The 57,671-nt window shown below is 50.1% G+C and carries 56 protein-coding genes and 2 pseudogenes (2 of these 58 cut by a window edge); 38 read left to right on the forward strand and 20 right to left on the reverse strand.

Annotated elements, in window-relative coordinates; translation table 11 throughout:
• From OGW44_RS02940 to gstA, 4 genes are all read left to right on the forward strand, one after another.
• On the forward strand, window positions 1-499 hold the 3' portion of the coding sequence (locus OGW44_RS02940; RefSeq protein ID WP_185654593.1) for an electron transport complex subunit E. The gene continues 194 nt to the left of window position 1, outside the view; the window shows 499 of its 693 coding nt (coding positions 195-693); the start codon falls outside the window, past its left edge; it ends in the stop codon at window positions 497-499.
• A complete protein-coding gene (gene nth, locus OGW44_RS02945; RefSeq protein WP_016153004.1) occupies window positions 499-1,134 on the forward strand; it encodes an endonuclease III in 636 nt (211 codons plus the stop codon). Before OGW44_RS02940 ends, nth begins: the two co-directional genes overlap by 1 nt.
• Window positions 1,135-1,747: 613 nt before the next feature.
• Complete coding sequence (dtpA, locus tag OGW44_RS02950; protein ID WP_016153003.1) at window positions 1,748-3,253, forward strand: dipeptide/tripeptide permease DtpA; 1,506 nt, start codon at window positions 1,748-1,750, stop codon at window positions 3,251-3,253.
• Window positions 3,254-3,357: 104 nt separating this feature from the next.
• Window positions 3,358-3,963, forward strand: coding sequence for a glutathione transferase GstA (gene gstA, locus OGW44_RS02955; protein WP_016153002.1), 606 nt, complete (start codon window positions 3,358-3,360; stop codon window positions 3,961-3,963).
• 87 nt (window positions 3,964-4,050) lie between these two features.
• Here the strand turns inward: gstA and pdxY are convergent, their stop codons facing one another.
• The 5 genes from pdxY to anmK form a co-directional block, all read right to left on the reverse strand.
• Window positions 4,051-4,911 carry a pyridoxal kinase PdxY gene (gene pdxY / locus OGW44_RS02960; RefSeq protein WP_019076734.1) on the reverse strand — a complete coding sequence of 287 codons (861 nt, stop codon included), beginning with the start codon at window positions 4,909-4,911 and terminating at the stop codon, window positions 4,051-4,053.
• Window positions 4,912-4,975: 64 nt separating this feature from the next.
• Window positions 4,976-6,250 (reverse strand): tyrosine--tRNA ligase, encoded by a 1,275-nt coding sequence (tyrS, locus tag OGW44_RS02965; protein ID WP_003836431.1) that lies wholly within the window; start codon window positions 6,248-6,250, stop codon window positions 4,976-4,978.
• 126 nt (window positions 6,251-6,376) lie between these two features.
• Window positions 6,377-7,033: a pyridoxamine 5'-phosphate oxidase gene (pdxH, locus tag OGW44_RS02970; RefSeq protein WP_047500532.1), complete on the reverse strand. Its 657-nt coding sequence runs from the start codon at window positions 7,031-7,033 to the stop codon at window positions 6,377-6,379.
• Between the two features lie 58 nt (window positions 7,034-7,091).
• On the reverse strand, window positions 7,092-7,421 hold the full coding sequence (gene mliC / locus OGW44_RS02975; protein ID WP_085951051.1) for a C-type lysozyme inhibitor: 330 nt from the start codon (window positions 7,419-7,421) through the stop codon (window positions 7,092-7,094).
• A gap of 87 nt (window positions 7,422-7,508) precedes the next feature.
• Window positions 7,509-8,630 (reverse strand): anhydro-N-acetylmuramic acid kinase, encoded by a 1,122-nt coding sequence (gene anmK / locus OGW44_RS02980; RefSeq protein WP_185654592.1) that lies wholly within the window; start codon window positions 8,628-8,630, stop codon window positions 7,509-7,511.
• Between the two features lie 274 nt (window positions 8,631-8,904).
• Between anmK and slyB the strand changes: the two genes are divergently transcribed.
• Window positions 8,905-9,372: an outer membrane lipoprotein SlyB gene (gene slyB / locus OGW44_RS02985; RefSeq protein ID WP_016152998.1), complete on the forward strand. Its 468-nt coding sequence runs from the start codon at window positions 8,905-8,907 to the stop codon at window positions 9,370-9,372.
• Between the two features lie 47 nt (window positions 9,373-9,419).
• Here the strand turns inward: slyB and slyA are convergent, their stop codons facing one another.
• Window positions 9,420-9,860 (reverse strand): transcriptional regulator SlyA, encoded by a 441-nt coding sequence (slyA, locus tag OGW44_RS02990; protein WP_019076732.1) that lies wholly within the window; start codon window positions 9,858-9,860, stop codon window positions 9,420-9,422.
• 192 nt (window positions 9,861-10,052) lie between these two features.
• Between slyA and OGW44_RS02995 the strand changes: the two genes are divergently transcribed.
• The 3 genes and pseudogenes from OGW44_RS02995 to OGW44_RS03005 all read left to right on the forward strand — a co-directional run bounded on the left by OGW44_RS02995 (window position 10,053) and on the right by OGW44_RS03005 (window position 13,192).
• Window positions 10,053-10,289 carry a DUF1656 domain-containing protein gene (locus OGW44_RS02995; RefSeq protein ID WP_016156432.1) on the forward strand — a complete coding sequence of 79 codons (237 nt, stop codon included), beginning with the start codon at window positions 10,053-10,055 and terminating at the stop codon, window positions 10,287-10,289.
• A gap of 2 nt (window positions 10,290-10,291) precedes the next feature.
• Window positions 10,292-11,155, forward strand: a complete 864-nt coding sequence (locus OGW44_RS03000) for an efflux RND transporter periplasmic adaptor subunit (RefSeq protein WP_016152996.1) — start codon at window positions 10,292-10,294, stop codon at window positions 11,153-11,155.
• Window positions 11,152-13,192: pseudogene (locus OGW44_RS03005) on the forward strand (FUSC family protein). Before OGW44_RS03000 ends, OGW44_RS03005 begins: the two are co-directional and overlap by 4 nt.
• Here the strand turns inward: OGW44_RS03005 and sodC are convergent.
• The 3 genes from sodC to OGW44_RS03020 all read right to left on the reverse strand — a co-directional run bounded on the left by sodC (window position 13,168) and on the right by OGW44_RS03020 (window position 14,959).
• Window positions 13,168-13,692: a superoxide dismutase [Cu-Zn] SodC gene (gene sodC, locus OGW44_RS03010; protein WP_016152994.1), complete on the reverse strand. Its 525-nt coding sequence runs from the start codon at window positions 13,690-13,692 to the stop codon at window positions 13,168-13,170. The pseudogene OGW44_RS03005 and the gene sodC overlap by 25 nt on opposite strands.
• 81 nt (window positions 13,693-13,773) lie before the next feature.
• Window positions 13,774-14,670 (reverse strand): aldo/keto reductase, encoded by an 897-nt coding sequence (locus tag OGW44_RS03015; RefSeq protein WP_016152993.1) that lies wholly within the window; start codon window positions 14,668-14,670, stop codon window positions 13,774-13,776.
• Between the two features lie 49 nt (window positions 14,671-14,719).
• Window positions 14,720-14,959: a DUF1289 domain-containing protein gene (locus tag OGW44_RS03020; RefSeq protein WP_016156428.1), complete on the reverse strand. Its 240-nt coding sequence runs from the start codon at window positions 14,957-14,959 to the stop codon at window positions 14,720-14,722.
• 101 nt (window positions 14,960-15,060) lie between these two features.
• Here OGW44_RS03020 and OGW44_RS03025 point away from each other — a divergent pair, with 101 nt between their 5' ends.
• The 4 genes from OGW44_RS03025 (at window position 15,061) to rnt (ending at window position 18,059) form a co-directional block, all read left to right on the forward strand.
• Window positions 15,061-15,660 (forward strand): TetR/AcrR family transcriptional regulator, encoded by a 600-nt coding sequence (locus tag OGW44_RS03025; RefSeq protein ID WP_016152991.1) that lies wholly within the window; start codon window positions 15,061-15,063, stop codon window positions 15,658-15,660.
• Between the two features lie 54 nt (window positions 15,661-15,714).
• On the forward strand, window positions 15,715-16,812 hold the full coding sequence (locus tag OGW44_RS03030) for an alkene reductase (RefSeq protein ID WP_185654590.1): 1,098 nt from the start codon (window positions 15,715-15,717) through the stop codon (window positions 16,810-16,812).
• A 97-nt stretch (window positions 16,813-16,909) separates the two neighbouring features.
• A complete protein-coding gene (gene gloA, locus OGW44_RS03035) occupies window positions 16,910-17,317 on the forward strand; it encodes a lactoylglutathione lyase (RefSeq protein WP_003029198.1) in 408 nt (135 codons plus the stop codon).
• 94 nt (window positions 17,318-17,411) lie between these two features.
• Window positions 17,412-18,059, forward strand: a complete 648-nt coding sequence (rnt, locus tag OGW44_RS03040) for a ribonuclease T (RefSeq protein WP_016152990.1) — start codon at window positions 17,412-17,414, stop codon at window positions 18,057-18,059.
• Window positions 18,060-18,112: 53 nt separating this feature from the next.
• On the opposite strand, the gene grxD is transcribed toward rnt, so the two are convergent.
• Entirely contained in the window at window positions 18,113-18,460 is a 348-nt protein-coding gene (gene grxD, locus OGW44_RS03045) for a monothiol glutaredoxin 4 (protein ID WP_003832760.1), read from the reverse strand.
• Window positions 18,461-18,793: 333 nt separating this feature from the next.
• Between grxD and OGW44_RS03050 the strand changes: the two genes are divergently transcribed.
• Together OGW44_RS03050 and sodB are read left to right on the forward strand one after the other, a co-directional pair.
• On the forward strand, window positions 18,794-19,624 hold the full coding sequence (locus tag OGW44_RS03050; RefSeq protein WP_101700692.1) for a C40 family peptidase: 831 nt from the start codon (window positions 18,794-18,796) through the stop codon (window positions 19,622-19,624).
• Window positions 19,625-19,751: 127 nt separating this feature from the next.
• Window positions 19,752-20,333, forward strand: coding sequence for a superoxide dismutase [Fe] (gene sodB / locus OGW44_RS03055; RefSeq protein ID WP_016152988.1), 582 nt, complete (start codon window positions 19,752-19,754; stop codon window positions 20,331-20,333).
• A 40-nt stretch (window positions 20,334-20,373) separates the two neighbouring features.
• Here the strand turns inward: sodB and OGW44_RS03060 are convergent, their stop codons facing one another.
• The gene (locus OGW44_RS03060) at window positions 20,374-21,543 is read right to left on the reverse strand and encodes an MFS transporter (protein WP_046276347.1); all 1,170 of its coding nucleotides are present in this window, start codon (window positions 21,541-21,543) and stop codon (window positions 20,374-20,376) included.
• 176 nt (window positions 21,544-21,719) lie between these two features.
• Complete coding sequence (cydH, locus tag OGW44_RS03065; protein ID WP_003029209.1) at window positions 21,720-21,809, reverse strand: cytochrome bd-I accessory subunit CydH; 90 nt, start codon at window positions 21,807-21,809, stop codon at window positions 21,720-21,722.
• A gap of 297 nt (window positions 21,810-22,106) precedes the next feature.
• Here cydH and purR point away from each other — a divergent pair, with 297 nt between their 5' ends.
• On the forward strand, window positions 22,107-23,132 hold the full coding sequence (gene purR / locus OGW44_RS03070; RefSeq protein ID WP_003832757.1) for an HTH-type transcriptional repressor PurR: 1,026 nt from the start codon (window positions 22,107-22,109) through the stop codon (window positions 23,130-23,132).
• On the opposite strand, the gene punR is transcribed toward purR, so the two are convergent.
• Window positions 23,129-24,061, reverse strand: a complete 933-nt coding sequence (gene punR / locus OGW44_RS03075) for a DNA-binding transcriptional activator PunR (protein ID WP_019076726.1) — start codon at window positions 24,059-24,061, stop codon at window positions 23,129-23,131. The two genes, purR and punR, sit on opposite strands and share 4 nt — an antisense overlap.
• 113 nt (window positions 24,062-24,174) lie before the next feature.
• On the opposite strand from punR, the gene punC reads away from it, so the two are divergent.
• Together punC and cfa are read left to right on the forward strand one after the other, a co-directional pair.
• On the forward strand, window positions 24,175-25,380 hold the full coding sequence (gene punC / locus OGW44_RS03080) for a purine nucleoside transporter PunC (protein ID WP_016156423.1): 1,206 nt from the start codon (window positions 24,175-24,177) through the stop codon (window positions 25,378-25,380).
• A gap of 290 nt (window positions 25,381-25,670) precedes the next feature.
• Window positions 25,671-26,819: a cyclopropane fatty acyl phospholipid synthase gene (cfa, locus tag OGW44_RS03085; protein ID WP_016152983.1), complete on the forward strand. Its 1,149-nt coding sequence runs from the start codon at window positions 25,671-25,673 to the stop codon at window positions 26,817-26,819.
• 42 nt (window positions 26,820-26,861) lie between these two features.
• On the opposite strand, the gene OGW44_RS03090 is transcribed toward cfa, so the two are convergent.
• Window positions 26,862-27,509: a riboflavin synthase gene (locus tag OGW44_RS03090; protein WP_016152982.1), complete on the reverse strand. Its 648-nt coding sequence runs from the start codon at window positions 27,507-27,509 to the stop codon at window positions 26,862-26,864.
• Between the two features lie 217 nt (window positions 27,510-27,726).
• Here OGW44_RS03090 and mdtK point away from each other — a divergent pair, with 217 nt between their 5' ends.
• The gene (gene mdtK / locus OGW44_RS03095) at window positions 27,727-29,100 is read left to right on the forward strand and encodes a multidrug efflux MATE transporter MdtK (protein WP_016152981.1); all 1,374 of its coding nucleotides are present in this window, start codon (window positions 27,727-27,729) and stop codon (window positions 29,098-29,100) included.
• A 38-nt stretch (window positions 29,101-29,138) separates the two neighbouring features.
• Here mdtK and OGW44_RS03100 read toward each other — a convergent pair whose 3' ends face one another.
• Window positions 29,139-29,837 carry an RluA family pseudouridine synthase gene (locus tag OGW44_RS03100; RefSeq protein WP_185654589.1) on the reverse strand — a complete coding sequence of 233 codons (699 nt, stop codon included), beginning with the start codon at window positions 29,835-29,837 and terminating at the stop codon, window positions 29,139-29,141.
• A gap of 133 nt (window positions 29,838-29,970) precedes the next feature.
• Between OGW44_RS03100 and OGW44_RS03105 the strand changes: the two genes are divergently transcribed.
• The 7 genes from OGW44_RS03105 (at window position 29,971) to OGW44_RS03135 (ending at window position 36,492) form a co-directional block, all read left to right on the forward strand.
• Complete coding sequence (locus tag OGW44_RS03105) at window positions 29,971-30,762, forward strand: PhzF family phenazine biosynthesis protein (protein ID WP_046276349.1); 792 nt, start codon at window positions 29,971-29,973, stop codon at window positions 30,760-30,762.
• A gap of 36 nt (window positions 30,763-30,798) precedes the next feature.
• Window positions 30,799-31,107, forward strand: a complete 309-nt coding sequence (locus OGW44_RS03110; protein WP_019076722.1) for a monooxygenase — start codon at window positions 30,799-30,801, stop codon at window positions 31,105-31,107.
• Between the two features lie 245 nt (window positions 31,108-31,352).
• Window positions 31,353-31,748 (forward strand): RidA family protein, encoded by a 396-nt coding sequence (locus OGW44_RS03115; protein WP_016156419.1) that lies wholly within the window; start codon window positions 31,353-31,355, stop codon window positions 31,746-31,748.
• A gap of 27 nt (window positions 31,749-31,775) precedes the next feature.
• Window positions 31,776-32,744 (forward strand): threo-3-hydroxy-L-aspartate ammonia-lyase, encoded by a 969-nt coding sequence (locus OGW44_RS03120; protein WP_016156418.1) that lies wholly within the window; start codon window positions 31,776-31,778, stop codon window positions 32,742-32,744.
• Between the two features lie 124 nt (window positions 32,745-32,868).
• On the forward strand, window positions 32,869-33,510 hold the full coding sequence (locus tag OGW44_RS03125; protein WP_016152975.1) for a helix-turn-helix transcriptional regulator: 642 nt from the start codon (window positions 32,869-32,871) through the stop codon (window positions 33,508-33,510).
• 541 nt (window positions 33,511-34,051) lie between these two features.
• Complete coding sequence (locus OGW44_RS03130; RefSeq protein ID WP_016152974.1) at window positions 34,052-34,546, forward strand: putative pterin-binding protein; 495 nt, start codon at window positions 34,052-34,054, stop codon at window positions 34,544-34,546.
• 17 nt (window positions 34,547-34,563) lie between these two features.
• Window positions 34,564-36,492: a putative bifunctional diguanylate cyclase/phosphodiesterase gene (locus tag OGW44_RS03135; RefSeq protein ID WP_019076717.1), complete on the forward strand. Its 1,929-nt coding sequence runs from the start codon at window positions 34,564-34,566 to the stop codon at window positions 36,490-36,492.
• A gap of 154 nt (window positions 36,493-36,646) precedes the next feature.
• Here the strand turns inward: OGW44_RS03135 and OGW44_RS03140 are convergent, their stop codons facing one another.
• Complete coding sequence (locus OGW44_RS03140; protein ID WP_016156416.1) at window positions 36,647-37,606, reverse strand: YbgA family protein; 960 nt, start codon at window positions 37,604-37,606, stop codon at window positions 36,647-36,649.
• A 203-nt stretch (window positions 37,607-37,809) separates the two neighbouring features.
• Here OGW44_RS03140 and OGW44_RS03145 point away from each other — a divergent pair, with 203 nt between their 5' ends.
• The 5 genes from OGW44_RS03145 to OGW44_RS03165 all read left to right on the forward strand — a co-directional run bounded on the left by OGW44_RS03145 (window position 37,810) and on the right by OGW44_RS03165 (window position 43,599).
• Window positions 37,810-38,919, forward strand: coding sequence for an AI-2E family transporter (locus tag OGW44_RS03145; RefSeq protein WP_016156415.1), 1,110 nt, complete (start codon window positions 37,810-37,812; stop codon window positions 38,917-38,919).
• 119 nt (window positions 38,920-39,038) lie between these two features.
• Window positions 39,039-40,823 (forward strand): diguanylate cyclase, encoded by a 1,785-nt coding sequence (locus OGW44_RS03150; RefSeq protein WP_047417683.1) that lies wholly within the window; start codon window positions 39,039-39,041, stop codon window positions 40,821-40,823.
• Window positions 40,824-41,041: 218 nt separating this feature from the next.
• Entirely contained in the window at window positions 41,042-42,046 is a 1,005-nt protein-coding gene (gene trpS / locus OGW44_RS03155) for a tryptophan--tRNA ligase (protein WP_149380905.1), read from the forward strand.
• A 349-nt stretch (window positions 42,047-42,395) separates the two neighbouring features.
• Window positions 42,396-42,557, forward strand: coding sequence for a hypothetical protein (locus OGW44_RS03160; RefSeq protein ID WP_016152967.1), 162 nt, complete (start codon window positions 42,396-42,398; stop codon window positions 42,555-42,557).
• A 289-nt stretch (window positions 42,558-42,846) separates the two neighbouring features.
• The gene (locus tag OGW44_RS03165; RefSeq protein WP_185654588.1) at window positions 42,847-43,599 is read left to right on the forward strand and encodes an SDR family oxidoreductase; all 753 of its coding nucleotides are present in this window, start codon (window positions 42,847-42,849) and stop codon (window positions 43,597-43,599) included.
• 432 nt (window positions 43,600-44,031) lie between these two features.
• On the opposite strand, the gene OGW44_RS03170 is transcribed toward OGW44_RS03165, so the two are convergent.
• The gene (locus OGW44_RS03170) at window positions 44,032-44,733 is read right to left on the reverse strand and encodes a DUF2931 family protein (RefSeq protein ID WP_149380909.1); all 702 of its coding nucleotides are present in this window, start codon (window positions 44,731-44,733) and stop codon (window positions 44,032-44,034) included.
• A gap of 10 nt (window positions 44,734-44,743) precedes the next feature.
• Window positions 44,744-46,432 (reverse strand): T6SS phospholipase effector Tle1-like catalytic domain-containing protein, encoded by a 1,689-nt coding sequence (locus tag OGW44_RS03175; RefSeq protein ID WP_185654587.1) that lies wholly within the window; start codon window positions 46,430-46,432, stop codon window positions 44,744-44,746.
• Window positions 46,433-46,721: 289 nt separating this feature from the next.
• Here OGW44_RS03175 and OGW44_RS03180 point away from each other — a divergent pair, with 289 nt between their 5' ends.
• Window positions 46,722-47,324 (forward strand): site-specific integrase, encoded by a 603-nt coding sequence (locus OGW44_RS03180; RefSeq protein ID WP_079497767.1) that lies wholly within the window; start codon window positions 46,722-46,724, stop codon window positions 47,322-47,324.
• 249 nt (window positions 47,325-47,573) lie between these two features.
• Here OGW44_RS03180 and OGW44_RS03185 read toward each other — a convergent pair whose 3' ends face one another.
• Window positions 47,574-48,446, reverse strand: a complete 873-nt coding sequence (locus OGW44_RS03185) for a LysR family transcriptional regulator (RefSeq protein ID WP_016152964.1) — start codon at window positions 48,444-48,446, stop codon at window positions 47,574-47,576.
• Window positions 48,447-48,554: 108 nt separating this feature from the next.
• On the opposite strand from OGW44_RS03185, the gene OGW44_RS03190 reads away from it, so the two are divergent.
• The 7 genes from OGW44_RS03190 (at window position 48,555) to OGW44_RS03220 (ending at window position 56,260) form a co-directional block, all read left to right on the forward strand.
• Window positions 48,555-49,745 (forward strand): MFS transporter, encoded by a 1,191-nt coding sequence (locus tag OGW44_RS03190; RefSeq protein ID WP_185654586.1) that lies wholly within the window; start codon window positions 48,555-48,557, stop codon window positions 49,743-49,745.
• A complete protein-coding gene (locus tag OGW44_RS03195) occupies window positions 49,742-51,604 on the forward strand; it encodes an FAD/NAD(P)-binding protein (protein ID WP_185654585.1) in 1,863 nt (620 codons plus the stop codon). The genes OGW44_RS03190 and OGW44_RS03195 overlap by 4 nt, the downstream gene beginning before the upstream one ends.
• The gene (locus OGW44_RS03200; RefSeq protein ID WP_185654584.1) at window positions 51,594-52,934 is read left to right on the forward strand and encodes a hypothetical protein; all 1,341 of its coding nucleotides are present in this window, start codon (window positions 51,594-51,596) and stop codon (window positions 52,932-52,934) included. Before OGW44_RS03195 ends, OGW44_RS03200 begins: the two co-directional genes overlap by 11 nt.
• 14 nt (window positions 52,935-52,948) lie before the next feature.
• Window positions 52,949-53,152, forward strand: a complete 204-nt coding sequence (locus OGW44_RS03205) for a tautomerase family protein (protein WP_016152960.1) — start codon at window positions 52,949-52,951, stop codon at window positions 53,150-53,152.
• Window positions 53,153-53,298: 146 nt separating this feature from the next.
• Window positions 53,299-53,928, forward strand: a complete 630-nt coding sequence (locus OGW44_RS03210) for a 2OG-Fe dioxygenase family protein (RefSeq protein ID WP_047358841.1) — start codon at window positions 53,299-53,301, stop codon at window positions 53,926-53,928.
• An 8-nt stretch (window positions 53,929-53,936) separates the two neighbouring features.
• Window positions 53,937-55,169, forward strand: a complete 1,233-nt coding sequence (locus OGW44_RS03215; RefSeq protein ID WP_047358842.1) for an ATP-grasp domain-containing protein — start codon at window positions 53,937-53,939, stop codon at window positions 55,167-55,169.
• 35 nt (window positions 55,170-55,204) lie between these two features.
• On the forward strand, window positions 55,205-56,260 hold the full coding sequence (locus OGW44_RS03220) for an AbrB family transcriptional regulator (RefSeq protein WP_053389364.1): 1,056 nt from the start codon (window positions 55,205-55,207) through the stop codon (window positions 56,258-56,260).
• Between the two features lie 549 nt (window positions 56,261-56,809).
• Here the strand turns inward: OGW44_RS03220 and OGW44_RS03225 are convergent.
• Window positions 56,810-57,671 (reverse strand): annotated as a pseudogene (locus OGW44_RS03225) (IS3 family transposase); it runs 250 nt beyond the window's last position.

The raw sequence follows: 57,671 nt of genomic DNA on the forward strand, positions 1-57,671 counted from the left end.
TGAAATACGTATTCCGATTTATGTCATGATCATCGCCTCCGTGGTGAGCGCGGTGCAAATGTTGATCAATGCCTACGCATTTGGCCTGTATCAGTCTCTGGGCATTTTTATCCCGCTGATTGTGACCAACTGTATTGTTGTTGGCCGCGCTGAAGCCTTCGCAGCCAAAAAAGGCCCTGCGCTATCCGCACTCGATGGTTTTTCCATCGGCATGGGCGCAACTGGCGCCATGTTTGTTCTGGGCTCGCTACGTGAAATAATTGGTAACGGTACACTCTTTGATGGCGCAGACGGTTTGTTGGGTAGCTGGGCCAAAGTATTGCGCGTTGAGATCTTTCATACCGATACGCCGTTTCTGCTGGCCATGCTGCCACCAGGCGCGTTTATTGGCCTGGGTCTGATGCTGGCTGTTAAGTATCTGATTGATGAGAAAATGAAGAAACGTCGTGCCGAGGCGGCTGTCACGGACAGTCCGGCCGGTGAAACAGGGAATGTGTAATGAACAAAGCAAAACGGCTGGAAATACTGACGCGCCTGCGTGAGAACAATCCGCATCCGACAACCGAGCTAAATTTTACATCGCCGTTCGAACTGCTGATTTCAGTCTTGCTCTCCGCGCAGGCCACCGATGTCAGCGTCAATAAAGCGACGGCTAAGCTCTACCCCATCGCCAATACGCCAGCCGCGATGCTGGAGCTTGGCGTTGAAGGGGTTAAGTCCTACATCAAGACAATCGGTTTGTTTAACAGCAAAGCGGAGAACGTGATTAAAACCTGCCGCATTCTGCTGGAGCAGCATAATGGTGAAGTGCCTGAAGACCGGGCCGCATTAGAAGCCCTGCCCGGGGTTGGGCGAAAGACGGCTAATGTGGTGTTAAATACCGCCTTTGGCTGGCCCACTATTGCCGTAGACACCCATATTTTTCGCGTTTGTAATCGTACCCAGTTCGCCCCAGGTAAGAACGTCGAGCAGGTTGAAGAGAAGCTGCTGAAAGTCGTACCCAGTGAATTTAAAGTCGATTGCCATCACTGGTTAATTCTTCATGGCCGCTACACCTGTATAGCCAGAAAGCCGCGCTGCGGTTCCTGCATTATCGAAGATCTTTGCGAATTCAAAGAGAAAGTCGATATCTGATGCTGCCGGGGCATACTGCTCGCCCCTCGCTAACATAACGATTAGTTATGCACTCCCCTGAGTTTATTTTCCCGACAATGATGCCGTTCAACCGCGCATATCTAATGCAATATTCTTGTTAATTAACACCTGAGCAGGTTAATCGTTTTTTTAGTAAAAGAAATTTCTATCTATACGTGATCCAGATCATCCAGATAACACAATGTTAAAAAATATTTATTTTTTAGTTAAAGTGACAATCAGATGACCTAACTGAACAGTTTCTAAACAAAACATTACACTGGCTATTTTTCAGATAATGGCCTATATCACTGGATTCAAGCGCAAATAGCAGAACATATCGCCACATTGCGGTTTTTACCCTGATTAAACAGTGTAAAAATCTGCCATTTTTCAAATGAAGAAATTTAACGCTAGATAACATTTCACAGTCCCGACGATTTCACCAGTCATGATATATGTAACAGATTATTACAAACCACTTGTCTGAATGGTCAAGATAGTGAACATTACTTGCCGTTTCCCCTCCCACTATAACAATCGGACGGATGAACTTGACTCATCACGTGCCTGAACACCCCCGTTGATATGGGATGTAAAAAAAGAGGTAAAAGTGTCTACTGCAAACAATAAACCAACAGAAAGCGTGAGTTTAAACGCCTTCAAACAACCAAAAGCGTTCTATCTCATTTTCTCTATTGAGCTGTGGGAGCGTTTTGGTTATTACGGCCTGCAAGGAATTATGGCCGTCTACCTGGTTAAACAACTGGGTATGTCAGAAGCGGATTCCATCACCCTTTTCTCGTCCTTTAGCGCCCTGGTGTACGGTCTGGTTGCCATTGGCGGCTGGTTAGGTGATAAAGTTCTGGGTACAAAACGTGTCATTATGCTGGGTGCCGTTGTCCTGGCCATCGGTTATGCGTTGGTAGCATGGTCTGGTCACGATGCGGGTATCGTTTATATGGGCATGGCGGCCATTGCGGTCGGTAACGGCCTGTTTAAAGCAAACCCATCATCCCTGCTCTCTACCTGCTATGCCAAAGATGACCCGCGTCTTGATGGTGCATTTACCATGTACTACATGTCCGTCAACATCGGTTCATTCTTCTCTATGCTGGCAACACCGTGGTTGGCTGCGCATTACGGCTGGAGCACCGCGTTCGCACTGAGCGTCGTGGGTATGCTGATTACCGTTGTTAACTTCGCATTCTGTCAGCGCTGGGTTAAACAGTACGGTTCTAAACCTGACTTTGAGCCGATCAACTTCCGTAACCTGTTGCTGACTATTGTTGGCGTCGTGGTACTGATCGCGATTGCAACCTGGTTGCTGCACAACCAGCAGATCGCACGTATGGTTCTGGGCGTCATTGCTCTGGGTATCGTGTTTATCTTCGGTAAAGAAGCATTCACCATGCACGGTGCTGCGCGTCGTAAAATGATCGTCGCCTTCATTCTGATGCTGGAAGCGATTATCTTCTTCGTGCTTTACAGCCAGATGCCGACCTCACTGAACTTCTTCGCGATTCGTAACGTTGAGCACTCTATTCTTGGCATTGCTTTCGAACCTGAGCAGTACCAGGCACTGAACCCGTTCTGGATCATCATTGGTAGCCCAATCCTCGCCGCTATCTATAACAAGATGGGCGATACCCTGCCGATGCCAACCAAGTTTGCGATTGGTATGGTGCTGTGTTCCGGTGCGTTCCTGATCCTGCCTCTGGGTGCTAAATTCGCTACCGATGCGGGCATCGTTTCCGTTAACTGGCTGATCATCTGCTACGGTCTGCAAAGTATCGGTGAACTGATGATCTCCGGTCTGGGTCTGGCAATGGTGGCTCAGCTGGTTCCGCAACGCCTGATGGGCTTCATCATGGGTAGCTGGTTCCTGACCACTGCCGGTGCAAACATCATCGGTGGTTACGTAGCCAACATGATGGCTGTACCAGAGAACGTCACTGACCCGCTGATGTCCCTTGAAGTCTACGGTCGTGTGTTCCTGCAGATTGGTGTTGCTACGGCTGTTATCGCTGTTCTGATGCTACTGACGGCACCGAAACTGAATCGTATGACTCAGGACGATGACGTCAATGAGAAAGCCTCTAAGGCCGCGACAGCGTAATTCTCAGGGAAACTCTTTTTCAGGCCGCTAACTGGTGTTAGCGGCTTTTTTTTTGCCTGAGCTAGCACTACCATACGATATACCTCAGCCAAAAGGAGTTACCGATGAAACTGTTCTACAAACCGGGCGCTTGTTCTCTTGCTTCCCACATCACACTTCGTGAGAGCGGTAAAGATTTCACGCTGGATGGTGTTGATCTGATGAAGAAGCGTCTGGAAAACGGCGATGATTTTTTCGCGGTAAACCCAAAAGGGCAAGTTCCCGCGCTGCTGCTGGATGACGGTACGCTACTGACCGAAGGCGTCGCCATCATGCAATACCTGGCGGACACCGTTCCAGACCGTCAACTCCTTGCCCCGACCAGCAGCCTCTCCCGTTACAAAACCATTGAATGGCTTAACTACATTGCGACAGAACTGCATAAGGGCTTTACCCCACTGTTCCGTCCCGATACGCCGGAAGACTTCAAGCCAACCGTTCGCGCGCTGCTGGAGAAAAAAATGCAGTATGTGAACGACGCGCTGCAAGATAACCAATGGATCTGCGGTTCGCGCTTCAGCATTGCGGACGCCTATTTGTTCACCGTGCTGCGTTGGGCCTATGCGGTTAAGCTGAATATGGCAGGATTAAGCAATATCGATGCGTATATGGCGCGTATGGCTGAACGTCCGGCGGTTGCCGCGGCGTTGAAAGCAGAAGGGTTAAATTAATTGTTGTTGCCGGGAAGCGCTTGCGCTTACCCGGCTTTCAGCCAAACAAACGCAGGCCCGATAAGCGTGAGCGCCATCGGGCATTGGTTACAACTGCGTCGCGCTGAAGTAGTGTTCAGGCTTCGCGATACAATCCTGCGCAGCCACAACCTGCAGCTCATACTCGTGCATTTTTTTGGTGGCAATCATCACTTCGTACACCGCCGCCGTCACGTGCTCCAGCGCCTGCTGTAAAGACGCGCCCTGCAGCAGTTTAACCAACAATAAGCCGCTGGTGACATCACCCACGCCAACCGGTTGACGTGCGCCAAAATCGACTAACGGTCGGCTGATATGCCACGCCTGTTCAGCAGTAACTAACAGCATCTCGAAACGATCTGCGCTGATACCCGCGCGAGCCAGATGCTTCACCAGCACAATTTCTGGTCCCTGAGCGATGAGCTCACGCGCTGCCGCCACGGCCTCATTGACATTGTTCACCGCATGCTCGCACAGAATTTCGAGCTCAACCAAATTCGGGGCGATAATATCGCTGGCCGGAAGCGCATGGCGCACATGAAACTCCGCTACGCCCGGCGCGACGATACACCCTTTTTCCGGATGGCCCATCACCGGGTCACAAAAATATTTCGCCTGCGGATTGGCCGCTTTTACTTTGCGTACAATACCCAGAATATGCTCGCCCTGTTCAGCCGAGCCAAGATAGCCGCTCAGTACTGCGTCACAAGTCTGGAGTTTATCGATATCGGCAATGCCCTGGACAATGTCAGTCAGATGACTCGGCGGCATAACGCAACCGGTCCATTTGCCGTACTGTGTGTGGTTAGAAAACTGAACGGTATTCAGCGGCCAGACATTTGCGCCAAGACGACGCATTGGAAATTCTGCTGCACTGTTGCCCGCATGACCAAAAACAACGTGGGACTGGATGGCGAGGATATTCTTCATTTTACTTACCACAACCCTGAAAAAATAAAGGGGCGTAGTTTCCCACGCCCCTGCTAACTAAATCTTACTTCCAGCAAATCAGACAATAGTTCTTCTTGCCACGGCGCAGTAAGGTGTAGCGCCCGAACAGGATATCACTCTCCTGGAAGAAATATTCCGGATCGGATTGCTTCTCACCGTTGATGGTCACCGCATTAGACGCGATTGTCTTACGTGCCTGGCCGCGAGAAGGTTGCAGCTCGGAGTCCACCAGCGCCTGCATCAGATCGGCACCTTTGTCCATCTCGATCATCGGCACGCCATCTTGCGCCAGCTGTTCGAAATCCGCTTCGCTCAAATCGCTCAGATTACCGTTGAACAAGCTTTCGGTAATACGTTTTGCCGCTACCAGACCTTCTTCGCCGTGAACCAGACGCGTTACTTGCTCAGCCAGAACATACTGGGCGCGCGGCGCTTTACCGCTATTTTTATCTTCTTCTTCCAGCGCATTGATCTCTTCAATGTCCATGAAAGTAAAGAATTTCAGGAAGCGATAAACATCCGCATCGGCGGTGTTAATCCAGAACTGGTAGAATTTGTACGGACTGGTTTTCTTCGGATCCAGCCACACAGCGCCGCCTTCCGTCTTACCGAATTTCGTACCGTCAGCTTTAGTGATCAACGGAACGGTCAGACCAAACACCTGGTTCTGGTGCAGGCGACGGGTCAAATCGATACCCGAAGTAATGTTGCCCCACTGGTCAGAACCGCCAATCTGCAGCGCAACACCGTGCAGTTTGTTCAGGCAGGCAAAGTCATAACCCTGCAGCAGGTTGTAAGAAAACTCGGTAAAAGAGATCCCCTGATCGTCACGGTTCAGACGCTGCTTCACCGCTTCTTTGTTGATCATCTGGTTAACGGAGAAGTGTTTGCCGATATCACGCAGGAAAGTCAGTACATTCATACTGCCAAACCAGTCGTAGTTGTTCGCAGCAATCGCCGAGTTGTCGCCACAGTCGAAATCGAGGAACGGCGCAACCTGTTTGCGGATTTTATCCACCCACTCCTGCACGGTGTCTTCGGTATTCAGTTTACGCTCGGCAGCTTTAAAGCTCGGGTCACCAATCAGACCGGTTGCGCCGCCCACCAGTGCGACAGGCTTATGGCCTGCCTGCTGGAAGCGTTTCAGGCATAACAATGGAACCAGATGCCCCAAATGCAAGCTGTCAGCGGTAGGATCGAAGCCGCAATAGAGCGCGATCGGGCCTTGCGCCAGTCGCTCTGCTAACGCTTCCTCGTCCGTCACCTGGGCCACCAGCCCCCGCTCTTGCAATTGTTTAATCAAGTTACTGCTTGCCATCAAAATCTCCATGTATAAAACGACTGCACCTTAGCCGGTACACGACTTTTCGCCTGATGCGAAAGAAACATAGAATAAAGCGCCGGATTGTTCAGCACCAGCGCTTAAAACAAGAATTTTGCATCTTTAGGGGGCCAGGCGATCAATTTTCCACGCGTTATCTTCGCGTTGGTATAAAAAACGATCGTGCAGACGGTTTTCGCCACCCTGCCAGAACTCCATCTGCTCAATACTCACGCGAAAGCCTCCCCAGAAACTGGGCAGTGGAACGTCCCCTTGCTGAAACTTCTGCTTCAGTTCGAGGAATTTGCTTTCCAGAATACCGCGCGCGGAGATCCGACTGGATTGCTTAGAGACCCAGGCGCCAATCTGGCTATCACGTGGGCGACTGTGGAAATATTTCACCACTTCCAGCGTGGACAGGCGCTCAGCCTTGCCGATCACCATCACCTGCCGTTCCAGCGTATGCCAGGGAAACAGGAGGCTGATGCGTGGGTTTTTCTCAATCTGATGTGCCTTACGGCTACCGAGGTTGGTATAGAAAACCAGCCCTTTGTCATCATAATGTTTGAGCAACACGATACGCTGATAAGGCTGACCGTTTTCATCGACGGTAGCAACGACCATCGCAGTGGGATCGGCCAGTTTGGCGTCACAGGCTTGCCCCAGCCAGCGCTCGAACAGCGCAAGGGGCTCGGCGGGAAGATCGCGGCGGCGGAGACCGCCTTTCGTGTATTCACGGCGCAAATGCGCGATTTGCTGCAATTCGTCGTTATCAGACATGATGTTGGCTACGGATTGTCAGTGGGTGACGCTATTGTGCGCCGCCCAGGTGAAAATCTCAACGCTTCGGGTTCTGTAACTGACAGTTATTTAGCACAATTCTGTCTCGTTTATAGACCGTTGCCTCATCGCCTTTAGACCAGAAGACGTAAATACCATCGGTATAGCGAGCACCTGATGCCGACACGCCCTGTTTGAGGTTCAATAGCTGATTATCATAAACAAAACTCGCCATCTGCCGGGTATTGTTCAGCTTCACGGTAAGCGGTTTTTCGTCACAGCGGTATTCAAGCGTATCCGTTTGCATACGCTCGACAAATTGGTTGTACACGCTGCACCCGCTAAGTAGTACCGGCAGACACACTAACAACAGTTTTTTCATAGCCATATCCTGAAGACTTTCCTGGTCCTGGAGGGTAATGGCACCCTCCCTAATATCCCTAGTTTATCGACATATGGCGCTGAATAATTTCAGTTAACTCTGAGTTCGTGGGTTAGCAGGATAAATCGCCCCTAAAACGCTCGGTTCTGATGCGCCGGTCACGGAAGGCAGATTTCCCGGTAATCCCGCCAGCGTTCGCCACGCCAGCCAGGCAAAAGCCAGGGCCTCCATATCATCGCCGCTGATCCCAGCCTCATCGGTTGAGGTGACCTCTGTCCCTGGCAATAATGCCGCCAGACGCATCATCAGCAGCGGATTACGGCTGCCGCCGCCGCATACCATTAGCCGTTCACAGCCTCCGCTTAGCAAGACCTGCTCAGAAATGGTCACGGCCGTCAGTTCGGCAAGCGTCGCCTGCACATCCCGCGGGCTTATTCCCGGGAACTGCGCCATATGACGTTCTATCCAGCCATAATTGAAATACTCGCGGCCAGTGCTTTTCGGCGCAGGCGCAGAAAAATAAGGATCGTTAAGCATATTTTGCAGTAAAGGCAGGATCATCGTTCCCGATGTGGCCCACTGCGCATCTTTGTCGTAGGGTTGGCCGCATTGCCGCCAGATCCAGGCATCCATCAGCATATTGCCCGGCCCGGTGTCGTAACCGCGAACGGGTTGCTGTGGGATAAGCAGAGACAGATTGGCAATTCCGCCAATGTTTAGCACCATCCGCCGCTCCGTTGGATGAGCCAACAGCGCCTGATGAAAAGCGGGAACCAACGGCGCGCCCTGTCCGCCGAGAGCGATATCGCGGCGACGAAAATCGCCGATCACCGTTATCCCGGTACGCGCGACGATTTGATTGTTGTCGCCAATTTGCAGCGTGTGCGGCGCGATTCCCGTCGGTTCATGCCACACGGTTTGCCCATGGCAGCCAATCGCAACGATCTCATGCGGTTTCAATTTTTCCTGTGCCAACAGCGCATTCACCGCCTCGGCAAACAGATAACCGAGCTGTGCGTCAAGTTGGCCAAACTGCGATAGCGTAAGCTGCTGCCCCTGGCAGATATCCAGGATCGCCTGCTTTATATGGAGAGGGATAGGCCAGGTCAGACTCGCCTGTTGCGCAACCATCGTTTCATCTATTGTCGCCAGCACAACATCGACACCATCAAGGCTGGTTCCAGACATTACACCGATAAAACGGCCCGATTTCATATGTCATCCTTTTAAGCAAATTAGCCTTGACACTCAACCATAAAGTGCCGACTAATGCCATGCTTCCTTAATGATTTTTGAGGGCTAATCATTACAATGGACGCTTTATTACATCAATTATATGAATGATTCGTTTATACTCGGTATATCCGATTTCGGTTAAGATTTTCATATTGTTCCAGTAGAACATGTGACCTTAGGCTCACAAGTGCCATATAATTTAGCCATGAAGGGTGCTTTATTAGCGTTTCGTGGTGTTAAAGGAGATTTGTAAATGATTAAACGTGTGCTGACTGTTGCATTAATGGGTGTGTCTTTGGCGGGCTGCGTTAACAATGATAGCCTTTCAGGCGACGTATACACCGCATCCGAAGCGAAACAAGTTCAGAACGTTACCTACGGTACAATTGTTCATGTTCGTCCGGTGCAAATCCAGGGTGGCGATGACGCAAACGTGATTGGCGCCATTGGTGGTGCGGTACTCGGCGGGTTCCTGGGTAACACCGTCGGCGGCGGTACGGGTCGTTCATTAGCCACGGCGGCTGGCGCAGTTGCCGGTGGCGTAGCGGGTCAAGGCGTACAAGGTGCGATGAATAAAACCCAGGGTGTAGAACTGGAAATCCGTAAGGACGACGGTAATACCATCATGGTGGTTCAGAAACAGGGTGCGACCAAGTTCTCAGCTGGCCAGCGCGTTGTTATGGCTAACAACGGCAGCCAGGTTACCGTGTCTCCACGCTAATCGAATTCACGTGTGGTCAGGCTCTGGCCACACGTCATCTCATCGTTTCAGCCCTGTGACTGCAGTTCAATAATATTGTGTTCCAGTCTGGCGACCAGTTTAATCAGCAGATCAATTTCCTCAGCTGAAATCCCTTCCAAAATTTCTCCACGCGTCTTGTTGATAACCGCTTCCATATCTGCAATCAGCGGCTCTGCTTTTTCTGTCAGTTTAATTCTCTTAGCCCGACGATCGCTGGCGCAAGTCTGTCGTGAAATGAGTCCCTTTTCTTCCAACTGGTCAAGCGTGCGTACCAACGAAGGCTGCTCGATGCCAATCGCTTTAGCCAACTGAATCTGCGATTGATCAGGCGGCAATTGATGAATGTTGTGCAGCGTAACCCAATGCGTCTGCGTCAACTCCAGAGGTTTCAGGCGATGGTCAATCAGAGCACGCCAAATGCGCACCAACCGTGCCAGATCAGAACCTAATGGCGATTCCAATTTCATCTCCTTATAATTAGCTTGCTAAGTTATTATGCTGATTTTAGAATAGTGTGCAGCATTTGTATTCCCAAAACAAATGTATTGCCAAATTTGCTTACCGGCTGACATTTTTTCAGACATTATGCGTTACAGAGACTCATTGTCTCTTTTTTGCTAAACCTATAGCAATGCTCTCTTCCGCCAAGGATTTTGCCCGTGAAGTTTATGTTTAATGCAACAGGATTGCCCCTACAAGATTTAATGATCGGAGCATCTGTCTACTTCCCTCCTGTTTTCAAGGCGTTTGTAGCAGGATTTATTCTCTGGCTGGTTGTTCATCGCCTCCTGCGCGACTGGATTTACTCCGGCGAAATCTGGCATCCCCTGTTAATGGATCTGTCACTCTTTACGCTTTGCGTATGTCTGGCCTTTGTAATGCTGATTGTGTGGTGATTATGTCGCTTAAAACCATTAAATACTTCTCCACCATTATAGTCGCTGCCATCGCAGTTTTCGCCGGATGGTGGATGTGGAATTACTATATGCAATCGCCCTGGACACGTGATGGCAAAGTGCGAGCTGAGCAGGTCAGCATCACGCCGCAGGTCTCAGGCAGCATTAGCGAACTCAATATAAAAGATAACCAGTTTGTGAACAAAGGCGATGTCCTTTTTATCATCGACAAGACGCCGTTTCACATTGCTGAACTGAATGCGCAAGCGCAGTTGGCGAAGGCACAGTCCGATCTGGCGAAAGCCAATAACGAAGCCAACCGCCGCCGTCATTTATCGCAAAATTATATCTCAGCCGAAGATCTGGATACTGCTAACCTCAACGTGAAAGCCATGCAGGCCAGCGTTGAAGCAGCCGAGGCCAGTCTGCGCCAGGCACAGTGGCAACTGACGCAGACGGTGGTCAAAGCGCCTGTAGCGGGCTGGGTCACCAACCTTTCAACTCGTACTGGAGACTACGCCTCAACCGGTAAGCCCCTGTTTGCCCTTGTCGACAGCCACTCTTTCTATGTGATGGGGTACTTTGAAGAAACCAAATTGCGCCACATTCGTGAAGGTGCACCTGCGGTTATCACGCTCTACAGCGGCAACATAAAGTTACAGGGTCACGTATCCAGTATTGGTCGCGCCATCTACGACCAAAGTGTGGAAAGCGATTCCGGCCTGATTCCCGACATCAAACCCAATGTGCCGTGGGTGCGTCTGGCCCAACGCGTTCCGGTCCGCATCGAATTCGACGCTCTGCCGCAGGATGTCACCCTGGTTTCTGGTACAACCTGCAGCGTGTCTATCGGCCAGCGTAAATGAAAATGTCCCACCTGATGCCAGGCCATTGGCCGTGGTTTAAAGCCACGGTAGCGCAGTGGCGTTATGCGTTGCGAAATACCATTGCGATGTGTCTGGCGTTAACGTTCGCCTATTACCTGAATCTGGATGAGCCCTACTGGGCGATGACCTCGGCGGCAGTGGTCAGCTTTCCCACCGTCGGCGGGGTTATCAGCAAAAGTCTGGGTCGTGTTGCGGGTAGCTTGCTGGGTGCCACCGCCGCGTTGATTATTGCCGGTCATACCCTCAATGAGCCGTGGTTGTTTTTGCTGAGCATGTCAGTGTGGATCGGTTTTTGTACCTGGGCATGCGCGCATTTCACCAATAACGTCGCCTATGCCTTTCAACTGGCCGGTTATACGGCGGCGATCATTGCTTTTCCCATGGTCAATACCATAGAGATTACGCAGTTGTGGGATATCGCTCAGGCCCGCGTATGCGAGGTCATCGTCGGTATCCTGTGCGGCGGCATGATGATGATGATCCTGCCCAGCACCTCCGATGGCACCACATTGCTTACCGCGCTGAAAAACATGCATTCGCGTTTACTGGAGCATGCCAGCTTACTCTGGCAACCGGAGACAACGGATGCGATTCGCACAGCTCATGAAGGTGTTATCGGTCAGATTCTGACCATGAACCTGCTGCGTATTCAGGCGTTCTGGAGTCACTACCGTTTTCGCCGTCAAAATGCGTTGCTCAATTCGCTGTTGCATCAGCAGTTACGTATGACCAGCGTGATCTCCAGTCTGCGCAGGATGCTCCTGAACTGGCCCACTCCCCCGGCTAATACCCGGGAAATCATCGAACAACTGCTCAGCGAGCTGGTCAAATCCAATACCGACACCTACACCGTCGCGCGTATTATCGCCCCCCTGCGTCCTCTCGATGCGCGCGACTATCGGCACGTCGCCTTCTGGCAACGACTGCGTTATTTTTGTCGGCTGTACTTACGCAGCAGTCATTATCTGCATTTACTGGAAAATGGCGTTACCGCCGAGCGTATTACTATCGCCCGCACGCCAGGACTTGCCCGTCATACCGATAATGCGGAAGCCCTCTGGAGCGGATTGCGTACGTTCTGTACCCTGATGCTTATCGGCGCATGGAGCATTGGCGCGCAATGGGAATCAGGCTCTGGCGCACTAACGCTCGCGGCCATCAGCAGCGTGCTGTATTCCGCCGTAGCCACGCCGTTCAAGTCACTTTCTTTGCTGATGCGCACGCTGGTTCTGCTGTCGCTGTTTAGCTTTGTGGTTAAGTTTGGCCTGATGGTGCAAATCTCTGACCTCTGGCAATTCATTCTGTTTCTCTTCCCGCTGCTCGCTACCATGCAACTCCTGAAGCTGCAAATGCCCGCGCTGGCGGGTCTTTGGGGACAGCTAATCGTGTTTATGGGATCGTTTATCGCGGTGACTAATCCGCCGGTTTATGATTTTGCTGATTTCCTGAATGACAATATGGCGAAAATAACCGGCGTGGCGCTATCGTGGCTGGCATTCGCCATTCTGCGGCCCGGATCGGATGCGCGGAAAAGTCGCCGCCATATTCGCGCCCTGCGCCGGGATTTTGTCGATCAGCTCAGCCGACATCCCTCGCTCAGTGAAAACGAATTTGAGTCGCTGACCTATCACCACGTCAGCCAGCTCAGCAACAGTCAGGATGCACTGGCGCGACGCTGGCTATTGCGTTGGGGGGTTGTCTTGCTGAACTGCTCGCACGTGGTGTGGCAACTGCGCACCTGGGAGGTGCGTTCAGATCCTCTGGCTCGTGTCAGAGACGTGTGTATTTCGTTGCTTCGCGACGTAATGAGTGAGCGCGGCGTTCAGCAACGACCGCTGAATGCCACGCTGAGTGAGCTACAGCGTATTTGCGACACGCTCGCCCACCATCATCAACCTGCGGCGCAAGAACTGTCGGCGCTTATCTGGCGACTACACTGCTCGCTTTCTCAGCTCGAACAGGCGCCTCCGCCGGGTACGCTAGGCAATTGATTATTTGATAACGCCACAGGCGTAGCGCGCTCCACCACCGCCAAGCGGTTTTGGTTGATCGGACATATTATCGCCACCGACATGGATCATCAGCGCTTTGCCTTTAACCTCATCGAGCGTTTTCAGCCGCGGCGCAATGACCGGTGTTGTGGCGTTACCGTCGTTATTCACCACCAGCAGAGGCAGGTCGCCCATGTGGCCTGCGCCTTCCGGGCCTTCGTGCTTGCCGGTTTGGTGCGGATCATAATGGCCTCCAGCCGATTCCGCGGCTGAGGCTTTTCCTTCTTTAATCGCCGGTTGGCAACTGCCATTCGCATGCACATGGAAGCCATGTTCACCCGGCGGCAGCGCTTTCAGATCGGGCGTAAACTCCAGCCCTTTCCCGGTTTCAACAATAGTGACCGTACCAATCGCCTGGCCGACGCCTTGCGACGTTACCAGATTCATCGTCACTTTTTCTTCACTGGCAGCCTGCGCACCTGCACAGGCAAGTAGAGTAATAATGGCCAAACTCAAACGCTTCATAAGACCTCCGTCCAAAAGGTGTCTGATTGATAAGTGTAAACCAGTGACACAAATTTGAACGGAGAAGCGTCAAATACGCGATTACGGTACGTCGTAACCCAGCGCAGCTTTGCGAATACGGAACCACTGCTGGCGAGACATGTTCAATGACTCAGACTCAACGGCAGCACGTACACGCTCTATCTTCCCTGAGCCAATGATCGGCAGCGGCTGAGACGGCAGACGTAAAATCCAGGCGTACACCACCTGCTCAATGGACTGCGCGTTTAACTCTTCGGCGATTGTGGCAAGTTCATTACGTAATGGCTGGAACGCATCGTCATTAAACAGACGACCACCGCCGAGGCAGGACCAGGCCATCGGACGAATGCGCAGTTGTTGCAGTTGATCTAAAGTACCATCCAGCAGGAGCGGCTGATGTACCGGTGAGATCTCAACCTGGTTAGTCGCCAGCGTGAACGGCAGACGCGATTGCAGCAGTGAGAACTGTGCCGGGGTGAAGTTAGATACGCCAAAGTGACGCACTTTTCCGCTATGGTGCAATTTTTTGAACGCGTCGGCGACGTCGTCCGCATCCATGAGCGGATCGGGACGGTGGATGAGCAGCAAATCAATATGATCGGTCGCCAGTAACTTCAACGATGCTTCCGCACTGGCAATGATATGCGCGCTGTCGGTGATGTAATGACCCAGCGCATTTTCCGTGCGCGCCGTCGTGGCGATCCCGCACTTGGTAACAATTTGCATTTTTTCACGCAGATGCGGAGCCAGCTTCAGTGCCTCGCCAAACGCCGCTTCACACTGGTATCCGCCGTAAATATCGGCGTGATCGACGGTGGTAACGCCCAGATCCAGATGTTCTTCAATAAAGCTGACTAGCTGGCGCGCGGACATATTCCAGTCCATCAGGCGCCAATACCCCATTACAAAGCGAGAAAATTCCGGACCTTGCGGCGCAATAGTAATACGCTGAACCATAGCAGCTTCCTTATAAGTGAATGTGCATCGAGTATACGCAATTACGCTTTTAAAAGAGTGAAGGTTGTTGCGGTTCTTCCGAAGGGTTGGCTTTGTTTGCTCGTAATTTACGCATCAGGCGCTGACGACAAAGCCGTAGCACTTCCTGCTTTTCGGCATCGCTCATCTTTTGCCAGTTAAAACGCTCATCCCGACTGCGAAAACAGCCGCGGCAAAAACCGCGCTCGTCAGACTGACATATTCCACGGCATGGGCTCTGGACGGGGAAAAACTCCAGCTGTTCGGCCACATCCCCTCCTTTCGTAAGATTGATATACCTATTGAAGACGTTAACTGAATTTCTCGCAAGCGCTATTGCATTAGACCGACTGGTCTATTACAATCCTTCCCATGAACAAAATCACTGAACACGATACGCGCGAACATCTGCTGGCGACTGGCGAACTGCTGTGTATGCAGCGCGGCTTCACCGGTATGGGCTTAAGCGAACTACTGAAAACCGCTGAAGTCCCCAAAGGTTCGTTTTATCACTATTTTCGCTCTAAAGAAGCGTTCGGTGTTGCGATGCTGGAACGCCACTATGCGGCCTATCATCAGCGACTGGCTACGCACTTTGATACGGGGGCAGGAAACTATCGCGACCGCATTCTGGCCTACTATCAGGAAACCCTGAACCAGTTTAGCCAGCACGGTATTATCAGCGGTTGTTTAACCGTAAAACTGTCTGCCGAAGTGTGCGATCTGTCAGAAGATATGCGCACGGCGATGGATAAAGGCGCGCGGCACATTATTGCGCTGTTAGCGCAGGCGCTGGAGAAAGGTCAGGCAAATCATTGTCTGTCCTTTGTTGGCGAGCCGTTACAGCAGGCGCAGGTATTGTATGCGCTGTGGCTGGGCGCCAACCTGCAGGCCAAGATTTCTCGTAGCGCCACCCCGCTGGAAAATGCGCTGGCGCACGTTAAAACCATCATTACTACGCCTGCCGTTTAACAGGCGTTTTTATTTCTTTTATTACTAGACGACCGGTCTATTCAGGAGTGCCATATGTCATCTGAAAAACTTTTTTCCCCACTGAAAGTGGGTTCTATTACGGCAGCCAACCGCGTATTCATGGCGCCACTGACGCGTCTGCGCAGCATTGAGCCTGGCGACATCCCTACTCCGCTGATGGCCGAGTATTACCGTCAACGCGCCAGCGCGGGTCTTATCATCAGTGAAGCTACACAGATTTCCGCTCAGGCGAAAGGCTATGCGGGGGCACCCGGCTTACACAGCGAAGCGCAAATTGCCGCATGGAAAAAAATCACCGCTGCCGTACATGCGGAGCAAGGTCATATTGCGGTCCAGTTGTGGCATACCGGGCGCATCTCTCACGCCAGTCTGCAGCCCAACGGTCAGGCACCGGTCGCACCTTCGGCGATTAGCGCCGGTACCCGGACCTCGCTGCGTGATGAAAATGGTCTGGCAACGCGTGCGGATACCTCAATGCCGCGTGCGCTGGAAACGGAAGAAATTCCCGGCATCGTTAATGACTTCCGTCAGGCGATTGCCAACGCGCGCGAAGCGGGTTTCGACATGGTTGAACTGCACTCCGCTCACGGCTATCTGCTGCACCAGTTCCTGTCGCCAACGTCTAACCAGCGTACCGATCAGTACGGCGGCAGCGTCGAAAATCGTGCACGTCTGGTGCTGGAAGTTGTCGATGCCGGTATTAAAGAATGGGGTGCCGATCGCATTGGTATTCGCGTATCTCCGATTGGCTCATTCCAGAACGTTGACAACGGCCCGAACGAAGAAGCCGATGCGCTGTATCTGATTGAACAACTGGGCAAGCGTGGAATCGCTTACCTGCATATGTCTGAGCCGGACTGGGCTGGCGGCGAGCCGTATTCCGATGCGTTTCGCGAAAAAGTTCGTGCGCGTTTCCACGGTCCGATCATTGGTGCGGGTGCCTACACACCTGAAAAAGCAGAAGCACTGATCGAGAAAGGCCTGATCGACGCCGTTGCTTTTGGTCGCGCCTATATCGCTAACCCGGATCTGGTTGCGCGTCTGCAGCGTAAAGCGGAGCTGAATCCGCAACGTGCCGAAAGCTTCTACGGCGGCGGCGCGGAAGGTTACACCGATTATCCTACCCTCTAACGTCACAAACTCCGTTCTGCCATTGATAGCGGCGTAACAACGCCGCTATACTAAAACAACATTTTGAATGTATTAGCCATTTTCGAAGGGGAAAAAGATGCGTTTACTTCATACCATGCTGCGCGTGGGTGACCTGCAGCGTTCCATCGAGTTTTATACCAACGTGCTGGGCATGAAGCTGCTGCGTACCAGCGAAAACCCTGAATACAAATACTCCCTGGCCTTTGTCGGCTACGGCCCTGAAACCAGCGAAGCCGTGATCGAACTGACCTATAACTGGGGTGTCGACAAGTATGAGCTGGGCACTGCCTACGGCCATATCGCCCTGAGCGTAGACAACGCAGCCGAAGCCTGTGAACGTATTCGTCAGAATGGCGGTAACGTCACGCGTGAAGCCGGTCCGGTAAAAGGCGGCACCACCGTAATCGCATTCGTTGAAGATCCAGACGGTTACAAAATTGAACTGATCGAAGAGAAAGACGCCGGGCGCGGCCTGGGCGACTAACCTCCCCACGGGCGCAGATCGTCTGTGCCCGTAGTTTTATACTCATCATTTTGCCATAATACGCGCTGCAATTTTCCCGTATTAAGAGACCCAGATGTCCGATAACGCTCAACTTTCCGGTCTGTGTGACCGTTTTCGTGGTTTTTATCCTGTTGTCATTGATGTCGAAACCGCAGGGTTCAATGCCAAAACCGATGCGCTGCTTGAGATCGCAGCCATCACACTGAAAATGGATGAACAAGGCTGGCTGATGCCGGACACGACGTTACATTTCCACGTAGAGCCATTTGAAGGCGCGAATTTGCAGCCGGAAGCCCTCGCCTTTAACGGAATTGACCCTAACAATCCGCTACGCGGAGCGGTCAGCGAATATGACGCTCTGCATGCCATCTTCAAAATGGTGCGTAAAGGCATTAAAGACAGCGGCTGCAATAGGGCGATCATGGTGGCGCATAACGCTACGTTCGACCACAGTTTTATGATGGCCGCAGCAGAACGCGCCTCGCTCAAACGTAATCCATTTCATCCGTTTGTCACCTTTGATACTGCGGCCTTAAGCGGCCTGTCTCTGGGGCAAACTGTGTTATCGAAAGCGTGCCTGGCGGCGGGAATGGAATTTGACGGGACTCAGGCGCACTCGGCGCTGTATGACACCGAACGGACGGCCGTGCTGTTTTGCGAAATTGTTAACCGCTGGAAACGTCTCGGCGGCTGGCCTCTTCCCGTGCCTGAAGAGGCATAACGGACCGATAAAAAAAGCGACCATCACGAGGTCGCTTTTTATTTACGCTGATATTATTCAGCGTCCGGCTCTTCGGTTTTGTATTTCGCCGCTGTTTCTTTAATCAGCTGCTGCAACTCACCGCGCTGGTACATTTCGATCAAAATGTCACAGCCGCCAACCAGCTCGCCATCAACCCACAGCTGCGGGAAGGTTGGCCAGTTTGCGTATTTCGGCAGCTCGGCGCGAATATCCGGGTTCTGCAGAATATCAACATAAGCAAAGCGTTCACCACAGGCGGACAGCGCCTGCACAGCCTGAGCGGAGAAACCGCAGCTTGGCAGTTTAGGGGAACCTTTCATGTACAGGAGAATCGGGTTTTCAGCGATCTGGCGCTGGATTTTTTCGATAGTGGTGCTCATTATCTTGCTTCCTTAAACTTCTTTTACGGCAGTAGTCTGACATTGTAGCGGGTCAGACAGGCAACGGAAAATAACATTTTCATTACGCGTTATTATTTTATCCCCTGACGCCAAAAGTTGCATTCACAATCTCACTTATCCCTTTAAAGCCTGTGGATTTGATTATTCGTTCACCAACGCCAACTTTAATTGCTGATTTTTTTTGCGGTCGGTTACGAAACGTAGTTTTAAACAAAAAAGCTATTAACTTTCCCTCTTTCTATAGATTAGAATCATCAAGTTTTGAAAATCACACGCAGGCATGATAGACCTGCCTTACCAGAGGATTGCTCAGTGGCGCGGATAAACCGAATCTCGATCACGCTCTGTGCTTTACTTTTTACTACACTGCCCTTTACGCCCATGGCTCATGCTTCCAAGCAGGCCAGGACGACACCTACCCATTCTCACACCATCAAAACGGTAGATAAAAAGAAAAGCGCAACAACCAGCCAAAAAATAACAAAAACCAGCAAGAAAACGGCGACAAAAACCACCAGCAAAACCAGCACCAAAACCGCTTCCTCTTCTAAACATCGCACTGCCGCTCCGGCAAAGTCGACTAAAACGGCAAACCGTCGTGGTAAAAACACCGCAGCACAAACCGCTGCCGTTACCTGGACTGAAAAATGCACGCCGCGCAAAGGCCATAAGCCGCGCTGTGTAAAAGTGAAAACCACCGCACCAACGACGCTGGCTGACGCGCATAAAGTGAAAGTGCAGAAAGCCACTAAAACCGCCATGTCCACGCTGATGAATCAAATCGGCAAGCCTTATCGCTGGGGCGGCACCTCACCAAGAACCGGGTTTGACTGCAGCGGTCTGGTCTATTACGCCTATAAAGATCTGGTGAAATTCCGCATTCCACGTACAGCGAACGAAATGTATCATCTGCGCGATGCTGCGCCGATTGAACGTGGCGAACTGAAAAATGGCGATCTGGTATTTTTCCGTACCCAGGGGCGTGGAACTGCCGATCACGTTGGCGTTTATGTTGGCAACGGTAAGTTTATTCAGTCACCGCGCAGCGGCCAGGAAATTCAAATCACCTCTCTGAGTGAAGATTACTGGCAGCGCCACTATGTGGGCGCTCGTCGGGTAATGACGCCAAAAACAATTCGTTAAAAACTTACCCTACAGTACCTGCTGTAGGGTAAGTTCTTCTTTTGCATAACCTTTCAATTTGCTACCCTATCCTTACTCACAATGAGGCTATTGTGTGTACTCAATACAAATAATAAGGAGAGAAGCAATGTCGTTTGAATTACCTGCATTACCGTATGCCAAAGATGCTCTGGCACCGCACATTTCTGCCGAAACGCTGGAATATCACTATGGCAAACACCATCAAACTTACGTGACTAATCTGAACAACCTGATTAAAGGCACGGCGTTTGAAGGCAAATCACTGGAAGAGATCGTACGTAGCTCTGAAGGCGGTGTATTCAATAACGCAGCACAGGTATGGAACCACACGTTCTACTGGAACTGCCTGGCACCGAACGCAGGTGGCGAACCTACCGGTAAACTGGCCGAAGCAATTGCCGCCTCCTTTGGCAGCTTTGCGGATTTCAAAGCGCAGTTCACCGATGCCGCTATTAAAAACTTCGGTTCTGGCTGGACCTGGCTGGTAAAAGGAACAGATGGCAAACTGGCTATCGTTTCCACCTCCAATGCAGGTACACCGCTGACCACCGACGCGACGCCGCTGATGACCGTTGACGTATGGGAACACGCCTACTACATCGATTATCGCAATGCCCGTCCTGGCTACCTGGAAAACTTCTGGGCGCTGGTGAACTGGGAATTTGTTGCGAAGAACTTCGCAGCATAAAAAAGATGACGCAGAAGGAGAACCCTTCTGCGTTTTAGCATTAATTCGCGGTAGTGAAAGCCTCTTCAGGCTGTTTGCGCGCCGAGATAAAGACCAGCAGCAGCGCAAGCCCCGCCACAATTGCCCCCATCACCGGAACAAAGCTGTAGCCCAACCCACCGGAAATCACCGCCCCACCGGCTGCGGCACCCAGAGCATTCCCCAGATTAAAGGCGCCAATGTTGACTGACGATGATAATCCAGGCGCTTCGCTGGCAACGCGCATCACGCGCATCTGCAACGGCGGAACGACCGCAAACGTCGCTGCCCCCCAGACCACCATACTAACTGCCGCACCCAGCTCATTACGCGCCAGGAAAGGAATGGCCAGCATAATAACCATCAGCAGCAGTAAAAAGCCTTTCAGCGTACCGTTGACGGAACGGTCAGCCAGTTTGCCACCAAGATAGTTACCGATAGAGAAGCCAACGCCAATCAGCACCAGCATACCGGTCACAAACGCCGGTGTGGCATGGGTGATTGTATGTAACACTGGTGAGATATAGGTATAAAGCGTGAACATCGCCCCGGCTCCCAGAACGGTCGTCAGCAGCGCCGACAGCACCTGCGGACGCATAAGTACCGCCAGTTCGCTACGGACGTCCGGGCGCTCTCCCGCCCCACCTTTGGGTAAAGAGAAGAACAGGCTGACCATGGCGATGACGCCCAGACCCGCCGTTGCCATAAACGACATACGCCAACCGATGGTTTCACCAAGCCAGGTCGCCGCAGGAACGCCGCCAATATTGGCAATGGTCAGCCCCATAAACATAGTTGCCACGGCGCTGGCCTGCTTATGTTTGGGTACTACGCTTGCAGCGACAACGGAGCCAAGACCAAAAAATGCCCCATGGTTCAGACTGGTCAAAATACGCGATAACATCAGGGTGGTGTAATCCGGCGAGATAGCCGAAAGCACGTTGCCCAGCGTGAAAATCGCCATCAGGAATATCAACGCATTACGTCGCGCACGATGAGACAGCAGTAATGTCATCAGCGGAGCACCCACCATCACCCCAACCGCATACGCGCTGATTAACATTCCGGCCGCGGGAATCGAGACATCCACACCTTTGGCAATGACGGGCAATAATCCCATTGGCGAAAATTCAGTGGTGCCAATGCCAAACGCGCCGATCGCCAGCGCCAGTAAAGGATAATTGAGTTTCATATTTCGACTCCGTAACGTCGAGCCGGGGCGCGACATAAAATAAGAGTCAAAAGCATGACATTGATCGCAAAATTAATAAAGTTAACAAAATTGCAAAAGACTTTTGCTTATTCGCAAACAATCGACGGGAAAGGCAAGCGGAAAGGATGAGGGAGAGCGAACTCCCTCGGGGGAAATCAATGCAGCGCTGCGGTCAGGCCACCCGCGACGATCAAACCCAGAACAATAATGGTAGTCACTAACGAAAATTTCAGATCGGTGCTCATCAAGTTTTCTCCTTTTTATTCCCACACAAAAAGTGATATTGCGCATTTTTACACACTTGAAAGCAAAAATCTCTCACGATTTATATTGATAACTGCTTTTAACTCTTCCCCTTTTCGTTAAGATCAGACAAAATTCCACGCTTACTTGATTAGCGTACCGGCCATTGACCCCTTCCTGACGTTCCGTGTCGTTTTCCCGGCGTGCCGCAACCCTTACGTTGCGCTAAGGGTGTGTTAAGGCAAACGTTTACCTGGAGTATTCTCAGGAGCTTAGGATATGGTCTGGAGTGAGATGTAATGGCAACAATTAAAGATGTAGCGAAGCGAGCAAACGTTTCCACTACAACCGTATCACACGTAATTAACAAGACGCGCTTTGTCGCGGAAGAAACGCGTAATGCTGTCTGGGCGGCGATCAAAGAGCTGCACTATTCTCCGAGCGCCGTGGCGCGCAGCCTGAAGGTGAATCACACCAAGTCTATTGGCTTGCTGGCCACCAGCAGCGAAGCGGCCTATTTCGCTGAAATTATCGAAGCCGTTGAGAAAAACTGTTTCCAGAAAGGCTATACCCTGATTCTGGGTAACGCATGGAACAGCCTCGAAAAACAGCAGGCTTATCTGTCGATGATGGCGCAAAAGCGCGTTGATGGTCTGCTGGTGATGTGTTCTGAGTATCCGGAGTCGCTGCTTTCGATGCTCGAAGAGTACCGCCATATTCCGATGGTCGTCATGGACTGGGGCGAAGCTAAAGCCGACTTTACCGATACGGTCATTGATAACGCCTTCGAAGGCGGTTACATGGCGGGTCGGTATCTGGTAGAACGCGGTCATCGTGAGATTGGCGTGATCCCAGGCCCAATGGAGCGTAATACCGGAGCCGGGCGTCTGGCAGGCTTTATGAAAGCGATGGAAGAAGCGCTGATTAAAGTTCCTGAAAACTGGATTGTGCAGGGCGATTTTGAGCCTGAATCCGGCTATCGCGCCATGCAGCAAATTCTGTCACAGTCGCATCGTCCGACCGCCGTCTTCTGCGGTGGCGATATTATGGCGATGGGTGCGCTGTGCGCCGCTGACGAGATGGGACTGCGCGTACCGCAGGATGTTTCGCTCATCGGTTACGACAACGTGCGCAATGCCCGCTTCTTCACGCCGGCTCTGACGACCATTCACCAGCCTAAAGATTCACTGGGGGAAACGGCCTTCAACATGCTGTTAGACCGTATTGTGAATAAACGTGAAGAGTCGCAGTCTATCGAGGTTCATCCGCGCCTGGTAGAACGCCGCTCCGTTGCCGACGGCCCGTTCCGCGATTACCGTCGTTAAGACTGTTGTGCGGGAGCCTCATCGGGCTCCCGCAGCCATTCCTTATTCAGCGTTTCACTATCCCCTAAATAGTCCAGCAGCCAGCTCAATGCCGGCGACGTATCGTTCTGTTGCCATGTCAGGCAGCATGCGGCATCAGGAAATGGATTCTCCAGCTGTAGCGCGACCCATTTGCCGCTATCGATCCACGGTTTGGCAAAATGCGTCGGTACCATGCCCACGCACAAACCTGCCGATAAACAGGTCGCAGAAGATTCCCAGTCAGGCACCACAACGCGCTTTTGGTTATCCAGCAGCCAGGTAATACGCTTGGGAAGCGTACGCGACGTGTCTTCACGCACCAGCGACGGCCAGTTGCGCAACGTGTCGTCGCTTAGCGGTCCGGGCATTGACGCCAACGGATGATGGCTTGCCACCACGCAGCTCCAGCTCAGCATTCCCATGTCGCGGAAGGTATAGCGCCCCCCTACCGGAATCGCTTGCGTGGCGCCGATTGCCAGCTCAACGCGCCCATCGGACAGCGCATCCCAGACACCGTTAAACACCTCCTGGAAAACCAGCAGCTCCACATCATCAAAATGACGATAGAAATCCACGATCATCTGTCGGGTACGATCCGGGCGGACAATGTTATCTACCGCGATCGCCAACTGCCCGCGCCAGCCGTTGGCAATTTGCTGACATTGCTGGCGGGTGATCTGCATTTTTTTGATAACAGAGCGGCCTTCCTTGAGAAACCATGCACCGGCAGGCGTCAATTCCACGTCCCGATGGCGTCGCTCAAAAAGCGGCACCGCCAGCCACTCTTCCAGTTGACGCACGGTGTAGCTTACCGCCGAGGGTACGCGGTGCAACTCCTGCGCGGCCGAACTAAAGCTACCATTACGCGCAACCGCATCCACAACTTCAAGTGAATATTCCGACCACATATTCTGCCTACAAAAAATTTGAAATCAGTAAGCAAATATTAGCGTTTCACAGCAAGAATTACACTCACTACACTCAGCGGCATTGTTCTACTGCTAAAAAAAGAGAAATGATGATGCAACCTGGGAAAGGATTTTTAGTCTGGCTGGCGGGTCTTAGCGTACTCGGCTTTCTGGCAACGGATATGTATCTGCCCGCCTTTGCCGCAATTCAGTCCGATCTGCAGACGCCTGCATCTGCCGTCAGCGCCAGCCTTAGCTTATTCTTAGCGGGTTTTGCCGTCGCGCAACTTCTGTGGGGGCCGCTCTCTGACCATTATGGTCGCAAGCCTGTTTTGCTGCTGGGTTTATCCATCTTCGCACTGGGCAGTTTGGGCATGCTGTGGGTTGAAAATGCCACCGGTCTGCTGGTACTGCGCTTTGTTCAGGCCGTTGGCGTTTGTGCGGCATCGGTTATCTGGCAGGCGCTGGTCACCGATTATTATCCTTCACAAAAAGTAAACCGCATCTTTGCCACCATTATGCCATTGGTCGGGTTATCCCCGGCATTAGCGCCGTTATTAGGCAGTTGGATCCTGGTACATTTTTCCTGGCAGGCCATTTTCGCCACCCTGTTTGCCATTACTCTAATCCTGATGCTTCCGGCTCTGCGCTTAAAACCAACAGCTAAAGCACGCGACGACAGCCAGGATAAACTGACTTTCGCTACCCTGTTGCGCTCAAAAGTTTACCGCGGAAACGTGCTGATTTATGCCGCCTGCTCCGCGAGCTTCTTCGCGTGGCTGACGGGTTCCCCGTTCATCCTCAGCGAAATGGGCTACAGTCCGGCGGTGATTGGCCTGAGCTATGTTCCACAAACCATCGCTTTCTTAATTGGTGGTTACGGCTGCCGCGCTGCGCTGCAAAAATGGCAGGGCCGTCAGTTGCTGCCCTGGTTACTCATTCTGTATGCCTTTAGCGTAGTGGCCACCTGGGCAACCGGCTTTATTCACCATGTTGCGCTGGCTGAAATCCTCATCCCATTCTGCGTTATGGCGATTGCCAATGGAGCAATCTACCCAATTGTTGTGGCTCAGGCGTTACGTCCTTTCCCACAAGCTACGGGACGCGCAGCGGCATTGCAGAACACACTGCAACTGGGTTTATGCTTCCTGGCAAGCCTTGTGGTTTCCTGGTTGATCGCCACCCCGCTGCTCACCACCACCAGCGTGATGCTGACAACGGTGCTGCTGGCGGCCGCGGGTTACAAAATGCAGTCGCAGAAGGCTAACGCCCCGCACACAGATGATCGGGCGCAAATTGCCCACGGTGAGTCTCACTAGTAATCATCCTTGATAATTAATTAGCCTGCTAATATTTATTGGTTGAATCATCAAAAATTCAGGCCTATACTGATTTCCGGTTGTTAAAAAAACGATAATTGTTATGTGTTAACGGGGACAAGAACGTTCCCGTTTTCCCATGGATGGTCTTTTCGGCAAGGGTTCCTCCCTTCCTCTGTTCTACGTCGGATTATAGATTCGCGGATTAATTCCGTGAGAGTTCTCACAAAGCCCAAAAAAGCGTCTACGCTATTTTAAGGTTCTGATCACCGACCAGTGATGGAGAAGCTATGAGTTCATCGTGTATAGAAGACGTCAGCGTACCGGATGATGACTGGTACCGCATCACCAATGAATTATTAAGCCGTGCAGGTATTACCATTAATGGTCCGGCACCGGCAGATATTCGCGTAACGAACCCCGATTTTTTCAAACGCGTACTGCAGGAAGGATCGTTAGGGTTGGGCGAAAGTTATATGGATGGCTGGTGGGAATGCGACCGGCTGGACATGTTTTTTTGTAAAGTCCTGCGCGCCGGTCTTGAAAATCAACTCCCCCGCCACTTTAAAGATACGCTCCGTATCGCCACGGCTCGCCTGTTCAATTTACAGACCAAAAAACGTGCGTGGGTCGTCGGCAAAGAACACTACGATTTGGGCAACGATCTCTTTACCCGCATGCTGGACCCTTATATGCAGTATTCCTGCGCCTACTGGAAAGATGCCGATACCCTGGAATCTGCCCAACAGGCGAAGCTAAAAATGATTGCCGAAAAACTGCAGTTGAAGCCAGGCATGCGGGTGCTCGATATTGGCTGCGGCTGGGGCGGCTTATCCCAGTTTATGGCGTCACAATATGGCGTTAGCGTGGTGGGCGTGACCGTTTCGGCAGAACAGCAGAAAATGGCGCAGGCGCGTTGTGCGGGGCTGGATGTCACAATTTTGCTGCAGGATTATCGCGACCTTAACGACAAATTTGATCGCATTGTCTCCGTCGGCATGTTTGAGCATGTGGGGCCGAAGAACTACGCGACTTATTTTGAGGTGGTTGATCGTAATTTAAAACCCGACGGTCTCTTTTTGCTGCATAGCATCGGCTCCAAAAAGACCGACAATAACGTTGATCCGTGGATCAATAAATATATCTTCCCGAACGGCTGTTTACCGTCAGTTCGCCAGATTGCCAACGCCAGCGAGCCGCATTTTGTGATGGAAGACTGGCATAATTTTGGCGCGGATTACGATACAACGTTGATGGCCTGGCACGAGCGTTTCATGAGATCCTGGCCTGAAATCGCCGATAACTATACCGAACGCTTTAAACGGATGTTCAGCTATTACCTGAACGCCTGCGCCGGTGCGTTTCGTGCTCGCGACATCCAGCTGTGGCAGGTGGTTTTTTCCCGCGGCGTTGAACACGGCCTGCGCGTTCCCCGCTAATCGTTATCACCCCCGTGCCAACGGGGGGTTTTACCTTCAGGCTTAGGCTCCCGCCTCACCCGTTACGTTACTGATGGCGCTTTCACGCGCCGCCAGTACGCGCTCAACGGTATCAACCACCGCCTGGGTTTGAGGATCGATTTCGATATTGACCCGCGCGCCTAACTTTTTCTTACCCAGCGTCGTACGTTCCAGCGTTTCCGGGATCAAATGCACACAGAAACGCGTCGGTGTCACCTCACCGACCGTCAGACTGATGCCATCAATTCCGATAAATCCTTTGTACAAGATGTATTTCATCAGCGACGGATCCTGAACTTTAAACCACACCTGGCGGTTGTTCTCCGAGGTCAGAATTTTCGACACTTCGGCGGTCGTCATAATATGGCCCGACATTAAATGTCCGCCAATTTCATCACTGAATTTTGCCGCACGCTCAACGTTGACCAAATCCCCAACCTTCAGGTCACCCAGATTGGTGATACGCAGCGTTTCTTTCATCAGATCAAAGCTTATCTGGTTACCGTTGATTTCGGTTACCGTCAGGCAGCACCCATTGTGGGCAACCGATGCGCCGGTCTCCAGCGCATCCAACATATATTCAGGTAACTCCACAACATGCGTACGAAAATTTGGTTTTTCATCAATGGACACCAATTTCGCGGTGCCCTGCACAATACCCGTAAACATACTTCTAACTCCTGAACTGAATTAAGACATCTCTGCACAGCACAATAGCAGGTGGAAATTCAGGTTGCCAGCAATGCGCCGCTACTGCCTGTTTTTTCACTGGAGAATTACGTATTCCTCGCTACAATAGACTGAAATTTCCCCTGCTTTTTCTCCTTGCTGCCATATAAGGCGGCTTTTTTAGTCTCTCAAATAACAACAATATAGTGGTGTACACGTGCAAAAGTATGTAAGTGAAGCGCGTCAGTTATTAGCTCTGGCAATTCCGGTGATTCTTGCGCAAATCGCTCAAACCGCAATGGGATTCGTTGATACCGTCATGGCGGGCGGATACAGCGCCACGGACATGGCGGCCGTCGCCATTGGCACATCTATCTGGTTGCCGGCCATTCTGTTTGGTCACGGACTGCTGCTGGCCTTGACACCAGTGATTGCGCAACTCAATGGTTCCGGGCGCCGCGATCGCATTGCCCATCAAATACGCCAGGGTTTCTGGCTGGCGGGCAGCGTCTCCATTCTGATTATGATCGTGCTCTGGAACGCGGGATACATTATTCGCTCCATGCATAACATCGACCCGGCGCTGGCGGATAAAGCCGTCGGCTACCTCCGTGCGTTGCTGTGGGGCGCGCCGGGGTATTTGTTCTTCCAGGTAGCCCGTAACCAGTGTGAAGGTCTGGCCAAAACCAAACCGGCGATGGTGATGGGATTTCTCGGCCTGCTGGTGAACATTCCTGTTAACTATGTTTTCATTTATGGGCATTTTGGCATGCCGGAACTTGGCGGCGTGGGCTGCGGCGTGGCAACGGCGGCGGTTTACTGGGTGATGTTTATCGCCATGCTGTCATACGTTAAACGCGCACGCTCGATGCGTGATATCCGTAATGAGCGTGGTTTCCAGAAACCGGACACCGCCGTAATGAAGCGCCTGGTACAGCTGGGTTTACCTATCGCGCTGGCGTTATTTTTCGAAGTGACGCTGTTTGCTGTGGTGGCGCTGCTGGTTTCCCCGCTGGGGATTGTCGACGTGGCCGGACACCAGATCGCGCTCAACTTCAGCTCGTTAATGTTCGTCCTGCCGATGTCTCTGGCTGCAGCCGTCACCATTCGAGTCGGTTATCGTCTGGGCCAGGGTTCCACGCTGGATGCGCAAACCGCAGCCAGAACAGGTCTGGGCGTCGGCGTCTGCATGGCGGTTGTGACGGCGATTTTCACCGTGACATTCCGTGAGCACATTGCCCTGCTCTACAACAATAACCCGGAAGTTGTCGCTCTGGCAGCACAGCTCATGTTACTGGCCGCGGTGTATCAAATATCGGACTCTATCCAGGTTATTGGCAGCGGTATCCTACGTGGTTATAAAGATACGCGTTCCATTTTCTTTATTACCTTTACGGCATACTGGGTACTGGGTCTGCCGAGCGGTTATATTCTGGCGCTGACCGATCTGGTGGTTGACCGGATGGGACCGGCAGGATTCTGGATGGGCTTTATTATCGGCCTGACCTCTGCGGCAGTGTTGATGATGCTGCGGATGCGTTTTCTGCAGCGCCAGCCGTCAGCGGTTATTTTACAACGCGCCGCACGATAATCCCCAAATAGCCGCCATCTGGCGGCTTTTTTATATCCTCAAAACGGGCTGGCGTTTTGGGGCGTCATCCATTCCTGACTGACCGGATGCCTGAAATGCAGTTCACTGGCATGCAGCATCAGTCTCGACGTCCGTTCGGTGCCTGGCAGCAGACGCCCACCATATAAATCGCACCCCAAAATGGGATGCCCCAACTGCTGACAGTGGATCCGCAACTGGTGGGTACGCCCGGTTTCAGGTATCAGCCGTACCCGCGTCAAAGCGAGTAACTCCCCATCTTGCTGGCGATGATGAAAACGTTCAATAACCTGATAGCGCGAGCGCGCGGGTTTACCGTTAATGGCGCAAATCGACATCAGTGGAAACAGCGCCGGGTCTTTGGCAATCGCTGCGTCTATAACGCCTTCATCGTTTTTCAGATGCCCGCATAACAACGCACTATACACCTTGCTTACCGCGCGCTGACTGAACTGCTGGCAAAGCGCGGCGTTGATAGCCTTGTTACGGGCAATCACCATCAGCCCTGACGTCCCAAAATCAAGCCGATGTACCAGCGTACAGCCGGGGTAAATCTGTACCAGCCGGTGATGTACCGAATCGAAATTCTGCGGGTTTTTCCCCGACAAGCTAAGCAGTCCGGTGGGTTTATTGATAAGCACCAGATGCTCGTCCTGATAGAGGATCGCTATCTCCTCATGACAAGGCGGGGCAATAAAGGTATCGAGGATCGTAGACATGAGCGGCCAGGATGAAGTGTGGAAACGGATGATAGCGAATTTTTACCACGCAGGCGAATCAGGGCGCTTAACCAATGACAATCATTGCATGATAGAGTGTGGGATATCCTGAGTGCGATGAGAGGGTTACATCGTGCAACAAATCGATTTCTACATGGTAGATGCCTTTACCACTACGACGTTTGGCGGTAATGCCGCAGCAGTATGCCCGCTCGATGACTGGTTGCCCGATGAAATATTATTAAAAATGTCGCAGCAGCATAACCAGTCGGAAACCGCTTTTTTTGTCGCTAGTGAGAATGGCTTCGAGCTGCGTTGGTTTACCACGCAAGGCGAAATTAATCTGTGTGGGCACGCCACGCTTGCCGCCGCACATGTCATCTTTGAACATCTGGATTTCCCGGAAGCGACCATCCATTTTGCCACCCGTTTTGTGGGTCCACTGACGGTCACGCGCAGCGGTGATTGGCTGACGCTTGATTTTCCTGCCTGGCAAAGCGAACCTGCCGAACCGCCCGCCTTACTGCTGGAAACATTGGGCATCACCGAATATAAAGAAGTGCGCGTCGCGCGCGATTACATGGTCGTGATGGAGAATCAACAGCAGGTTGAGGCTGTGCGCCCGAATATCCACGCCATGATTCCCCTAGGGAAAATGGTATGTATCACCGCGCCGGGTGACGGAGAATACGATTTCGTCAGCCGTTTCTTCTGCCCGGGTGAAGCGGTCGCGGAAGACCCGGTCACCGGTTCGACGCATAGCATGCTGATTCCTTACTGGGCTGCAAAACTGAATAAAACGCAGATGCTGGCGCGCCAGGTCTCTGAACGCGGCGGCGATTTACGCTGCCAGCTGACAGGAACGCGTGTTTATATTGGTGGACAAGCAGTAACTTATCTGACGGGTAAAGTGCTGTTACGCTAGCAGCCTTACCCGAATTAACCAATCCATGGAGGATTTATGGCAAACAAACTCGTGCAGATACACTTTGATTTTCCTGGTCCGTTTGGCGCTGAGATGTCACATCAGCTTGTTGAACTGGCAGAATCCATCAACCAGGAACCGGGTTTCATCTGGAAAATCTGGACCGAGAACGCAGCAAACCACGAAGCGGGTGGCATCTACCTGTTTCAGGATGAAGACAGCGCTCTGGCCTATATCAAAAAACACACGGCCCGCCTGAAGCACCTGGGTGTGGATGACGTGACGTGCAAAATCTTCGATATCAATGAACCGTTAAGTAAGATTAACCACGGCCATATCGGCTAATTTTTGGCTTTAACGCCCCGCCCCGGGGCGCTTCTTCACTCCCCAGCTTTACCCTCATCAAAAGCGTTCCCCCTCTTTCACCGCGCCAGGATAGCTATATAACGTGGGTCACGTTTGCCTTAGTTCACAAAATCATCATCTGTGAAAACTATCACTAGCCGAACGCGGTATGAAAGCGTATAAAATAATACAAACAGTATTATTTTATACAAAATGGATTATCAATAACTACAGGAGATTCACTTATGTCCGTGGACATTACATTGAACTCATCTGCAGGAGGTTTTCCGCCTGCAGGTCATTACTCACACAGTACAACGGCTGGCGGATTCGTCTTCATTTCTGGTCAGTTGCCGGTCACAAGTGATGGCGAAAAAAAAACGGATGCCTCTTTTGAAGAGCAGACGCGGCTGGTACTGCAGAATATTGATGCCTGCCTGGCTGGCGCTGGGGTTTCTCGACAGCACCTGGTGTCAGTACGCGTCTATGTGACAGATATCAACCAATGGCCAACGTTTAACAAAATCTATGGGGAGTGGATCGGTGATTTCCGGCCCTCCCGCGCGGTAGCGGGCGTTGCAGAGCTTCATTATGGTTTCGCACTGGAAGTTGAAGCTATTGCCCTGGCCCCACAAGCATGACGTTTAACGACATACAGGTGAACAACAATGACTGAAATGACACTGCCTGATTATAACGATGTTGCCGCCGCGGCAGAGCGCATCGCCGACTATGCCAACAAAACGCCGGTGATGACCTCCCGAACGGTTAATGACGAATTTGGTGCTGAAGTTTTCTTCAAGTGCGAAAACTTCCAGAGAATGGGCGCGTTTAAATTTCGCGGAGCCATGAATGCGTTACGCCAGTTCACGCCAGAACAACGCGCTGCGGGCGTCGTCACCTTTTCGTCCGGCAACCATGCGCAGGCCATTGCCCTGTCGGCAAAATTGTTGGGGATCCCGGCGACGATTATCATGCCGCATGATGCCCCGGCGGCTAAAGTTGCAGCCACAAAAGGCTATGGTGGAAATGTGGTGATTTACGATCGCTATACCGAAGATCGTGAAAAAATCGGACGGGAGCTGGCAGAGAAACAAGGATTGACGCTGATCCCGCCATACGACCATCCGCACGTGATTGCGGGCCAGGGTACCGCCACAAAAGAGCTGATTGAAGAAGTGGGTCAGCTAGACGTTCTTTTCGTGTGTCTGGGCGGTGGCGGCCTGCTTTCGGGCTCCTCACTGGCAGCCAGACATCTGTCACCTGACTGCATCATCTATGGTGTCGAGCCGGAGGCAGGAAACGATGGTCAACAATCGTTTCGCAGCGGAAAGATTGTTCATATCGATACGCCGAAAACCATTGCTGACGGTGCTCAGACCCAACATCTCGGGAATATTACGTTTCCGATTATCCAGCGAAATGTGCACGATATTCTGACTGTCTCAGACGATGAATTAGTCGCCTCGATGAAATTTATCGCTGAGCGAATGAAAATTGTCGTGGAGCCGACTGGCTGTCTGGGTTTTGCCGCCGCCAGAGCGCGCAAAGCTGAGCTTCGCGGCAAGAAAATCGGCATTATCATCAGCGGTGGGAACGTGGATATCAGCCGCTACAGTGAATTCCTTGCCGGGTAATCAAGAAGGTATCTGCCATGCGGATACCTTATTACCGTCTGAACACTCGCGTCTGGAAAAGCGAACCCTGCTCACTGTAAACTGCCCGCAATCATGGCAACAAGCATCACCGCAGGAGACTGGCATGCCAAAAACCGATAACAACTCACTTCTCAGCCAAATTGACACTATCGCCAGGGGCTTGAGCGAGACCTTCTCGCCGTTTTGCGAAGTGGTGGTTCATGATCTCAAAAATCCTGAACATGCCATTTTATCCATCCATAATAACCTGTCCGGGCGAGAACCCGGCCAACCGGCAACAGAACTGGGTCTGGCGCGAATCGCATCGCCTGAATTCCCCAGCATTATAGCCAACTACAGCAACCAGTTTGCCGATGGCCGCCCGGTGAAAAGTACCTCCATCGGCATCAAGGATGATGAAGGCAAATACGTAGCAGCACTCTGTCTGAACGTGGATATGACGCTGTTTCGTGGCATGCAGAGTGCCCTTGCGCGTTTTACTGAAACCGCTGACTCTCCCATTAAGGAACATATCGATCCCGGCAGTAACGAAGTCATCCGCCAGCGTATCGATGACTTTGCCGCTAAATGCGCAACGACGGCCCGCGCCCTGAAACCTGAAGACCGTAAACGACTGATTCAACAATTACGCAAAGACGGTTTGCTGAACGTACGAAAATCTATGGACACAGTGGCGCAGCATCTGGGCGTCTCCAGAGCAACCGCGTATCTGTATGCCCGCCAGTCGGCTCAGGCTGGCGAATAAACCCGGTTATGCGGCGCTCAGCAAGGTATATCCGCCTGGCTCATGCAGCAAGCCAGCGCGGCATATTCCCCCAATCGCGGTGCATCCAGCCATTGATAAGTTCATTAAGTTGCTGACGATCCTGTAGGTGATTTTGCATATTTTGAATTCCTGATAATTGACTATTTTTGAACGTCTGCTACGCCTGTGTAATCTAGTCCCGGGAATAGGCAAAAGTTCGATTTATTCAACAAGGTTACCTGCCGATAAAACAACGATTCCCTGTCGCTGCACAAAAAAATAAACCTTTATGATCGTGTGATTTTTTAACAACCACAGAGTGGGTGTTTTTTGTACAGATACAACAAAAATCACCGTCCGTTAATAACAGACTTCGCCTGATTTAATAAATATTCATAACCATTAAGCATGGCAACTCATTGATTTAAATGAATTAAAATACAAATAACTTCACATCATCAATAATAGACATGCGGAATATATAAATAGCGTGATATCTAAATTATAATTCTTTTACATCCGGCTGATTGGTGAGGTTAGAATGCGGTTAATAGTCATGTTGGTAAGCGTTGTGCTCTCCACCCAGCTTTGGGCGGGTGAACTTTCCAGGCCCACCGGTAAAGTTCTTTTAACGTTATCCGGTAATATTGAAAATACAAATGAAGACGGGAAAGCGGTTTTTGATACCGCCAGCCTTGAGAAGCTGGGCATGGTAAGTTTTCAGACCACCTCCCCCTGGTATAATGGACGTACGACCTTTACGGGTATTCCACTACAAAAACTCATGGATTATGTTGGAGCGAGCGGCTCCGTTGTAAAGGTTACTGCGCTTAATGACTACACCACCGTTATCCCTCTCAGTGATTTCAAAAAATACAATGCCATCCTTGCTTTAAAAATCAACGGAAAATATATGCGCATCCGTGATAAGGGCCCATTATTCATTGTGTACCCCTATGACAGCATGCCGGAACTAAATAATCAGATTTATTATTCAAGGTCTGCATGGCAGGTCAGTAGTATGGATATTGAGTAAGCGTTCAGAGGAACATCATGAACAGAATACTGGCTGGCATCATCTTTTTTCTTTTTATATCGACCGGATATATCTCTTTCCTCGTGCATGAAAGGCAACAAGAGCTACAGAAACTGACTCACTACACCGATTCCTGGTCTGCCGCTCAGTTGGTATCACAATATTACCGATTTGAATCGTTGCTTGGTCTTTACACTATCGATGATACGATGAATCTTGATGATGTACGCATGCGTCTCGACATTATGCTCAGCCAGAGTGATTTGATAAAAGAAGGTGATTTGGGGCGCTACATAGAAAGCAACATTGCCCACCGTGAGCTAGCGGTAACACTTGAAAATACCCTTAGTTATCTGGATGATAATCTAGAGAAAATGAACCGTCCAGCACTCCAGGCGTATCTGAAAAAAATGCATACCCTGGATGCACAACTTGGCCGTCTTTCATCCGGCGCATTAAACAAAGATGTAAACTCGATTAATAACGCCAACCAAAAAATTCAAACGCTGTACTATATTTACTCAACGACATCTGTACTGCTAATAATACTGAGTGCGATTCTGGGCGTGCTCATTTTTTATCAAAACAGAAATATTCTGCGGGCGCACCTTCAGGTCAAGAGTCTTGCCGAAGAACTGCAGAAATCGAAGGAAAAGCTACAAATTCAGAATGCCAAACTGGAATATGACGTCTACCATGACTCGCTCACCGAGATGAATAACCGCCAGCTATTCTGGAGCGATTTAAATAAAACAATCGAAATGGCAGAGAAAAATAACGATGCTGTGACAGTGATGTTGTTTGATTTAGATCGATTCAAAGAGGTCAATGATACATATGGTCATGATGCCGGTGATATGTTACTGCGCCAGATATCCGATCGTCTGATTTCGACAAGCCTTACGTCGGATACGTTGTATCGCTTAGGCGGGGATGAGTTTGCGTTTCTCTCAAGTGGTCTGACAGAAAGTCGGGCCGTTTCGCGAGCCCAGAAAATATGTGAGTTTATCAGCCAGCCCTACACCATTTACAACACAATTATCAACATAACCACCTGTGTTGGCATTGTTATCTCAGAAAATGAGCGTCGCTCTGACTATCTTTATAAATTTGCCGATCTGGCCCTTTATGAAGCCAAAAATGAAGGCTCTGGCAAAATAAAAGTCTTCCGGCAACGAATGTTAGAAAAATTGCAGGAAAGCAGAACGCTTGAGCATGATATGGCATTAGCAATAGTGAACAAAGAGTTCGTGGTGTATTACCAGCCTATTGTCGATTCTTTCAGTCAGAAAATATACAGCTATGAGGCGCTAATTCGTTGGGTCCATCCTCTCAAGGGCCTCCTGTCGCCGGATAGCTTTATTCCTGTTGCTGAAAAAACAGGGATGATTAATGAGATGGGGAAAGCGGTACTGGAAATTGCCTGCAGGGAAGCCGCGGGTTGGGCGGTTCCGGCTAAAATTTCAGTCAATGTCTCCCCTGTCCAGCTAAGCAGCAAGGCCTTTGCAGGAATCGTGTTAACCATTCTGAAAGAAACTGGACTTCCACCTGACCGCCTCGAACTGGAAGTGACTGAATCCTCTCTCTTTACCGAGAGTGCTACGCCGATAAATACGCTTAATAAGCTCCGGGCCCTGGGGGTAAAAATCTCCATCGATGATTTTGGTACCGGATACTCTTCTCTTTCGCGCCTCAGCAGACTTGCCTTCGATAAAATCAAAATAGACAAGTCCTTTGTGCATTCGATATCTACGCAGGAAGACGCCCTGACTATCATCAAACTGATCACGGGCATGGCGAAATCTCTCAATATGAAGGCTGTTGCAGAAGGTGTTGAAACGCAGGAGCAACTGACAAGACTTCAGGCTCTGGGCTGCGATTTCGCGCAAGGATATCTGTTTGGCAAACCTCAGCCTTGTATCGATGAAGAAATCAGAAACGGTTAAATCGCGGTCGGCACATTTGCCCGTGGGTGCAGGGCCGCATTTTCTCATCGATTACACACCGTGAAAGTTATCCCTGCTTAAACGCATCAGAAAACAGCAGGGATAACCTTCGCGAACAACGGATATTTTTGCCCCAGATTTACTCGCTATCAGGCTAATTAATCATTAACCGTAGGGCTAAATCCTTCGGATAAGGATCAAAATAGTTCTGGGTAAGTAAATAGCTGTCTGGGTATTCAGCAAGGTAGTGCTTGAGCAGAGTCAGTGGCGCCAATATTGGCAGCAGTCCGCCGCTATAGTTGAGGATCACGTCACGCAACTCTCCGCGCTGGCGGGTGTTCAACCGATCGCGGAAGTAGCCCTGAATATGCATCAGTACGTTGGTGTGATTTTTCCGTGAGGCGGGCTTTTTGAGGATTGCCATTAGCTTTTCGCGATATACCACGAAAAAAGCGTCCAAATCATCCCACTGATGGAGCGAGGCCACGAAAGGGCCAATATCCCGGTAACCCGCCTGGTGATGAGCCAAAAGCTGGAGCTTATAGCGGCTGTGGAAGTTGAGTAAACCGTGGCGAGTAAGACCAGAGGCTCGCAGCATATTAAGTTCATGTAACGCGAACACTCGCTCGACAAAGTTCTCCCTCAGCACCGGATCGTGCAAGCGGCCATCTTCTTCGACCGGCAACCACGGGTAGGTTTCCATTAAGGTGCCGGTAAACAGACCGGTTCCCTCTTTTCGCCCGCGATTTCCCTTTTCGTCATACAGCCTCACTCTCTCCATTCCGCAGCTCGGTGATTTAGCACAGACGATAAAACCCGACAGACCGCCAAGCCCATTGATATATGAAGCGGTGAAATCGGACATTTTATCGGTGACATCCTCACCAGGCGCATGGCTAAAACACATGCGGATATTCCCCTGGGCGGTTTGAACCAAACGCAACGCGGGGCGTGGTACAGGCAAACCGATGGACATCTCCGGGCAGACAGGTTTAAAAGTCACCCACTGAGCCAGCTCGTCCATCACAAACCCCATCCGTTTATGCCCGCCGTCGAATCGCACGGCTGAGCCGGTTAAACATCCACTAATCCCGATGACAGGTTGAGTGTTCATAACGCCCCCTCTTTTTTTGACGCCCTTTTTCGGGAAGAAAAGTATGACTGTTTCACTAATAAATCATAGCGTACGTTATTTATCTGTCGCAGGCTCCCTACGAAAAACAGGTTAACCAATTTAAGTAAATATGCGCAGCGAAAGTTGGTAATTCCCCTGAACGGTTCTATAGTCGGGACTGCTTCTCATTACAGGGTTCACTAATGCGATTTAACGGACTGACTAAAGGTTTCTTCATTTTCATACTTGCCCTCGTGACCTGGGCGTTCTTCGATGTGTTGTCGCCCTATTTCTCTGCCATTTTGTGGGCCGCAATCTTAACCACCATCTTTAACCCGGTGAAAAACAGACTGCGCAGCGCGCTTGGCGAACGTAACGGGCTGGCGTCACTGCTCACCATCGGCATCATCTGTCTGATTGTTTTTATCCCACTGATGGTGATCTTCTCCTCGTTGGCTATTGAGCTGAACGTGGTGTATGCCAAATTACAACAAAACGACACTCAGTTCCCGGAAGTGGTCACCGCCATTATTTCGTATCTTCCTGACTGGGCCAGAGGATTCCTCGCAGAACATAATCTGGATAACGTCGCGCAGATCCAGAAAAAACTGTCCGACGTTGTACTGCAGGGTGGACAGTACCTCGCCGGCAGCGCGTTCCTGATTGGTAAGGGGACATTCGGCTTTGCTATTAGCTTTGGCATCATGCTGTATCTGCTGTTTTTCTTACTGAAGGACGGGCCGTACCTGGTGCGCCAGATTCTGGACTCATTACCGCTTTCTGATTTTGCCAAACAGCACCTGTTTGCCAAATTCGTCGGCGTGACGCGGGCAACGGTCAAGGGCACAGCGGTCGTGGCGTTGGTTCAGGGTATTCTTGGCGGCATCGCGTTTGCAATTGTCGACATCGACGGCAGCGTCCTGTGGGGCGCGCTGATGGCGTTTCTCTCCCTCGTGCCCGCGGTCGGCTCAGCGATCGTCTGGGTACCTGCGGCAATCTTCCTCTTCGCCACGCACCAGCTGTGGCAAGGGCTGTTTATCGTTGGCTTCTTCGTGATTATCGTCGGGCTGGTGGACAATATCCTGCGCCCGCTACTGGTGGGTAAAGACACCAAAATGCCGGATTATCTGATTCTGATTTCCACTCTCGGCGGAATGGAGATCTACGGCATTAACGGCTTTGTGATTGGCCCCCTGATTGCCGCACTGTTCATTACCTGCTGGAACCTGTTTTCCGGGCGCGATCATGAAGGTAACGTGGAAGGAATCGACGAAGCCTTTATGGAAGAAGGAAAAAATCCTCCAGATTTATGATGGCAGGACGATAACAGAAGGCGGTCCTGAGACCGCCTTTTTTATTTTCACGCAAAATCATACGTTTCCTATAATTTCAATCATGCTTATTCATTAATCGTCGCAGAAGGAACTAATCAGTGCGAATTGCCACAATCACCAACTGGGCCTACAGCGCGACGGTGTGTCTGACCATTGCCTCCGGCGTTGTCATGTTGATGGCCTCCAGCGCCGATAACACCGAACGCCAGGTGGTGGAGCAACGTTACCAATTCGATCAACTGACCGAAGAAGTCGAGCTCGATGCCTGGTCGCTGTCAGATCTGGCACGCGAATATGTTATTGCAAAAGACCCGGAAGCGCTTAACGCCTACCGCCAGAAAGAAGCGTCGCTGAAAGCCGTTGAACAGCGGCTGTCGAAACTAAAAGATATTGGGGCGACGGATGAAGAGCTGGCGCTATTGCATGAAGGGCTGCAGATTGTTGATGCCCTGCAGGATGAGCAAGCTGCGGCGCTTGCCAGCGTCGCGCGCGGAGAAGAGTCGCAGGCCATCGCCCTGCTGTATGGCAAATCCTATGAACAGGAACTGGAGCGAGCCCAGGACCGGATTGATCATTTCCGTCAGTTACTCGACAGCCGCGTACGCAACACCATTGAAGATGCCACTCAGACATCGCGCACGCTACGTACGGCTTCGGAAGTGATGGTCGGGCTGACGGCGCTGTTATTTTTGTTCGTTCTCGGTTTTATTTTAAAACGCCGCGTACTGCGTCCAGTCGTGCGTTTGAGCGATGTGGTTAACCGTCTGGCGTCGCAGGATTACGCCGTTGAGACACCCAGCTTTAATCAGATCGATGAAATCGGCGATATGGCACAGGCGATCCGCATTTTTCGCGAGAACGGCCTGGCACGTCAGCGACTGGAGAAAGAACGAGACGCCGACTGGGCAATCCGCGAGCTGCTCGCACGTATGACTCAACGTTTGCAAGGCTGCGAGAATTTTGCCGATGTCATTAATGTGGCAGAGCTGTTTGCGCCGAATGTTGCTCCCGGTATTGCCGGGCGGCTTTACATACTGGATCGAGAGCCCTGGCAAATGCGCTGCGTTGCGCAATGGCTTTCACCGCAGGGCAAAGCGGATGCTTTCCACCCGGACGAATGCTGGGCAGTGCGCCGCGGTCAGAGCCATCCACCGGTGCAAGGCGAACCCGATATCGCCTGCTACCATCTACCGGAATCATGCCAGCAGCATACCCTATGCGTGCCACTGATTGCCCAGGGTGAAGCCATCGGCCTGCTCTCATTCCAGAACCTCAGCAATGATTCCGCTCCCTCTCGCGCGTATCTGGAACTGATGGCGGAAGCACTCGGTCTGGCGTTAGCCAACCAGCGCCTGCGTGATGCGCTGCTGGAGAAAGCGCTCTACGACCCGCTAACCGGCCTGCGCAACCGTCACCATCTGGAAGATACGCTGCGTACCCAGATGAGCCAGGCAGTGCGTAACAAAGAGCCGATCAGTTGCCTGATGATCGATATCGATCATTTCAAAAATATTAACGACCGCTTTGGCCATGAGGCGGGAGATAGCGTGATAAAAAGTATCGCCACCACTATTCAGCGCGTTGTCCATGACAGCGGCATGGCCTTCCGTTACGGCGGTGAAGAGTTTCTGGTGTTGCTGGCCAATACGGATGAGCAGGCCGCCAACCGCTTTGCGACAGATATTTATAATGGTGTACGCGAACTGTCGCTGCGCTTTGGACTTTCAGAGATTGGTCACGTTGATGTCTCTATCGGCGTTGCCAGCTATCCGCAGCACGCCCAGAGCGACAATCTTCTGCGCGCCGCAGACGTGGCGCTGTATCGCGCGAAAGAGTTAGGCCGTTCGCGCATCGTGAGCTTTGGCATGCTGGAAGCGAGCTAAGATACGTCAGTACGCCGTGCATTGCTTTACCTCTGCGCCAGGCGGTGATATGTTGACTGGATGAACACAAAACACGATATCACCGCGTTTAATCACAACCTGTGGTGGCTGCCTTCTTAAAGGCGGTCAGAATGTGTTTTCCACATTTTAAATAACCGCCGAAAGGCGGTTATTTGCATTTAAAGACCCCTTTCGGTTTTTTGATTAAGGAGTCTTACATGAACAACAAAACTATCATCCTCACTGGCGATCGTCCCACTGGCCCGCTGCATCTCGGCCACTATGTTGGCTCTCTGCGCCAGCGCGCCACGCTGCAACATGATTATCAGCAGTTTATATTGGTTGCTGACCTGCAAGGGCTAACCGATAACGGCAGCACACCACAAAAGATCCGCAACAATATTCCCGAAGTGCTGGCTGATTACCTCGCCGCAGGAATCGACCCGTCACTCACCACCATTTGTCTGCAGTCGGCCCTGCCCGCCCTCGCTGAGCTGACCGCGCTTTATATGAACATTGTTACCGTGGCTCGCGTGGAGCGAAATCCTACGGTCAAAAACGAAATTGCGCAGAAAGGATTTGCCCGCTCGTTACCGGTTGGCTTTCTGGTTTATCCCATCAGCCAGGCAGCAGATATTACCGCTTTCAAAGCCGAGGTGGTTCCCGTCGGCGACGATCAGTTGCCCATGATCGAACAGACCAATGAGATCGTGCATAAGATGAATAGTCTGTTACCGACCTCTGTCTTGTCGCATTGTAAAGCGCTACTGAGTGAGACCAGCCGTCTTCCAGGGATCGACGGTAATGCCAAAATGTCAAAATCGCTCGGCAACACTCTACTCCTGTCCGCCAGCGAAGAGGCTATTCATCATGCGGTCAGCGCAATGTACACCGATCCCAATCATCTAAAAGTGTCCGATCCGGGGCAGATTGACGGCAATATGGTATTTACTTACCTCGATGCTATTCATCCGGATAAAGCAAAAGTGGCGGAGATGAAAGCACATTATCAGCGCGGCGGGCTGGGTGACCGGACATGCAAAAACGAGCTGGAGATGTGCTTGCAGGAGCTTATCGCCCCGATGCGCGAGCGGCGGGCAACCTACATCCAGGATAAAGGTATGCTGATGGCGATGCTCAAAAAAGGAAGCGAAGAGGCGCACGAGGTCACGCAGCAGACATTAAAAGAAGTAAAGCAAGGGCTGGGTTTGCCGGTGTTCTGAACTCGAAGCACTACAGGTTCGATAATTAAAGATAGCTCCCGACGAATGACAATCGCCGGGAGTGGCGCAGCCATGCGTTGACGCGTAAAGGTAACCACTGTCACAGAGGCTAATTAATTCGCTGTTTAATAATCCGCGCAATACGATATGTCGTTTTTTATGCAGTGTTATTTCTACCCTGCCCCTTCAATTATTTCAGCTAATCATTATGAATTACCCATTACATGTACGGGTTCGAAATCCTCACCTTGCCTGAGATATGATTATTTGTTAAATTAACCGCATTAGCGTTAAATACATTGAGCATTACACAGACGCTATTTATACAATAATGAATGATGGAGTTAAAATGAAGTATGCGTTTGCATTAATGTTGAGTATGGTATTATCAGGTTGTACCGCAAATGATTGGGTGGATGCTGCAAGTGGAATAATGCAGGCAAAAGACCAACACGATAAAGACGCAAGAAACAATCGCATCAAAGAAGCCAACAGGGCTGCAGGCTACTGATATCTAAATGATTAGCACATCCCTCTTCTTGTCTTTATAAACAGAAGAGGAATGGTATTCTAAACAAATTTACTGACTAAATAGCACAATTAAAATTGGTGTATAGCGCATACGTATCCTTGCAGAGAATATAATAACCTAACGCTCAGTCCGCTCCGCGCCAGATGATGGCTTTGCAAGTCCCCTATCCCTATTCCTCATGTAAAAATGGCACTAATTGAAAGATGCCAATCCACCTCCTCATGTATATCTATATCCACACATAGTCATAAAGAAAGGATGGATGAAGATGCTGAGAGGTAAAAGAGCTGTAATTACGGGTGGAGGCGGAGGATTTGGTCAGGCGCTGTGCGTGTGGCTGGCGCGAGAAGGCGTCGAGGTGGATTTTTGCGCGCGGCGTGCTGATGATATTCAAAAAACTTGCAGTATCATCGCGTCTGAAGGCGGGATTGCAAAAGGATATATCTGTGATTTAACCCAGCCTGAATCCCTTTCGCAGTTTTCTTCACAGTTGTTAATTTCAGACAAGCCCATCGACATTTTAATCCTCAATGCCGCCCAGTGGCTGTCAGGAACGTTAGACGATCAACCAGACGCTGAAATTATCAATACCGTCAGTTCAGGACTGACAGGTGCGATTTTACTGACTCATGCATTGTTGCCTGGGTTAAGACGTTCAGAAAGCGCGGATGTCGTCTCAATAATATCTTCATGTGGGATTCCGAATTTTACGGATTCAATTGCGCATCCCGCTTTTTTTGCCAGCAAACACGGGCTTAGCGGATTCACATCTAAACTGTCACACCAGTTGTCCGAAGAAAATATACGTGTGACCGGGTTGTATCCACCGGATTTCGAACTTACAGGGTTAGATACGTTTGTTGATAGTCAATCCAGAATGGGGGAACGTTTATTAAATGGACGCTCAGTCTGGGAAACAATTCGTTTTGTGCTCGCTCAACCGCGTAGTTGCCATATAGGTAGTATCTACTTTCAAGGTCCAACTCGCGAGAAACTGAGTGCCAGGGGCTGGCGTTGCTAACTCCCCCAAGATAATAATCATTGGAGCTCTTCTCAAGTACAGAGCGTTTAACTGTTTTGTTAAAGCCTGAACAATAGTACTTTTCCCGCTTTCTGGCAGGAAGCTGAAAATGATTAGAATAGTTTGGCTGTGAAATGATGAAATCCAAAAGTAATAAAACACATTATCCCCTGACTTGAGGGATTTTACGCCTCTATTACCACAAGCGATATGACAAGCGTCGAAAAGTATTACTGCCAATCTTACTCGTGGCAGTCCTTGGGTCTGTCAGCGTAGCCGTTCCATGCCAAAATCGGTCATAGCTGACCTGGTGGGAGCGAACTTGCAAAATGAAACATTTAAAAAAATATAGAAGTCTAACCCGTCAAACAATCAGATTGATGCTCAAAAGGATCTCAAGCAGATCCTTATGATTTTTCTGATCGTTATGTCCTACCACTCACCATACGGATAGGTTTTACCTTTGATGAAATCACGCATAAAGGGATCGTAGCCGTTAGCCTCGATGTAACTGAAATCAATTTTGTTAGGAACATTTTTGCATATCAACATGTTATTCCCCGTCAGGGTAAATTGCCGTGCAGGATGCTGGAGCACAACAGGATCGCCGTTATCTTCCAGCCAGACCCGTACGATTCCCCCCGGAGCCAGTCCGATTATCAAATTATCCCGGTAATACGTTTTTCCCGGCTTATAGGTATCAGGATAGGCATTTAGCATCTGCTGCCACGTCTCTCGGCTGAACCAGATCTCCGTCTCATACGCCTTTTTATCGATAACCGAGTCCCAGCACACCGTCATCCTGACAGGCAGCGCCTTGCCGGTATTAAAATTGGCTGAAAAGCTACCTACGCGCTGGCTCCATTTCTCCACACTGCTCTGACTTGGTCTGGCTGTGTCAAGTTGCCGAAAGATACTTTCCCGGATATCACCGTCTTCCAGATACACCATTGTCACCAGTGCAGGCAGGTTTTTCGGGTGAAAAAAATTAAACTGCCAGTGGTTGTAAGGCAGCTTCTGCCCCCACTGCTCTACGCCGTCTCCCAGCAGCGTCTTCACGCCTGCCCGGCGGTCATGGCAGCCGGCAGTCAGCATAACGCTCAGCACTGCCACCATCAGCGGTAATCGTCTCATCCCTGCCTCCTCAGAACAGTCCGTCCAGCGCGTCCACGTTCACCCGCGCCCGGTCTTCCCACTGCTGCTGGTCGTCCATCCGCCACACCGTGCGCACCCACCCTTTGCCCGGGGCCATAGGCCACACGAACGAGCGCTCGTCCGTCGGCGCATAGTGGTGTCGCAGAAAAACCTCTCCCGAGGATGGACTCACCCACAGGCTCAGGTCCGAGTCAATGTTCCAGTTCGCCGAACAGTGCAGGTAACGCCCGATGGTCCGCATCTCCTCCGCCGTAAATCCCTCCGGCTCCGCGCCCCGCCGGACCGCCCGCCCCTGCGCTATTGCTTTATCACACAGGGGAAGCAGTTCTGACGGTAACTCCAGCTCTTTGTTATTACTGAGTATCGGTGCAAACACCACCCCGGCGTCTTGTGCCGCGTCCAGCATCACCCGCAGGCTAACCTTCCCCCAGTCGTTCGGCACCGCCCTGCGCGTCATAAACACCGCCGCGCCCGCTTTCTTCTCAAAAATAAACGCCCGCGCCTTGTCCCGGTTAACCAGCGGCCACGATATCATTTTCGTCTCCACCTTGCCGTGCGGCATCATGTACTTCAGCGCCGGCAACGAATACAACGCCTGGCGCATCTTCTCCGCCTGACGGAACACAGCCGTCTGCGTCTCGTCCGCGTTCTCCGGTATTACCTCAAAGTCCGGCATCGTCAGCAGGGAGATTTCATCCTCTCCCGCGTTGTAGCCCCCGCCGATATCCGAGTGCGCCCCCGGCAGCGCCAGTTCCGGCCACATCCCCGCGATGCTGTTGAGGCTGAGGTTATACCGGCACTCGTGCATCGCGCTTATCTGAAACACCTTCTGCGCCACGGAGGGACGCAGCTCGAGGTTAACGCCGGGGTTACTGCGTCCGTTAACGCCGTAGAAGTTCAGCAGGCTCCCGATGGCTGCTACCGTGTCAAACAGCCCAAGAAAGCGCACCTCTCCCGCCGGTTTTCCGTGGTGCCCCGCCATATCCAGCCCATTCTCTATCGCTACCGCTATCGCGGCGTCCTGGTTCATCACCCGGTTGGCAAAGTGCCGCGCCGCCGCCGCTCCGCGGCTGAACCCGAACACGTCAAACTGCACCTTCGCGATCGCCACTTTTTCACGGTTAAGTTTGATAAAGCGGGTCATCTCTGCGCTGATCTTGTCCAGCACCTCATCAGTCTTCGTCACCACCCCTTCGAACTGCCGGATAAGACTGCTTCCCAGCGCCTTACCCAGCACAGAGTCGCTTTCCCCGTCCGCCGTCCCGATGCCGCTTACGTAGGCTTTCACCTGCGCCTCTGTCTCGCTGTCGCTAAGTTCATCACTCGACTGATAAAGGTCAAACAGCCGCGATATATTAGTGTGACCGCCCTGCCAGCTGGCGTTACCCAGCCCGACCCCGGCATACTCTTCATACTTTGCGCACGCTTTTGCCCGAGCCTCGTCAACCAGATTGGCGCAGTGGGTATATGCCAGCCGCAAATCGTCTGAGTTCGCCCGGTTGTTCCCCGTACCGTCGAAGAATAGCCCTACCGTCAGCGTGATCCCCCTGACCGGAACCCGCTGGCACTGAACGATTTTTACGCTGTTGTGAATGCTGGTCTTATGGGTGCTATCTCCGATGACTTCATACCGGTAATAGCCGGTATCTTCCGGTACGCCCTTTTCGTCTGTGTTCATGGGAAATCCTTTTAATACCCATGGTTAATTAATTCCCCATCATACCTTAACCAAAATCGACGCCCTATCTTAAATACATGATTCAGTTGCTATGCTCAATTAGTAAGGCCGGATCGTACTGCATATCGTGGGAAGAGCAGTTATATTCCGTCAGGTTGGGGGGTAATCCGCTGAGCTGTCTGCCTGTACCCTGAAAAAAGTCTGACGTGAGATACTGGTTGTCAACTTCCGCCCTTCGCTCATAAGGGACAACCATACTCAAATCTCCAACATTGCAGGAGATTTGAGTATGAACATGTCACCGTGGAACAAAGACCGTATCATAGGCCAAAAAAGACCACTTCAGATATCTCATATCTGGGGGATCCGAATCCGGCTTGAACTGGAAGGTAAAACGCGTGATTTAGCTCTGTTCAACATGGCCTTAGACAGTAAGCTACGAGGCTGTGATCTGGTGAACCTCAAAGTATCTGATGTTGCATATGGTAGCTCGGTTTCAAGCAGAGCTACGGTGCTGCAACAGAAAACCGGTAGCCCTGTGCAATTTGAGATAACCAAAGGGACAAGAGAAGCTGTTGCTGCATTGATAAAGCTTGGCAATTTGCACAGTAAAGACTTCTTGTTTCGGTCTCGGATCGGAACTAACCGGCACATATCAACCCGGCAATACAGCCGAATTTTTCATGGGTGGGTAGAAAAGCTTGGTCTCGAAGCTTCGCTTTACAGCACACACTCCATGAGAAGAACAAAACCTTACCTGATCTACAAGAAAACCAAGAATCTTCGGGTGATCCAACTTCTGTTGGGCCATAGGAAACTGGAAAGCACAGTCCGTTATCTGGGCATTGAAGTCGATGATGCGTTAGAGATCTCTGAATCGATTGAAGTCTAAGGTTGTCAGGGCTGCAACAGCAGCCCTGTGCCAATGGCAGACTGGCAACGAACGAATCAGAGAGCAGATGCCGTTCTTACTACAAAACAGTGGTCAAATTTCTTGACCAATCCCAGGAAAGAAATCTTCAGCAACTCTATTAAATTGTATTAGTCAATCCTGAAACTGAAAGCCTGCATCGATAATAGATCCATATAGAGTATTTACCAGCCCAAAAGCCCTAACGGCACAATATGGTTGTGGAATACCTCAGTGGGATGAAACAAAGGAAACAAAGCAATTCAATACCCGGCTAACCTCACGATTTTTAAGCCATATCATCATAGTATTGACATTACCAATGTGAGGAGTAATAGAGTGGCACCGTATGGGGAAGCTCGTTTCATACTGTTTGACGACGCTCTCAGGCAATAATGCAATGCCCATTCCGGCACTTACGCAACCAAGTATTGCCTGAAAAGAACCAAACTCCAGCGGGTCGTCATAATCGACATTTTGTAGCCGTAACCATTGCCCAAGCCGGGAACGATAATTACATCCTTTCACAAAGACGAGCGGCCTTGTCACCTCCAGATCGGCTCCCGTCACGACATCACCATGCTCTGCGGCCGTAACCAGAACCAGGGTTTCCTGACACAGCACCTGCGTTTGTAGCCTTGAATTGTCTACGTGCAACGCCTTGTGGTCAGCGACGAAGGCAATTTCAAGTTCACTATTCTGGATCTGACGAACTAACACATCTGTCGGTGACGTTTTTAAGTTTAATTCTACGGAGGGCATTTCACGGTGGAAGTTTGCCAGCAAAGCAGGAAGTCGGACGGCGGCAGTGGTTTCCATTGCGCCAATGCGCAGAGGGCCAGCCGCTTTCGTTCCCTGCATAGACAACTCGGCTTCGTCTAAAAGCGCGAGGATTTTGTTAGCGTAACGCAGAAGCAGTTCACCTTCAGGGGTGATGTGAAGACGATTCTTCTCGCGAACAAACAACGAAACATCCAGGCTGGACTCCAGTTGCTTGAGCCGCGTCGTGACGTTTGAAGAAACGCAGTGCAGATTACGGGCTGCTGCGGTGATAGAGCCGGTTTCCGCGACGGTTTTAAACAAATTTAATGAGGTACTGTTCATCGTGTCTGTCACTCAAAGTGAAGGTTTTCGTCATTTTTATTAACTTTTTATTAGCATTTCTTTATGTAACATAACAATCAAATCTGATTGACATATTGAGCCTGAAAAATGGATCTTGATCACAATGTTATTGGCCATCGCCAGTTGAGCACGGCTGTCTTCGGTATGATTGTTTTAACGCTGGGGATGGGAATTGGTCGGTTTTTATATACTCCGATGCTGCCGGTCATGTTGCATGAAGGCATTTTTAATTTTTCGCAATTATCGTTAATCGCAAGCGCGAATTACGCCGGATACCTGGTTGGCAGCCTCCTGTTCTCGTTTGGTATTTTTGGTGGCCTGAAGAATATCAAAACGATGTTAATTTGTGCTGCATTAGTCACCGGCCTGCTTATTTTTGCGATGGCAGTAGTCACGCACCCTGATATAGTAATTGTTATTCGATTTATCGCCGGTGTTGCCAGCGCAGGCATGATGATATTCGGGTCGATGCTTATGCTACAGCATACCCATAATCCGTTTGTCATTGCTTCTTTGTTTGCCGGCGTCGGGGTGGGTATTTTTATAGGCAATGAATATGTTATAGCCGGTATCGCATATGCATTAAATTCAAAGCTACTATGGATCGGCGCGTCAATCATTTCAGCTGTACTCTTCATCGCGCTGATTATCTTGCTGCCTGCAAATAAACACGTTCTACCTCCTCAGAAAAAAGCTTCGTCATCCGAGCCGAACATCCAGTGGTGGAATTTAGCATTGTTATATGGACTGGCAGGCTTCGGTTATATCATTGTAGCTACTTATCTCCCTTTAATGGCCCGGGGAGTGGGTAATGAATTTCTGGCCAACCATATCTGGTCTATTGTTGGCCTTGCCGTTATCCCAGGATGCTATGGTTGGTTATGGGCTGCACGCAAGTGGAGCATATTGTCCTGCCTGAGTGTTAACTTAATTGTGCAGGCGAGCTGCGTTGTGATGGCCTCGTTTATCCATTCCCCGCTTTTATTGACCTTGAGTTGTATTGGCTTTGGTGCAACTTTCATGGGAACCAGTTCTCTCGTTATGCCACTCGCGAAAAAGATTTCTGCACCACAGAAAATTAATCTTCTGGGTCTGGTGACGTTAACATATGGCATTGGGCAAATTGCCGGGCCATTAATCGTGAGTGCGTTTCAGAACAATAAAAACGGGATGACTATTTCAATATTATCTGGCGCTTGTGCGTTATTTATCGCAGCAGGGATTAGCTATTTTCAACACAGCAAAGTTAAATACTCTCAAAGTTGGAGCAAAGAATGAAAAAGACAACCGTTGCTATTATAGGAATGGGGCCTCGGGGGCTTAGTATTCTGGAAAGGATTTGTGCTCAGCATGCACAACGTAAACAGAATGAACATATTAATATTGTTATCGTTGATAAAAATGCGATGGGTGTAGGTGCGCACAGTTTATCGCAGCCCGACCATTTATTGGTTAACACCGTTGCTTGCCAGATAACATTATTTGGTGATGCGACGGTAAAAAATGCCGGATCTTTCCGTTCAGGGGCATGTTTTCATCAGTGGGCTAATGAGCAGGGCTATAAAAATGTTGATGGCCGTTATTTAAAAGACGTGGCTGGCAAACCAATTGACGCCAACGATTATTTACCTCGTCGATTATTAGGTGAATACTTAAATTGGTTTTATCACGAAATTATCAAAAGTTTGCCTGACAATATCTCGGTTACACAGATAAATCAGCAGGCCAACAACATTCTGATTCAGGACGATGCGAAGTCTATTATTGTCTTGGAAGACAGTCAGCGTGTGGTGGCCGATTACGTCTATTTAACCACTGGTCACAGCGACAACGCCAAAACGTTTGACGATCATCTTGTTGAACGATTTATTGCCAATAATTATAAGAAAAATGAACGCCTGGACTACTATTCGACTCCTTATCCAATAAATAATTTGAATAAAATAACAGCGGAATCAAATGTGATTGTTCAGGGTATTGGTCTGACTGCCTATGATGTCATTTCGCAACTCACTATCGGCAGGGGTGGAAAATTTAGCCGGGAAGATGGTGAGCTTCGCTATCATCCTTCCGGAAAAGAACCGGGTATTTTTATCTATTCACGTAAGGCTCTACCTTTTAGCAGTCGCGGCGCGAATCAAAAAGGCGTTTCTGGGCAGTACTCCCCACGCTTCTTAACGGCAATGGCTATCAGAGAATTGCGGTTGAAAAATGTGTTTGAGAAAGGATCTTCAAAAATCGATTTTCTTGAACAAGTTTTCCCCTTACTGCATAAAGAAATGTGTTATGCCTATCGTTCAACCCTAAATGGGCAGTGGTTAGATGCTGGCTCTTATGAACCGAGCGCTGAAGACATCGCGGTAATTGACAGTGTGCTTTATCCACATCAATCGCAGGAACATCTGAGTTTAAAGGATTATACTCAATGGTTTATGTATTTCCTGCGTAAAGATCTCCAGGAGTCTGAGGAGGGCAATGTCCATGGCCCGATCAAAGCGGCGACAGACATTATTCGTGATGTCAGGGATATTTTACGAGAAGCGATTGATAATTCAGGGCTTGAATCGCGGTCACATCAGTATTTCCTTGAGCATTTTAATCCTATTTTTAACCGCATTGCCGTTGGCCCGCCGAAGTTAAGAAATGAACAACTATTAGCATTAATGGAAGCGAATGTGGTGAGTCTGGCCGGTGGTAAAGATTCAAGGTTAGTATTGAACGACTGCGAAGGAAAATTCGAAGTTCACTCACCTTTTAAAGAAGAGAGTACTGAGATTCAGGCTGATGTTTTAATCAAGGCGAAAATTGCCAGTTTTTCGCCACTACATGACGCTTCACCGTTAATCAGAAATATGACAGCCAATGGTATTGTTCGTCCATTTATGAATGAGGGGTATCACCCGGGTGGGCTGGATATCGATCAATGCCAGCATCCTATTAATCGCATGGGGGAAGCGCAGACGGCTTTTTGGGTGCTGGGCAATCCTGCGGAAGGCGCAAATTTTTACACCTACGTCCTGCCACGTCCGCTGGTTAATTCAAGATTCCTGGTTGATGCAGGCCGTTGTGTCGCAGATATGTATCATCAAATGATGGTGCGGCAGGCTCAGCCAGAGGTAGCGATAAATGCAGACTGAGCAAATCCAGGCCCGTGGCAAGGCGTGGCAATCATTGCAACCTGCGTTAGCGATAACATCATTGCTGGTATTTCTGTTCGCTTGTGCGTTGACGGATAAACATGCGGCGATGTCGGCTATTGCGGGAGTTACCGCCGTGCTCTACTTCACATCGACATTTGCTTTCTGGTCAAAAAAATCATCCGCCAGAAGTGGTGTGATTATTTTTCTCTGCTCGATGATGTTTCTTCTTGCTACAAACAACCTGAAAGGCATTGTGCTCCCTGCAATTTTTTCGCGATATTTTGATGTGATTTTACTGCTTGTTGGTATTGCCTTATTACGACAAGTCATGGCCTCTCTTAATTTTACAGCTGTTCTGGGAGGATATTTTTCGCGTAGAAAAACATCGAACATGACTTTTGGGGTTACGTTATTGACGGCGTTCTTAACATGGCCAATGAGTCTGGGGGCAATATCATTGCTGCTCGATGGCCTCAAGTCAGTTATTGGGCCAAGATTCAACCTGGCAAAGATTATTACGCGCACCGTATGCATTACGATGGTACTGATGCCAACCACCATCGGCGCTGCTGCCGTTTGGGCGGCAATGCCTGACGTACCGCATCTTAAGGCGATGCTGGTGGGTATCCCTCTCTTTTTATTCAGTATCTTGTTCAACCAAAGCGCAAAAGTGACGGTAATCGCTGAAAACGAGACGGTGACACCCAGCCGTGATGGGATGCGGTATATCCTGCTATGTGTAGGTCTGTTCTGGGGAGTATTCATTTTTTCATTAACGGTACTGAATCTTAATTCACTGCAAAGTATTGCCTTTACAGCAGTCGTGCTCTTTGTTGTCGATCATCTGGTTAAAAAGGATAAACCCTGGGCTGAGCAATTAACTGAATCTGCACAGAATATATCCGGTGAGGTATTGTTGCTTTTAAGCTGTAGTGTGTTGACCTCAGTTTGTTGGCTGTTTTTTTCCCATGTACCTGAGGGTATCACTGCTTATGTTGGCGGGCTGACAACGTTGCAGATCTACGCGATTATTTTGTTCATCGTACCGCTTTTTGGTTTATTAGGTATCCATCCACTGATTATCTTTAGTATCGCATGGTCGATATTTTCTGATTATCTTACGGGGGGGATGGTTGATTATCAGATATGGATTTGCTTATTTATTGCAACTCAGCTTATTTCTCCCGTATCGATCAATGCTATTTTCGCCGCAAACAGTCTGAATGTATCACCCAGTAACACCAGTTTTAAAATGCACTACGGTTATGTTCTATCGTTTAATCTCTTTGCACTTGTTTATCTTGGTGCAATGTCAAAAATTATCTAATAAAAGGAGTTCATATGCCCTACGTAAATATTAAAATTACTAATGAAGGTGCTACCGATCAGCAAAAGAAAAAATTAATGGAGGGAGTGACACAACTATTGGTTGATGTCCTGAATAAAAACCCCAGCACAACCATCGTGGTCATTGATGAAGTGGAGACTGATAACTGGGGAATTGGTGGCGTGCCAGTGACGGAGTTACGTAAAAAAAGCAAGTAGAGTTATTTAAAAAGTAAGGAGCCTGCCTCCTTACTTTTGCCCATAGATTATCAGTATAAAAGAGTCTGCAATATTATTTATTGTTGGATATGCATTTCATATCTTATAAGTAGACTGCTCAAACTACCGTATTAAGGACGTTATCTATGCACGCCTATCATCATATTCGACTGGGGAAGACTTCAGCGAAAGTCAAAAATAGTTTTGATGAATTACTACCCGATCCATGGCTTAAGGCTGAAGATGGTATTTTTCGGTTCAGAAGTTACATGCAGGCCAGGGCCGGACGTGAAAAGTATTTTGATCTGTGCGCAGTGGGTGAGTTTTTTCAAGCGGAAAAACTGAACAATTACGCTGGCGGCATTGCAAGAAAATACCCAGAAATAAAACAAGACGTTGCTGAAGAAGTGATGAATCTGGTGTTTCGTAAGCTTTTGCCATTGCTTCCAGACACGACTTACAATATTGGCATTCATCAAATAAGAATAACGACAGATGACCGAAGGCCTGGATATCCCGCTCCAGAGGGTATTCATAAAGATGGTTTTAAGTACATTGCAATCTATTGCAGCGAAATTGAGAATGTGACTGGTGGAGAAACCACGCTTATTCCTAATCATGATGGGGGCAGTGATGCCTCTACGTTCAAACTGCATGCGGGCGATGCAGTAATATTCAATGATGTGAATTATCAGCATTATACCGCGGCAGTGGTTCCTTTGTTGCCAGGAAAAGGTTATCGGGATGTATTTGTCATTACATTTGATATTGAATGAGAAAAACAATGAATATCTTGCTGTGTCCACCAAAAATTATTTTTCAGCACTCACGTGAAGAGTGGCAGTCATTGCAATCAGAGGCCCCGGTTCTGATTGCAACGTGCGCAAGCCAGATCGATAATATTCTTGATCATATGGGGGCAGGTTTTTCTTTCCTTTTTTATGAAAACTTTAATGATAATCCCTTCGTGGAAATGGATATTTACCACTACGCCCAGGACAATAAAGCAACGGGTATCTTTTACCTCGCCGAAATCGATGTTCTGAGGGCCGCGCGAATCAGCGATCGTCTGGGTTTGACACACGACCGTGAAAAAAAGGCCATGTTCTTCCGTGATAAATTTATGATGAAATCGCTTGTTCAGTCTCATCAGTTACCGGTTCCTGCTATGGCACGGGTCGACAGTGCGACTGCGATGGCGCGATTCATTGCCGAACAGGGATATCCCTGCGTCATCAAACCTAATGATGGGCGTGGATCACAGGGCGTGGTGGTTCTTAAAAATGAAGGCCAGCTTTATAAATATCTGGCGCAGGTTAAGCCGCCAGAGTATCACAATCTGCTCATTGAAAAATTTATCGAAGGCGAAGCTTATCAAATTAATGCGTTGTATTTAAAAGGAAAGGCGATATTTGTTTCTGCATCTCGTGCAACCGTCTCCTGCCTGGATTTTCTATCCGGGAAAACATTAGGTCTGGTTATGGAAGATGACACGCCGCTGCATCGTAAACTGATTGCCTACACCAAATATCTTGCTGAAGAGGTTTTTCCAACGGAAGAAAACGCATTGCTTCACCTTGAAGTTTTTGTTGATAAAGATAACAACATTATTTTTGGCGAGCTTGCTTGCCGATTAGGTGGCTGCTTTGTCAATGAAGAATTAGGGGCCGCTTTTGGTCTTGATCCTCGAATGACCTGGCTTAAAGCCAGTTTATGCGAAATCTATCCGCAGGATTTATCGCAAAGACAACCCGTTTTACGGGTTGGCCAATTAAATGTGCCGCCTGCACAGGGCACGCTCCTCTCTATTGCGGAAAAATGTCCATTGCCTTTTGTGGTTAAATATCGGGCAACAGGTGTCGTCGGCCGCCAATATGACGCGATGAAATTAACAAATGGCGAGATCGTGAGTGCTATTGTTCAAGCGGAGTCCAGCCGGGAAATACACGAACGTCTTGATGCATTGACCCAATGGGTTGCTGAAAATACCCTTTGGGTTAACGAAACCGTTCACTGAGTATTTAACACTCCCGGTAGCCAGGAGAAAGGTGTATGAAATTATTGTTAGGTTTTGCTCTTTGTATCCTGGCTGGGTTGGGTTTTACCTATTGCAACGTTCCGTTAGGTATGATGTTTGGCCCCCTTATTACCGTGCTGGTGTTAAAACGTACCGGTCTTTCTGTGCCAGTACTGCCGGGCAGCCTGACGGTGATTCAACTCTCTCTTGGTACGTCAATTGGTCTTTTATTTCGCGATTTTTCTTTTGGGGCGCAAGGAAATATCGCATTTTTACTGGTGTTTTTATTAGTATGCTTATCCCTGCAATTCACCGCATGCTACTTGTGGTGTATTCACCGATTACGCTGGAGTAAGGAAGAGGCGTTATTGGGCGCCGTTCCGGGGGCAATGGCAGCGGTATTAGCGCTAGCGTCCCATGTTAAAACGCCGCCGCAAAAAATTATCATTTCGCACTCGCTACGGCTCATCACATTGACCTTATTTGCCGGATATATTACCGGCGGTGCGCAAACCCATATGGCCATGCCGCCTGTATTGTTTGCAACGACTAATGTGCTCTGGCTATTGGGTATTGTCTTTGCGGGCTATGTGTTGGGCAAATGCCTTGAACGCTTCCACTTTCCTGCGCCCTTTATGATCACGTCGTTGCTTTGTGCAGCACTCCTGCACCCTTTGTCATCTCAGACTGTGTTTTTTCCCGATATTTTCAATCAGTTCAGTATGATCCTGATGGGCATATTACTGGGGCATCATTTTATTGCGTTTACGTTGACTGCATTTTTGCGTCATCTTTGGTCTTCAATACAGCTCATTGCTATTGGACTGGGTGTGACGGTCATGATGGCATTTACAGCGGCGCATCTTCTGGATTATCCATTTTATGTATTGATGCTCTCCTGGGTTCCCGGGAGCGTGGAATCAATGTCCTTTGCGGCACTGGCGCTTAACGCGAATGCGAGTTTTGTGATGGCAAGCCATATTATACGCATGTTGCTCATCCAAACGATCCCTGCAATAGTTATCTACCGCAAAAGAGAGGTTATAGAAGGTAATAGTGCTAAAACCAGTAAGCCGACGAGGCCGCTGTAGGGGGTTATGACCTCCGTTATGAGCATAACGTTCGTTGCGAATTTTATACAGCTCATCATGAACAGCCCGTAGGTGGACAGGGAGATCATTCCGCTGGAGAACGCAAGTGCCATTGCTTTTGGCGAACAAACGTGCGTAGCTGACCACAAAAGCGGTTTTTAACATCTCCTGTTCCATCATCGATTCAGTAGTGATTTCAAACTTGGTCGTACGAAGCCGACAATAAATGTAACTAAGGCTTGTTGTAGTAGGTATTACCTTTATAAGTCTAATCAGACTTTCAATCTCTTTATCGCAACCGCTAATAATCTCCGCCCCTTTCTTCATTATTTGTTCAAAAGGCGCTCTTAGATCAGCTGGTAATTTGCTAAAAAATTCTTCAGAGACGCTCTAATAGTCGTTGCCTTCAAAAATAGGAGGTGGTGACATAGCCATCTGGGTAAACCCTGTGTTGAGAAATTGCACCATTTTCAAACTAACTGGCGGGGTTTATCAAGATAAATTAAAGTCTCCATTTGGCTTAGAAGCGGAAATGTAAATAGACCCGTTTTAGTTCCATGCATTTTTTGAGATCCCGGCCAAATAATGGTGCTGTCGGTATTCCTCCGGTGTCATATTGTTCAGTGATTCATGCGGGCGTTCACAGTTATATTCTGACAACCATTTCTCCGTGATTTCCCGCACTTCATTCAGCGTTCTGAACAGATAAAAATCGAGTATTTCTGTACGGTATGTCCGGTTAAAGCGCTCAATGAAAGCGTTCTGCGTAGGCTTACCTGGCTGGATAAACTCCAGTTTTACTGCATGTTTCTCTGCCCATTCAGCCAGTGCCAGAGAGATAAATTCCGGACCATTATCCATGCGCAGCATGACCGGATAGCCGCGATTTGCCGCAATCCTGTCGAGTACACGGACCACGCGCAGAGCTGGCAGATTCAGATCGATTTCAATCGACAACGCCTCACGGTTAAAGTCATCAACAACATTGAACGTGCGAAAACAACGGCCACAGACCAGGGCATCAAGCATAAAATCGACAGACCAGCTCTGGTTCAGCGCTTAAGGCGTGGCCAGTGGCGAGGGATTACGCACCGGCAACCGCTGTTTGCCCTTACGACGAAAGTTCAGCTTCAGCAGACAGTAAATACGGTGGATCCTTTTGTGATTCCACGGGTGTCCCTGCCGCCTCAGAACCTGAAAAAGTTTCGGAAAACCGTATCGTGGGTATCGCTCTGCCACTGCCTGCAACGCGACAATAACGGGTTCGTCACGCGTGGTATCCGGACGGTAATGGTAAACCGTTCTGCTCAGGTTAAGACTCCGGCAGGCCTGACGGATACTGAGTCCAAATGTCGTTATCAGATGAGTGACCAGCTCACGCTTAAAGGCTGGTTTTAAAGCTTTTTTTCGA

The organism is Citrobacter sp. Cb023, from assembly GCF_030336805.1.
In the GTDB taxonomy this organism is placed as follows: domain Bacteria; phylum Pseudomonadota; class Gammaproteobacteria; order Enterobacterales; family Enterobacteriaceae; genus Citrobacter; species Citrobacter braakii.

Coding starts and splice junctions, on each gene's coding strand:
- nth (WP_016153004.1), top strand. CDS start 499: ATGAACAAAGCAAAACGGCTGGAAATACTGACGCGCCTGCGTGAGAAC.
- gstA (WP_016153002.1), top strand. CDS start 3,358: ATGAAACTGTTCTACAAACCGGGCGCTTGTTCTCTTGCTTCCCACATC.
- pdxY (WP_019076734.1), bottom strand. CDS start 4,911: ATGAAGAATATCCTCGCCATCCAGTCCCACGTTGTTTTTGGTCATGCG.
- tyrS (WP_003836431.1), bottom strand. CDS start 6,250: ATGGCAAGCAGTAACTTGATTAAACAATTGCAAGAGCGGGGGCTGGTG.
- pdxH (WP_047500532.1), bottom strand. CDS start 7,033: ATGTCTGATAACGACGAATTGCAGCAAATCGCGCATTTGCGCCGTGAA.
- mliC (WP_085951051.1), bottom strand. CDS start 7,421: ATGGCTATGAAAAAACTGTTGTTAGTGTGTCTGCCGGTACTACTTAGC.
- anmK (WP_185654592.1), bottom strand. CDS start 8,630: ATGAAATCGGGCCGTTTTATCGGTGTAATGTCTGGAACCAGCCTTGAT.
- slyB (WP_016152998.1), top strand. CDS start 8,905: ATGATTAAACGTGTGCTGACTGTTGCATTAATGGGTGTGTCTTTGGCG.
- slyA (WP_019076732.1), bottom strand. CDS start 9,860: ATGAAATTGGAATCGCCATTAGGTTCTGATCTGGCACGGTTGGTGCGC.
- OGW44_RS03000 (WP_016152996.1), top strand. CDS start 10,292: ATGTCGCTTAAAACCATTAAATACTTCTCCACCATTATAGTCGCTGCC.
- sodC (WP_016152994.1), bottom strand. CDS start 13,692: ATGAAGCGTTTGAGTTTGGCCATTATTACTCTACTTGCCTGTGCAGGT.
- OGW44_RS03015 (WP_016152993.1), bottom strand. CDS start 14,670: ATGGTTCAGCGTATTACTATTGCGCCGCAAGGTCCGGAATTTTCTCGC.
- OGW44_RS03025 (WP_016152991.1), top strand. CDS start 15,061: ATGAACAAAATCACTGAACACGATACGCGCGAACATCTGCTGGCGACT.
- OGW44_RS03030 (WP_185654590.1), top strand. CDS start 15,715: ATGTCATCTGAAAAACTTTTTTCCCCACTGAAAGTGGGTTCTATTACG.
- gloA (WP_003029198.1), top strand. CDS start 16,910: ATGCGTTTACTTCATACCATGCTGCGCGTGGGTGACCTGCAGCGTTCC.
- rnt (WP_016152990.1), top strand. CDS start 17,412: ATGTCCGATAACGCTCAACTTTCCGGTCTGTGTGACCGTTTTCGTGGT.
- grxD (WP_003832760.1), bottom strand. CDS start 18,460: ATGAGCACCACTATCGAAAAAATCCAGCGCCAGATCGCTGAAAACCCG.
- sodB (WP_016152988.1), top strand. CDS start 19,752: ATGTCGTTTGAATTACCTGCATTACCGTATGCCAAAGATGCTCTGGCA.
- OGW44_RS03060 (WP_046276347.1), bottom strand. CDS start 21,543: ATGAAACTCAATTATCCTTTACTGGCGCTGGCGATCGGCGCGTTTGGC.
- cydH (WP_003029209.1), bottom strand. CDS start 21,809: ATGAGCACCGATCTGAAATTTTCGTTAGTGACTACCATTATTGTTCTG.
- purR (WP_003832757.1), top strand. CDS start 22,107: ATGGCAACAATTAAAGATGTAGCGAAGCGAGCAAACGTTTCCACTACA.
- punR (WP_019076726.1), bottom strand. CDS start 24,061: ATGTGGTCGGAATATTCACTTGAAGTTGTGGATGCGGTTGCGCGTAAT.
- punC (WP_016156423.1), top strand. CDS start 24,175: ATGCAACCTGGGAAAGGATTTTTAGTCTGGCTGGCGGGTCTTAGCGTA.
- cfa (WP_016152983.1), top strand. CDS start 25,671: ATGAGTTCATCGTGTATAGAAGACGTCAGCGTACCGGATGATGACTGG.
- OGW44_RS03090 (WP_016152982.1), bottom strand. CDS start 27,509: ATGTTTACGGGTATTGTGCAGGGCACCGCGAAATTGGTGTCCATTGAT.
- OGW44_RS03100 (WP_185654589.1), bottom strand. CDS start 29,837: ATGTCTACGATCCTCGATACCTTTATTGCCCCGCCTTGTCATGAGGAG.
- OGW44_RS03110 (WP_019076722.1), top strand. CDS start 30,799: ATGGCAAACAAACTCGTGCAGATACACTTTGATTTTCCTGGTCCGTTT.
- OGW44_RS03115 (WP_016156419.1), top strand. CDS start 31,353: ATGTCCGTGGACATTACATTGAACTCATCTGCAGGAGGTTTTCCGCCT.
- OGW44_RS03120 (WP_016156418.1), top strand. CDS start 31,776: ATGACTGAAATGACACTGCCTGATTATAACGATGTTGCCGCCGCGGCA.
- OGW44_RS03125 (WP_016152975.1), top strand. CDS start 32,869: ATGCCAAAAACCGATAACAACTCACTTCTCAGCCAAATTGACACTATC.
- OGW44_RS03130 (WP_016152974.1), top strand. CDS start 34,052: ATGCGGTTAATAGTCATGTTGGTAAGCGTTGTGCTCTCCACCCAGCTT.
- OGW44_RS03135 (WP_019076717.1), top strand. CDS start 34,564: ATGAACAGAATACTGGCTGGCATCATCTTTTTTCTTTTTATATCGACC.
- OGW44_RS03140 (WP_016156416.1), bottom strand. CDS start 37,606: ATGAACACTCAACCTGTCATCGGGATTAGTGGATGTTTAACCGGCTCA.
- OGW44_RS03145 (WP_016156415.1), top strand. CDS start 37,810: ATGCGATTTAACGGACTGACTAAAGGTTTCTTCATTTTCATACTTGCC.
- trpS (WP_149380905.1), top strand. CDS start 41,042: ATGAACAACAAAACTATCATCCTCACTGGCGATCGTCCCACTGGCCCG.
- OGW44_RS03160 (WP_016152967.1), top strand. CDS start 42,396: ATGAAGTATGCGTTTGCATTAATGTTGAGTATGGTATTATCAGGTTGT.
- OGW44_RS03165 (WP_185654588.1), top strand. CDS start 42,847: ATGCTGAGAGGTAAAAGAGCTGTAATTACGGGTGGAGGCGGAGGATTT.
- OGW44_RS03170 (WP_149380909.1), bottom strand. CDS start 44,733: ATGAGACGATTACCGCTGATGGTGGCAGTGCTGAGCGTTATGCTGACT.
- OGW44_RS03175 (WP_185654587.1), bottom strand. CDS start 46,432: ATGAACACAGACGAAAAGGGCGTACCGGAAGATACCGGCTATTACCGG.
- OGW44_RS03180 (WP_079497767.1), top strand. CDS start 46,722: ATGAACATGTCACCGTGGAACAAAGACCGTATCATAGGCCAAAAAAGA.
- OGW44_RS03185 (WP_016152964.1), bottom strand. CDS start 48,446: ATGAACAGTACCTCATTAAATTTGTTTAAAACCGTCGCGGAAACCGGC.
- OGW44_RS03190 (WP_185654586.1), top strand. CDS start 48,555: ATGGATCTTGATCACAATGTTATTGGCCATCGCCAGTTGAGCACGGCT.
- OGW44_RS03195 (WP_185654585.1), top strand. CDS start 49,742: ATGAAAAAGACAACCGTTGCTATTATAGGAATGGGGCCTCGGGGGCTT.
- OGW44_RS03200 (WP_185654584.1), top strand. CDS start 51,594: ATGCAGACTGAGCAAATCCAGGCCCGTGGCAAGGCGTGGCAATCATTG.
- OGW44_RS03205 (WP_016152960.1), top strand. CDS start 52,949: ATGCCCTACGTAAATATTAAAATTACTAATGAAGGTGCTACCGATCAG.
- OGW44_RS03210 (WP_047358841.1), top strand. CDS start 53,299: ATGCACGCCTATCATCATATTCGACTGGGGAAGACTTCAGCGAAAGTC.
- OGW44_RS03215 (WP_047358842.1), top strand. CDS start 53,937: ATGAATATCTTGCTGTGTCCACCAAAAATTATTTTTCAGCACTCACGT.
- OGW44_RS03220 (WP_053389364.1), top strand. CDS start 55,205: ATGAAATTATTGTTAGGTTTTGCTCTTTGTATCCTGGCTGGGTTGGGT.